The organism is Kineothrix sp. MB12-C1 (assembly GCF_030863805.1).
Lineage (GTDB): Bacteria > Bacillota > Clostridia > Lachnospirales > Lachnospiraceae > Kineothrix.
On record NZ_CP132957.1, the window covers coordinates 461371 to 519041 of the forward strand.

Annotated in this window: 47 protein-coding genes, 2 tRNA genes and 1 other annotated feature (1 of these 50 running past the window's edge); of the genes, 24 read left to right on the plus strand and 25 right to left on the minus strand. The window is 38.7% G+C overall.

Going from position 1 to position 57671, the window contains the following annotated elements:
* Positions 1-36 precede the first annotated feature (36 nt).
* From RBB56_RS02265 to RBB56_RS02295, 7 genes are all read right to left on the minus strand, one after another.
* A complete protein-coding gene (locus RBB56_RS02265) occupies positions 37-471 on the minus strand; it encodes a Mini-ribonuclease 3 (protein ID WP_306720789.1) in 435 nt (144 codons plus the stop codon).
* A complete protein-coding gene (gene cysS / locus RBB56_RS02270) occupies positions 456-1865 on the minus strand; it encodes a cysteine--tRNA ligase (protein WP_306720790.1) in 1410 nt (469 codons plus the stop codon). The genes RBB56_RS02265 and cysS overlap by 16 nt, the downstream gene beginning before the upstream one ends.
* 40 nt (positions 1866-1905) lie before the next feature.
* Positions 1906-2592: a serine O-acetyltransferase EpsC gene (epsC, locus tag RBB56_RS02275; RefSeq protein WP_306720791.1), complete on the minus strand. Its 687-nt coding sequence runs from the start codon at positions 2590-2592 to the stop codon at positions 1906-1908.
* Between the two features lie 40 nt (positions 2593-2632).
* Positions 2633-2861 (minus strand) — a binding site (T-box leader).
* Between the two features lie 55 nt (positions 2862-2916).
* On the minus strand, positions 2917-4215 hold the full coding sequence (hflX, locus tag RBB56_RS02280; protein WP_306720792.1) for a GTPase HflX: 1299 nt from the start codon (positions 4213-4215) through the stop codon (positions 2917-2919).
* 146 nt (positions 4216-4361) lie between these two features.
* Positions 4362-5567: a GNAT family N-acetyltransferase gene (locus tag RBB56_RS02285; protein ID WP_306720793.1), complete on the minus strand. Its 1206-nt coding sequence runs from the start codon at positions 5565-5567 to the stop codon at positions 4362-4364.
* Positions 5568-5606: 39 nt separating this feature from the next.
* Complete coding sequence (ispF, locus tag RBB56_RS02290) at positions 5607-6149, minus strand: 2-C-methyl-D-erythritol 2,4-cyclodiphosphate synthase (protein WP_306720794.1); 543 nt, start codon at positions 6147-6149, stop codon at positions 5607-5609.
* A 135-nt stretch (positions 6150-6284) separates the two neighbouring features.
* On the minus strand, positions 6285-6431 hold the full coding sequence (locus RBB56_RS02295) for a hypothetical protein (RefSeq protein ID WP_306720795.1): 147 nt from the start codon (positions 6429-6431) through the stop codon (positions 6285-6287).
* Positions 6432-6661: 230 nt separating this feature from the next.
* Here RBB56_RS02295 and RBB56_RS02300 point away from each other — a divergent pair, with 230 nt between their 5' ends.
* Positions 6662-7150: a hypothetical protein gene (locus tag RBB56_RS02300; protein ID WP_306720796.1), complete on the plus strand. Its 489-nt coding sequence runs from the start codon at positions 6662-6664 to the stop codon at positions 7148-7150.
* 207 nt (positions 7151-7357) lie between these two features.
* Here RBB56_RS02300 and RBB56_RS02305 read toward each other — a convergent pair whose 3' ends face one another.
* From RBB56_RS02305 to RBB56_RS02325, 5 genes are all read right to left on the minus strand, one after another.
* Positions 7358-8506 (minus strand): aldo/keto reductase, encoded by a 1149-nt coding sequence (locus RBB56_RS02305; protein WP_306720797.1) that lies wholly within the window; start codon positions 8504-8506, stop codon positions 7358-7360.
* A 39-nt stretch (positions 8507-8545) separates the two neighbouring features.
* Positions 8546-9223, minus strand: a complete 678-nt coding sequence (locus RBB56_RS02310) for a hypothetical protein (protein ID WP_306720798.1) — start codon at positions 9221-9223, stop codon at positions 8546-8548.
* Positions 9224-9277: 54 nt separating this feature from the next.
* A complete protein-coding gene (locus RBB56_RS02315) occupies positions 9278-9526 on the minus strand; it encodes a TIGR04076 family protein (RefSeq protein ID WP_306720799.1) in 249 nt (82 codons plus the stop codon).
* Positions 9527-9703: 177 nt separating this feature from the next.
* Positions 9704-9964, minus strand: coding sequence for a hypothetical protein (locus tag RBB56_RS02320; RefSeq protein WP_306720800.1), 261 nt, complete (start codon positions 9962-9964; stop codon positions 9704-9706).
* Between the two features lie 11 nt (positions 9965-9975).
* Entirely contained in the window at positions 9976-11838 is a 1863-nt protein-coding gene (locus RBB56_RS02325; protein ID WP_306720801.1) for a GmrSD restriction endonuclease domain-containing protein, read from the minus strand.
* Positions 11839-12102: 264 nt separating this feature from the next.
* On the opposite strand from RBB56_RS02325, the gene RBB56_RS02330 reads away from it, so the two are divergent.
* The 10 genes from RBB56_RS02330 (at position 12103) to RBB56_RS02375 (ending at position 22828) form a co-directional block, all read left to right on the plus strand.
* The gene (locus tag RBB56_RS02330; protein WP_306720802.1) at positions 12103-12327 is read left to right on the plus strand and encodes a hypothetical protein; all 225 of its coding nucleotides are present in this window, start codon (positions 12103-12105) and stop codon (positions 12325-12327) included.
* Between the two features lie 17 nt (positions 12328-12344).
* Entirely contained in the window at positions 12345-15185 is a 2841-nt protein-coding gene (locus RBB56_RS02335; RefSeq protein WP_306720803.1) for a hypothetical protein, read from the plus strand.
* A 536-nt stretch (positions 15186-15721) separates the two neighbouring features.
* Positions 15722-16471, plus strand: coding sequence for a hypothetical protein (locus RBB56_RS02340; RefSeq protein ID WP_306720804.1), 750 nt, complete (start codon positions 15722-15724; stop codon positions 16469-16471).
* A 41-nt stretch (positions 16472-16512) separates the two neighbouring features.
* Positions 16513-17307: a hypothetical protein gene (locus RBB56_RS02345; protein ID WP_306720805.1), complete on the plus strand. Its 795-nt coding sequence runs from the start codon at positions 16513-16515 to the stop codon at positions 17305-17307.
* A 223-nt stretch (positions 17308-17530) separates the two neighbouring features.
* Positions 17531-17842: a hypothetical protein gene (locus tag RBB56_RS02350; protein WP_306720806.1), complete on the plus strand. Its 312-nt coding sequence runs from the start codon at positions 17531-17533 to the stop codon at positions 17840-17842.
* 48 nt (positions 17843-17890) lie between these two features.
* Positions 17891-18250: a hypothetical protein gene (locus tag RBB56_RS02355; protein ID WP_306720807.1), complete on the plus strand. Its 360-nt coding sequence runs from the start codon at positions 17891-17893 to the stop codon at positions 18248-18250.
* A gap of 234 nt (positions 18251-18484) precedes the next feature.
* Positions 18485-18925: a hypothetical protein gene (locus tag RBB56_RS02360; RefSeq protein WP_306720808.1), complete on the plus strand. Its 441-nt coding sequence runs from the start codon at positions 18485-18487 to the stop codon at positions 18923-18925.
* Between the two features lie 7 nt (positions 18926-18932).
* Positions 18933-19175, plus strand: a complete 243-nt coding sequence (locus tag RBB56_RS02365) for a hypothetical protein (protein WP_306720809.1) — start codon at positions 18933-18935, stop codon at positions 19173-19175.
* 132 nt (positions 19176-19307) lie between these two features.
* The gene (locus RBB56_RS02370) at positions 19308-21848 is read left to right on the plus strand and encodes a hypothetical protein (protein WP_306720810.1); all 2541 of its coding nucleotides are present in this window, start codon (positions 19308-19310) and stop codon (positions 21846-21848) included.
* A gap of 275 nt (positions 21849-22123) precedes the next feature.
* Positions 22124-22828, plus strand: coding sequence for a hypothetical protein (locus RBB56_RS02375; RefSeq protein ID WP_306720811.1), 705 nt, complete (start codon positions 22124-22126; stop codon positions 22826-22828).
* 550 nt (positions 22829-23378) lie between these two features.
* Here RBB56_RS02375 and RBB56_RS02380 read toward each other — a convergent pair.
* On the minus strand, positions 23379-23819 hold the full coding sequence (locus tag RBB56_RS02380; RefSeq protein WP_306720812.1) for a hypothetical protein: 441 nt from the start codon (positions 23817-23819) through the stop codon (positions 23379-23381).
* 42 nt (positions 23820-23861) lie between these two features.
* On the opposite strand from RBB56_RS02380, the gene RBB56_RS02385 reads away from it, so the two are divergent.
* From RBB56_RS02385 to RBB56_RS02435, 11 genes are all read left to right on the plus strand, one after another.
* Positions 23862-29249, plus strand: coding sequence for a hypothetical protein (locus RBB56_RS02385; RefSeq protein WP_306720813.1), 5388 nt, complete (start codon positions 23862-23864; stop codon positions 29247-29249).
* Positions 29250-29309: 60 nt separating this feature from the next.
* The gene (locus RBB56_RS02390) at positions 29310-29597 is read left to right on the plus strand and encodes a hypothetical protein (protein ID WP_306720814.1); all 288 of its coding nucleotides are present in this window, start codon (positions 29310-29312) and stop codon (positions 29595-29597) included.
* A gap of 67 nt (positions 29598-29664) precedes the next feature.
* Positions 29665-30876, plus strand: a complete 1212-nt coding sequence (locus RBB56_RS02395) for a hypothetical protein (RefSeq protein WP_306720815.1) — start codon at positions 29665-29667, stop codon at positions 30874-30876.
* A 15-nt stretch (positions 30877-30891) separates the two neighbouring features.
* Positions 30892-31815: a hypothetical protein gene (locus RBB56_RS02400; RefSeq protein WP_306720816.1), complete on the plus strand. Its 924-nt coding sequence runs from the start codon at positions 30892-30894 to the stop codon at positions 31813-31815.
* Positions 31812-33566, plus strand: coding sequence for a DUF5048 domain-containing protein (locus RBB56_RS02405; protein ID WP_306720817.1), 1755 nt, complete (start codon positions 31812-31814; stop codon positions 33564-33566). The genes RBB56_RS02400 and RBB56_RS02405 overlap by 4 nt, the downstream gene beginning before the upstream one ends.
* On the plus strand, positions 33553-35256 hold the full coding sequence (locus RBB56_RS02410) for a hypothetical protein (RefSeq protein ID WP_306720818.1): 1704 nt from the start codon (positions 33553-33555) through the stop codon (positions 35254-35256). The genes RBB56_RS02405 and RBB56_RS02410 overlap by 14 nt, the downstream gene beginning before the upstream one ends.
* Before the next feature lie 796 nt (positions 35257-36052).
* Positions 36053-36289, plus strand: a complete 237-nt coding sequence (locus tag RBB56_RS02415) for a hypothetical protein (protein ID WP_306720819.1) — start codon at positions 36053-36055, stop codon at positions 36287-36289.
* 6 nt (positions 36290-36295) lie between these two features.
* On the plus strand, positions 36296-36610 hold the full coding sequence (locus tag RBB56_RS02420; RefSeq protein WP_306720820.1) for a hypothetical protein: 315 nt from the start codon (positions 36296-36298) through the stop codon (positions 36608-36610).
* 36 nt (positions 36611-36646) lie between these two features.
* Positions 36647-37378, plus strand: a complete 732-nt coding sequence (locus RBB56_RS02425; RefSeq protein WP_306720821.1) for a hypothetical protein — start codon at positions 36647-36649, stop codon at positions 37376-37378.
* Positions 37379-37399: 21 nt separating this feature from the next.
* A complete protein-coding gene (locus tag RBB56_RS02430) occupies positions 37400-38995 on the plus strand; it encodes a GH25 family lysozyme (protein ID WP_306720822.1) in 1596 nt (531 codons plus the stop codon).
* A 14-nt stretch (positions 38996-39009) separates the two neighbouring features.
* Positions 39010-39369: a hypothetical protein gene (locus RBB56_RS02435; RefSeq protein ID WP_306720823.1), complete on the plus strand. Its 360-nt coding sequence runs from the start codon at positions 39010-39012 to the stop codon at positions 39367-39369.
* A 69-nt stretch (positions 39370-39438) separates the two neighbouring features.
* Here the strand turns inward: RBB56_RS02435 and RBB56_RS02440 are convergent, their stop codons facing one another.
* The 12 genes from RBB56_RS02440 to RBB56_RS02495 all read right to left on the minus strand — a co-directional run bounded on the left by RBB56_RS02440 (position 39439) and on the right by RBB56_RS02495 (position 53887).
* A complete protein-coding gene (locus RBB56_RS02440; protein ID WP_306720824.1) occupies positions 39439-39681 on the minus strand; it encodes a hypothetical protein in 243 nt (80 codons plus the stop codon).
* 22 nt (positions 39682-39703) lie between these two features.
* On the minus strand, positions 39704-40819 hold the full coding sequence (locus RBB56_RS02445) for an acyltransferase family protein (protein ID WP_306720825.1): 1116 nt from the start codon (positions 40817-40819) through the stop codon (positions 39704-39706).
* Positions 40812-41015, minus strand: a complete 204-nt coding sequence (locus RBB56_RS02450) for an AbrB/MazE/SpoVT family DNA-binding domain-containing protein (RefSeq protein ID WP_306720826.1) — start codon at positions 41013-41015, stop codon at positions 40812-40814. The genes RBB56_RS02445 and RBB56_RS02450 overlap by 8 nt, the downstream gene beginning before the upstream one ends.
* Positions 41016-41193: 178 nt before the next feature.
* Positions 41194-41267, minus strand: a tRNA-Met gene (locus RBB56_RS02455).
* A 34-nt stretch (positions 41268-41301) separates the two neighbouring features.
* A tRNA-Val gene (locus tag RBB56_RS02460) sits at positions 41302-41374 on the minus strand.
* Positions 41375-41600: 226 nt separating this feature from the next.
* The gene (gene argS, locus RBB56_RS02465) at positions 41601-43367 is read right to left on the minus strand and encodes an arginine--tRNA ligase (protein WP_306720827.1); all 1767 of its coding nucleotides are present in this window, start codon (positions 43365-43367) and stop codon (positions 41601-41603) included.
* A 121-nt stretch (positions 43368-43488) separates the two neighbouring features.
* Positions 43489-44223: an epoxyqueuosine reductase QueH gene (locus RBB56_RS02470; protein WP_306722069.1), complete on the minus strand. Its 735-nt coding sequence runs from the start codon at positions 44221-44223 to the stop codon at positions 43489-43491.
* A 122-nt stretch (positions 44224-44345) separates the two neighbouring features.
* Complete coding sequence (carB, locus tag RBB56_RS02475; RefSeq protein WP_306720828.1) at positions 44346-47546, minus strand: carbamoyl-phosphate synthase large subunit; 3201 nt, start codon at positions 47544-47546, stop codon at positions 44346-44348.
* Positions 47539-48750 (minus strand): carbamoyl phosphate synthase small subunit, encoded by a 1212-nt coding sequence (locus tag RBB56_RS02480; RefSeq protein ID WP_306722070.1) that lies wholly within the window; start codon positions 48748-48750, stop codon positions 47539-47541. The genes carB and RBB56_RS02480 overlap by 8 nt, the downstream gene beginning before the upstream one ends.
* A 188-nt stretch (positions 48751-48938) precedes the next feature.
* The gene (locus RBB56_RS02485; RefSeq protein WP_306722071.1) at positions 48939-52739 is read right to left on the minus strand and encodes a phosphoribosylformylglycinamidine synthase; all 3801 of its coding nucleotides are present in this window, start codon (positions 52737-52739) and stop codon (positions 48939-48941) included.
* A 67-nt stretch (positions 52740-52806) separates the two neighbouring features.
* Entirely contained in the window at positions 52807-53331 is a 525-nt protein-coding gene (locus RBB56_RS02490; protein ID WP_306720829.1) for a TetR/AcrR family transcriptional regulator, read from the minus strand.
* Between the two features lie 94 nt (positions 53332-53425).
* Positions 53426-53887, minus strand: coding sequence for a hypothetical protein (locus RBB56_RS02495; RefSeq protein ID WP_306720830.1), 462 nt, complete (start codon positions 53885-53887; stop codon positions 53426-53428).
* 171 nt (positions 53888-54058) lie between these two features.
* On the opposite strand from RBB56_RS02495, the gene RBB56_RS02500 reads away from it, so the two are divergent.
* Positions 54059-56329 carry a Crp/Fnr family transcriptional regulator gene (locus RBB56_RS02500; RefSeq protein ID WP_306720831.1) on the plus strand — a complete coding sequence of 757 codons (2271 nt, stop codon included), beginning with the start codon at positions 54059-54061 and terminating at the stop codon, positions 56327-56329.
* Positions 56330-56467: 138 nt separating this feature from the next.
* A protein-coding gene (locus RBB56_RS02505; RefSeq protein WP_306720832.1) for an OFA family MFS transporter crosses the window boundary here: on the plus strand, positions 56468-57671 show its 5' portion. It continues 5 nt past the right edge of the window; only the first 1204 of its 1209 coding nucleotides appear in the window; the start codon lies at positions 56468-56470; its stop codon lies beyond the right edge, outside the window.

Consider the following 57671-nt stretch of genomic DNA (forward strand, 5'->3'; position numbering starts at 1 on the left):
ATTAAGCTTTTCTTAAATAAATATTCATAAACTTCCTTACAGTTCTACTCCGATCTTACGGAAACCTATCTGAACTAAGGCAATCAGCCTGTCCATCTCATCTTGAAGATAAAGATAACCTAATAACGCCTCTAATCCCGTTGCCTTCCTATAATCGCTGGCTGTCGCATTTTTCGCCTTCGTATAGGTCTTGGCATTCCTTCCCCGCTTATATACCGCCAGCTCTTCCGGTGTCAATTCCTCCAACAGCGCATCCCCCATCGCCGCCTGGGTGCCCGCATTCACATATTTAATTGCCATATTATGTAGATTATTGGCAGAACGATTCCCCCGTTCCACCACAACAGTTCTCACAATTACATCGTAAATACTATCTCCGATATAAGCAAGCGTAAGAGGCGAATATTCTTTAATATCCACCTCTTTGCAATGAAATTCTGTTTTCAGTTTCTTAATTAAGCTCTTTTCCATTTAACACCTTCACGGGTATCTTCCAGAATAATCCCCTTTTCCAATAACTCATTACGGATTTCATCCGCTCTCGCGAAGTCCTTTCCTTTTCTCGCCGCCTGCCTTGCCTCAATAAGGGCTTCGATATCAGCATCGAGAAGTTCTGCCTTCTTCTCCACGATTAGACCGCAAATATCCGCAAGCGTAACGATGATATCCTTTAATTCTCTGATGAACTCTGCACTCTTTGCTGCATCCGCATTGGTATTGGCGAACTTCACCAATTCAAAGATCGCGGAAATAGCATCTGCCGTATTGAAATCATCATCCATCGCTTCATCGAATTTTTCTAAAAAGAGGTTCGCTTCTTTAAGTAGAGCATTCTCCTTTTCACTTAACGATCCGGAAGATGCATTTTCTAACAAATAATTCAAATTGCTGACGCTCGTTACGATCCTCTCATATCCACTCTTTGCTGAATCCATCAAATCAGCGCTGAAATTAAGGGGGCTTCTATAATGTGCGGAAAGCATAAAGAAACGAAGTACCTGCAAGTCATATTTTTCAGCGATATCCCTTACTGTAAAGAAGTTTCCTGAGGATTTGGACATCTTTCTATTGTCGATATTTAAAAAGGCGTTGTGCATCCAATATTTAGCAAAAGACTTCCCATTTGCCGCCTCCGACTGTGCAATTTCATTTTCATGATGAGGGAATACCAAATCTTCTCCGCCCGCATGAATATCGATTTCATCGCCCAAATACTTCTTACTCATCACAGAACACTCTATGTGCCAGCCGGGGCGGCCGTTGCACCATGGAGATTCCCAGTAAGGCTCATCATTCTTTTTCGGCTTCCAGAGAACGAAATCCAGCGAATCTTCCTTTTGATTTTCCCCTGATACGAGAAGCGAACGATTCCCTCCTTGCAGATCATCCAGATTCTTGTGGGAGAGCTTCCCATACTCCTTGAACTTACGCGTTCTATAGTATACCGTTCCATCTTCCGCCTGATAGGCGAAGCCCTTGTCGATCAGATCCTTTATCATATCGAGCATACCGTCAATTTCATTGGTTGCAAGAGGATGGGTTGTGGCCGGTCTTACGTTCATCGCTTCCATATCCTTCTTACATTCCTCAATATAGCGTTCGGAAATAACGGCCGCATCCACGCCTTCTTCGATCGCTTTTTTAATAATCTTATCGTCTACATCTGTGAAGTTGGATACATAGTTCACTTCATATCCCTTATGTTCCATATAGCGTCTTACCGTATCGAATACAATCATCGGTCTCGCATTTCCGATGTGAATCAGGTTGTATACTGTCGGGCCGCAGACATACATCTTTACCTTTCCCGGTTCTAACGGTATGAATTCTTCCTTTTTCTTAGATAACGTATTATAAACTTTCATCTTTTTCAACCCTTTCCATTTTCTTTCGAAGCTTTTCTATCTACTGCTCTTCTGTCGTATGATTTCGGCGCGTCAGTTCTCTCATCTTCGCCTCTAAGTCCAAGATGCGGTTGGTAAGCTCGCTATTCGCATGCTGTAAATTGGCAATATCCTCTTTCACCGGATCCGGAAGGTTCACTTGATCCATTTCTTCCTGCGGAAAGACCTGATTATTCCGCTTTACCACACGACCCGGAACGCCTACTACCGTGGAATTGTCCGGAACCTCTTCCAAAACGACGCTTCCCGCACCTATCTTTGAATTATCTCCGATTTTAAAGGAGCCTAATACTTTTGCTCCGGCACTGATCATGACATTATTTCCTACCGTCGGATGCCGTTTCCCACATTCCTTACCGGTACCTCCCAAGGTAACCCCCTGATACAATGTCACATTATCTCCAATAATTGTTGTCTCACCGATAATCACACCGTGGCCATGATCGATAAAGAACCCTTCTCCGATCTGTGCTCCCGGATGTATTTCTATTCCCGTTTTTCTTACTCCTCTTTGAGATACCCATCTTGCAAGAAAATAGTGCTTCTTCAAGTACAACTTGTGAGCCAGTCTATAATGAAGCATTACTTTAAAACTGGGATAGAGAAAAACCTCCATCGCACTGTGAATGGCTGGGTCGCGCTGTTTGATTATGGCAATCTCTTCCCTCACTCTTCTTAGAAATCCCATACTATTCCTCCATATAAAAAAACTCCGTCCTCCTAAAATAATAAGAGACGAAGTTATCCGCGGTTCCACTCTAATTAAAGACGATTTCAAATCATCTTTCCCTTGTGTAGCGTAACGTGCTTTCCCGTACCCGGATACTCAATCTTCTATTTCTCCGGATCAGCTCACAAATGCACTTGGGTTATCCTCGTATCGGGACTGCTTTCAGCCGGTGACCTTCCCTCTCTGGCATCGTCAGATAACTTACTCTTTTTGTTCGTAGCCTTTATCCTATTTAGACGAAGCTTACTTCTTAGCTTAGCATATGCAATAACCCCTTGTTTGTCAATACATTTTTGCATATTGTGCATATTTTTGCGCATCTGCCGCATGACAATCTACGGTTAACCGAACACCATCCTCTAAGTATTCCTGTTCCTTTACTTGCGCCTTCTCCATAAGATAAGATACTATCTGTCCTTTATCATAAGGAATTAAAAACTGAGCCGATACATAATCGTCATATACCGCCTTTACGATCATATCTGTTAATTCTGTAAGTCCCTGACCGCCTTTCGCAGACATATAAATCTTATCCTCTCCTACTATTTTAGGCAGGTTCTCCATCTCACATAGATCCGCCTTATTATAAACATAAATGACTGGAATATTGGCAGCACCGATTTCCTGTAAAGTCCCCTGAGTCACTTCAATCTGCTTCTTATAATCTTCATCCGAATAATCGATAATATATAAGAGCAAATCCGCATTTTTCACTTCTTCCAGCGTGGATCGGAACGCCTTAACAAGCCCATGAGGCAACTTATGAATAAATCCTACCGTATCCGCAAGAAGAAATTCTTTATTATTTCCTACCTCTATATTCCTAACGGTGGTATCCAGAGTGGCAAAAAGCATATCTTTTTCAAATACCTTCTTCTCTTCATCTTGTAAATATCGTTCCACCATCGCATTCATTAACGTAGACTTCCCTGCATTGGTATATCCAACCAAAGATACCTTGGGAATTCTCGATGACATACGCCGTTTGCTCTGAGTTTCCCGCTCCTTCGATACTTCCTCAAGTTCTCTGCGAAGTTCCACCAGACGTTTCTCAATCTTACGCCTATCCAGTTCCAGCTTCTTCTCTCCGGAACCTTTACTACTCATACTTCCGCTGGCACCACCCTGCCTGGTCAGCGCTTCATGCATCCCAACTAAACGGGATAGCAGATATTGTAACCGTGCTGTCTCCACCTGCAGCTTGGCCTCTCTTGTTTTCGCCCTTCGGGAGAAAATATCCAAAATCAGAGTCGTTCGATCAAGTACCGGCATCTCCAGATCCCTCTGAAGATTACGCAATTGGGAGGGTGTCAGGGAATTATCGAAGATAACGATATCCACATTTAAAGCTTTGGCATACTCTTTTACCTCTTGTACTTTTCCCGTACCTATATAATGCGCTTTATTTACTGATTCCATCTTCTGAGTCACGACTCCAGCCACCGACATATAACATGCTTCGGCAAGTTCTCCTAACTCCTTCATGGAACGTTCGAAGTTATCATCTTCCCCTGTATCAAGCCCTACAAGTAATGCTTTCTCCAGCTCCTGTTCCATAACCTCTTTTCTTTCTTCCGTCATCAGGTTCTTCCTTTCTTACAACTATCCGTTTCACAATTATCTACCACCGAATAAATGGTGTATTTACTCTATACCTTAGCCGCAAGCGGCCAGGTATGTTTCATGCACACTCGCTTTGCTCGGCGCAGTATAATATTGTTAAAATATTATACAATCTCATTAATAAAAATATGGGAAAACACTTTTATCCGCTCTATTTCTGTAAGCACTTTCTCTTTTTCCTTCTCTTCGGAAAAGGAAAAACATTCTTCCGCCTCCCGATAACCAAATACCCAAGAAGTCAGAGCATCGATTCCCACAATGCACATCACTTTCTTATCATCATCCTCACACTTTTGTATAGAGGCTTCTTCCTCGCTTATCCGATATTCCCACAGACCGTTATTTCCCATAATTATAGGGTCTTCTATCTGAATTGTCAGCACCACTTCCTCAGCCTGTCCCTCAGCCTTTGCCTTAGGTTCTTTCAGCCTAAGTAAGGATAGCATGGCTGCTGCGTCCACAATTCGTGCCATAATAATTGGCTGGTCATTTTTCTCCTGTAGGATACCAGCTTTCCCGATAAGAGAAGCATTCTCAAAAATAGCTTCCTGAATATCCTCTTTTTCCTCTTCTTTTGTATGAAGAAAATATCCCTCTATCTTCCGGGGACCTTCCCCGTCTTTTTCCTTTCGTACCAGAAAGATTCCACCCTGCTGTACTTTCAGCTCTTTTATGAAAGTTTCATAATAAGATTCATCCCTATTCATAAAAACATCGTAGTGTTCTTCTAAGTAGCGGTTCACATAGAGAAGTAACTCCGAAAGTTCCTCCTCCTTAAGCAGTGCAACTTCCCATCGCCCGGAGGACAGCTCGAATATCTCCCCGGCTGCTTTCACATTCTGCATCGGAATATTCGTTTCGTACTTCTTCTTGTCGTAGATATATACAAATTGATAAGGTTCATAAATCTTCGGGCTTGCAGGCATTAGAAAGGTAAAGGGCTGTCCTTGTCCATACATGCGGCTTAAGGAAGCCTCTAACAGCATCCTCATATATCCTCTGCGCCGATACTGTTCCTGCGTTGCTACACCTACGATGTAATTAGCCTCCTGGCAGATAAATCTGCCACCTATCCGCAGCCTCATATTATAAGGAGATAGGTGAAGCATGGCTGCTGCATCCTCATAAGGTATGCTTGCAGCCATCATTTCTCCTATCTTTTCCTTATCTTTTTCTATTACGAACGCATGATTGCGCTTCACTTTTTCTTCGAAATAATAGTCTGTAAATTCTTGGGAATCCTCAGAAAATACCTTCTCCCATAAAGACTTAAGGCTAAGGCATTCTTCTCCTCTTATTTCTTTTACCATATATGTCCGACTCCTTTGTACTACTTAAAAAACGCTCTTCTATCGATGGGAACAGCCGCTGCATCCATCACATTTGTTGGGAGCTGTCATATCCTCCATGTAATAATTCATAGGGCTCGTAAGCATACAGATCGCTTGTGAGGAAATACCTTCTCCTGTTCCTGTGAATCCCAGGCCCTCTTCTGTTGTTGCCTTTACATTTACCTGTGCAATATCAATACCAAGCGCCTGCGCAATATTTTCCCGCATCTTATCGATATGGGGGCGCATCTTAGGAGCCTGTGCAATAATCGTCGCATCGATATTTTCTATTAAAAAGCAGCTCTCCTCCAACTGTCTTCCCACTTCTTTAAGCAGTTCCATGGAGGAAGCACCTTTATAGGCTTCATCCGTATCCGGGAAAAGCTTTCCAATATCGCCAAGTGCCGCTGCCCCCAGTAATGCATCCATAACTGCATGCAGAAGAACATCTGCATCCGAATGACCGAGCAATCCTTTCTCGTAGGGAATCGTAACTCCCCCGACAATCAAATCTCTATCTTCTACTAATCTATGAACATCATATCCCATTCCGATTCTCATATGATAATTATCCTCTTTCTTCTCCTGTAATCAAGTTTATGTTACTATTCACGGCTTCGCCATGAACAGCAACAAGTTTATTTTAATCTTATTGATTATAGCATTATTTCCCCCAAATAGAAATGCCTTTCTTTCCTATCTTTTCTGATTAATCGGCCCTATCCCTTCTTTCCTTATATTATGCTCTTGATTTTGATTCTCCGGTTTCGCACTCTGCGTCACAGTATTGAACTTCTCTTCCGTTTTCTTCCTCTGTTCTTGCATTTCCTCTTTCTTATTCATTCTAATTGAACCTCCTTCTCTTATTTATGCTGTGCTACTCCAAACATCTGCAAATTTCTATAATATTATCTACACTTTCTCTTTCCTTCATCCAAGAAACCCTCGATTTTCACTTTACATCAATACCTTGTTCAGATTTTTAGCCAATAGTTTGAAAAGGCTTTATACGCTCACACTATTTCTCCACTCACGGCATACTCTAAAGTAAACTTATATCATAAGGAAATTCCATGGACTTTACATCTCCTTCTACTTACTATACCGGCATCACAGGTATTATCGAACGCATTACTCCTATGAATTCACAATGCTGTAATCAGATTATTAGCCTCCGTTCCCAAAACGGAACGGTTAATTTCGTTCTTTCTCCGGGAACCTATGTTACGGACAACACGTTGCTTCGCACAAGAATGCGCATCACTGCTTTCTATGATGCTAACCTCCCGGTTCCTCTCATTTATCCCCCACAATATCAGGCCGCATTCATTGGACGTACGGAGCCGGGCGAGAACATTATGATCGATTATTTTGATACAAATCTGGTTTCTGCAAATAATTCCCTGAGACTTGCCGTAGACCCCTCCACCAGAGTGAGTACTGCCAATGGTCAGCAATTCACATGCGACTTGGGTAATCACCTTTTAATGGTCTACTATAGCTTTATTACAAGGAGTGCCCCATCTCAGACAACTCCTGAAAGAATTATCGTTTTCTGTTAAGATTTTATATCATAAAAAATTAATACTCTCACGTATTATCATCCCAGGGATTTTCTATGATATAAACAAAACCGGGCGGATGAAATCGCCGTCATCTGACGACTCATCTGCCCGGTATTCTTTTTACTATCATAACGTAACTGTTCGGCACCCGTTACTCCATAACCTCTTTTTAGCCTAGTTGAAATAAATATTTTCCTTTAATATCTATACTCCGAAAACCGCTGCCGCTCTTCCCATATTCTCTATGACAGGAACAGAAAACGGACACTTGCTCTCACAGCTTCCGCACTGAATACAATCCGAGCCGTATGCTGCCAGTTCTCTGTAATGCTGACCAACACCTTTATTCACCGCACTCGCATCCATCGTAGCGATATCCAGGTATTTAGTCACCGCCGCTATGTCAATCCCTACAGGGCAGGGCTGACAATGATTACAGTAAACACAGCTTCCTTTAAAATCGCTATTCATACCACGAATTGCCTCGGTATAATCCAAGTCATCGGAAGTTGCCGATAAATAAGTCACTGCCCCTTCTATCTGCTTTCTGCTCTGGCACCCCACCATAACACTGGCTACTGACGGCCTTGTGAGCGCATAATGGATACATTGATGCACCGTGAGCGGCTCCGCAAAAGGCGTATGCTCCTTAGAAAGCAGTTTTCCCCCACCCAAGGTCTTCATAACGGTAATCGGAATATCCAGTTTATCACATGTACGATACAACTCCAGACGCTTCGCATCGATTTCCAGCATCATGCTTTTATCGAACGCATTGCTTAAGTAATTCAGCGCATCCACCTCAGCCGGAATCATATCAAAAGCAGGATTGACGCTGAACATCAGCAAATCGACCACTCCCGTCTCCACCACCTTCTTGGCAATTACCGGATTATGCGAACTGGCACCAATTCCTCGAATCACGCCCGCCCTCTTCAATTCTTCCGCATATCGTACGATATCGGAGTGAAAAACTTCATCAAAATGCTGTTCGCTATCGATAAAAAATAACATACCAAAGTCTATGTAATCCGTTCCTAAATCCGTCAGAAGATTTTCAAAATATTTCTTGCATGTGGGCAGATCTCTTGAAATATCATATTGGTGATTGATATCGGTAGAACCGATATGCCCCTGAATCAAGAATTTTTCACGATTTCCTTCGATAGCGCGTCCAATCTTCCGCCTAATATCGCTGCCCGGCATAAACACATCCATCATATTGACGCCATATTCCATCGCAGCATCGATGGTTTCCTTCACCACCTCGTAATCCTTCCCGTCCAGATGTTCCGTTCCAAGCCCAATAATTCCGGCTTCCATCCCGGTCTTTCCCAGCTTCCTATACTTCATATCCCTTGCCTCCTTTTATATAGTTGCTATTTTTCCTTTTTATTTATCAGGTTCCAATACAACGAATGCACCTCCGAGCCCCGGAGCCGCAAGCCATTGTCCCAGATCTATCATTTTCTTACATCCCTGATCATAGATCATAGCCTGCATATCTTCCCTTATCGATACCAAAGTTACCCAATGCCAACTATCCAAGTTCCGTACACCGCCATTAGAAAGATTCAGAAAAGCAATGGGTAAGTTATCAGTAAACGCCGATCTTAAAAAATCTAAAGCTTCTTTCTTCCCAGGGCGCCGTCTTACTAATAACGGAACTTTCAGAAGTCTTGCCTTAAGCGATATATCCTTCTTAGCTGCATAGGAAAGTACTCCCTTAATAAAAGAAGAAGCCCTGCTCATACCGAATATCCCCGGCGTCACATCGTGCCAAACTTCCTCCATAAAACGAAGCATTCCCGATTGGTCGGTCCCGTCCCCATCATAGAAACCGGAACAAAGCTCAGGCCTTGTCGCTTTCAAATACCAAAGCAAATTGGAGGCAGCCGTTGGCCCACATCCCGATAGTCTCTTACGCTTATCGGTGTACCATAGTTGCTGTGCCCCGTAGGAAACCGTTCTTCCGTCATGAATGTGTAACCATTCCGGCGAAAGAACCTCCTTTTGCTGCAAAACTTGGTTCGTTACATTCATCGTACAATCACCTTCTCTATATTTCATCCAATTCTATCTGAATAATTACCATTAATCGACAAGATCTATGTTACTGTGTAATCATTTAAGAATTTCCCCATGAATGCAAACTCTGCCTTCATCCGGACACCTCGCATCAAATTGCTTTGAACGTATATTCCCATAATCCAATTCCGCACCATTTTGTATTGCATATACAAGAGGATATATCGTGTGCCACAATTCATGGCAAAGCGGCGGACATAAATCATCAATAATAAATTCATCGCCTTTCTTGCAATAGCCGCCCCTGCATCTACTATCCGTGATGGTTAATTTTACTTTCTCCATTTCTTCTATCCTCTAAAATCATTTTTATTATGAGAAACAAATCCAAAATAATACAATAAGTTCCAATCACAGAACAAGCATAGCACAAACTCAACTTGCTTACTACAAGAAAATCCCTATAGGAAACAGGCAGCTACATGAAAGCATAGGCGTCTTACTATTGAATGATCAGATTTTTTATATCAAGCTTTTTATCGTCAATAAACTTTCAAATAACGTTACCAAACGGTAATCTTCACTTATTACCTCTTTTTTCACATCCGGGATTCCATATCGTGATATTTCTATATATTTATACAAGGTTCCGTTCTCTATACCATAATCTCTTAAGTTATCATCTATTAGCATTTGTAATCCGAGTTCTTCACACAAAGCTTGAAAAGCATCGTACTTATCTATACTTCCCTCTATTGTCGTTCTTATCTTTACCTTTGCCATAATATCACCGCTTATTTACTTTCTTGTTTGATTTTCTGTGAATCAACGGTCATGTTATAATTTTTGTTATATTTATCTAAATAACTTTTTACATATGTATTGCTTTTCCTGGAAATATAAGCCTCTTCTTTTTTAATATCCTGCCTTTTCTTTTTCTTGACAAAATCCTCTCCCACTTCTTCTTTGTTTGAAATATCAGAATCTTCCATATAGAAATATTCCTTCATAAGTTTCTCCAAATGATTGATTTTATTAATAACTACATTTTTATCCTTAGTTGATTTCCCATTTAAATCATCGAAGGAAATATCACCGATCCTTTTATTATGTAATGATCTGGCAAATTCAGTCATAAATTCGATGAATTTTATATCTTCTAGCCCTATCTTAGCAAATCTTGCAAATAATCCAAACCAAATAAAGGAATCCTTAGAATCGAACATATTAAATATCTCTTCTGTTCCTATTCGGGTAAGCCTTTCAATGACATCCTCGAATTCATCGAAGTTTTCCGTCGTTGCATTTTCTTTTATATATTCGCACATATCCTCCTGTTTCTTCTTCCAATCATGAAGAAAGTTAGAAGCCATTACACTTTCTACAACAACGCGGTTTATCGTTCCGTTGTTCCCCTCCGACACTTTATATCCGCCCAGATCCTTGAAAAATGGCATACCGGAAATGCTTTTCACCATGGAAGCGAACTCCTCCCCTAATCTGGTCATACCTTTTTGAGATACGGTCATTGGCTTCCCTTCGTTATATCTTGCGATATGATAAGCAATATCATCGCCGGAACAATTTAAATATTGAACAATTTCAAAGTTATACTCATTGAATTTATCTTGTAATTCTTCCGGCAAGTCCGAAAACTTCTTTCCCCTAATGTCGCATTCCCTTTTTTCGCTTTGAGGAAATCCTTTTTCATCTAAAATAGGAATTCCTTTTTCATTTTTAAGCTGTGCCTGATATACGATATTCCATCTTCTAATATTCTTAGATATTTTATAGCTTCCCTTAACGAATGAATGGGCATTGGTGCAACGCTGTTTGCCATCCAAATCCCAAATAATAGCAAGTCCGTTTACAATTTGTTCTGCAAGTACAATCGCCGGAATTGGATTGCCCTGTAAAATATCCGAAATGAGATTCCCTTTCATCGCGGGACTCCATTGTTCCGACTCCCTTTGAAGAGGATGATCGAATCGGAGTGTATAATTGTCAATCTTCTTAATAATAGATGATATGCTCAGCCTATCTGCCTTACTTTTCTCCAAAGTTTGTGTTAAAATCTCTTGCATTTTTTTATTCCCCCTATAGTTTGAATCGCTTGTTATATCGTTACCTCTAAATAAAACTTGTGTATTACGGAATGATTTCATCTGACTGCAATGGCCTTCATATTGCTTATCCGATAGCTTTAGCCTTTCTTTTATAGTTTTGACAGGTATTTCATCCATTTTCATTTCCACAATTTTTCTTTGTACCTTTGATAAATTACTAAGATACGCTTCTATCTTCTCATCACATGGAATTTCAGCCTTTTCCAATACCTCTTTTTCAACATTGATATCGGAGGCCAACGTATCACTAATTGTCACATTTTCCTCTTCTCCGATGGGAGTATCCATAGATAAAGAAAGCCTGTCCGCCTTACGCTTTTCTCTATTAAGACCTGTCATTATTGTGTCGAACTTGTTATTGAGACAAAACTTAAGATAACTTTCAAATGGAACACCTTTGGACTCATCAAACTCCTCCGTTGCTTTCCATAATTCTTCGTTAGCCTTGCTATAAAAATCATCATAATCCTTTTGAAATATTCCCCCGAATTTAATAAATAACGAATACGAAACTTTTCTAAGCTTTGCCATATCATTCGAACAATACTCTTCTAACACTTGTCGCCTTTGCAACGAATTCACTTTTGCCACCTCCATTTGAAATATACCAATACCATTTGAGGTAAGGGTTTATGCTTCCACTGTTTACAATTATAATTCGAACATTAGTTCCTGTCAATGTAATTTTCGAACGAATGTTCTTAATTTTGGTGTTATAGAAAATCAAAAGGAGAATTACCTATTGCAACCATCCACTGGAATTTGAAATTGGCCTCGCCGAAAGGAGCAAAAATAATGACTACTCATCTAACATCGAACAATTATTTTTACAATAAGTTACATACTCACCCGATTAAAACGCGTGACGAGCTTCATAAGACCTATAGTGGCAGAATCTATACGAATGATTTTAGTGCTGATTACAGAGGTAAGGATGAACGCAAAGGCTCCCCCATCGCTTCTCGCATTGCATCTGATTTTCGATGGGAAGAAAGCTTACGCAATAATTATGAAATCTAAACTAGGAGGGCTGACACTTGAATCATACTGGAATCTATATACCATCGATCGATGCTAAGGATATTTATTTATCTTCCCACTTTCTCGAGAATAACCCGGATGGATATAATTTGAAACTTAAAGACGGGCAATATAACTTACGGAAATTTACGAATACTTTTGATGACAGCCTGGACTTAATCGAGCTGTTACATATCTACTATAAGAGATATAGACGGAATGACTTTTCCTTCAAAGTAAAAAAACATTTATATTCTGTCAGCGTAATTAATCTTACTTTCAAGTATTCCATTAAGGAATGGAATCAGATGACTAGAAATACCTATGTGAAATTTGGTTATGATTATAGGAATCTGGTGTTCACCGATTGTATTGCACAAAATAAAGAAGGAGAAATCGTTGGAATTCAGATTGGTGAAAAGGTAGAAACTCCGATAGACAAACAAAGAATACCTCCCTACTTCTCTTCCATCACTGTTGAAATCCGTGATAAGAAGGACACGGAAAGAATTATAAATGTACAGACCCAATATCAAAAGGAAAAAGAACCTAAAGTGCTAAAAACAAATGCACAATTGAGGAAAGAACTATACAAGGATGGCTTTGTCTGTAATGGGGTTAAATATTGCCGTCTAAAGAGATCTTCCGGATCGGCCCGTGTCGGTAAATGTCTGTTCATCAACGAACCATTATTCGAACCGATGTTAAGATTCAGTTCCGGTTCCATCTCATTAAAGGAAGGAGAAGAAATCGATCTTGCCGCTTATGAATCTTATATATCCCTTCCTTCCAGTAGCATTATCGGCACACTTCCTATATCACCTGAAAATATTCTTCTAATCGACGATTATGAAAGCATATTTCGAGAAGACGTCATCGCCACTCATGACGAGGACGGATGGCTGACAACGACGGAAAGAAATTGTGAGATCTCTAATAATATATGGGACGGACAATCTCTTCTGGATATTTCACTCTTTGGACATTATAAAGAATATGGAATGGTTTTACTAAGAAACCTTATGTTCAAATCTTGTTGCTTCAATTGTAATATCCAACAATGGTTTAAAGATAATCATATTACTGATATTTCACAATTAAACGGGAAAACAAGGGCCAAACGAATCGAAGATGTGAAATTAATTACTACCCCAAGCAGCATTAAATATTTGAAATTCGATACATTGGATAACTGGCTGGATCATCTCTATCCTAATTTCGGCGTTGTTAAGCACGATAAGAAAACTCACTTTTTCGGCGGCCGGCTAGTACAGACCCATTACCAGCTTATTAATACTCTGCAAATGACAAAAGATGAGGTAAGAGAGTTTCTGCAAGATTCCCTGGAATTTGCCCAAATTCTTAAAAGCAACCCGGAAGTTGTAAGGTATTTTATTAAGTATCCTGATATTGATACGATGACTCCTTTATCACATCCGATGACAAATAAAAATGCCGTCATATATAACTTGATGTGTATCAATGATGATTTCACCCACACGAAATATTATCAGGAGTTCCTAATCGACCTATTAAAAGCATTCTATAAAAATTTAAAGAATGGTCACGTATATGTAAACGGCAACTACTCCACTCTTCTGGGCAATCCTATGGAAATGCTGCAACAGACTATCGGAAGGTTCCATGGAGAAAGTCAGATTGGTAAAGGAAATATACATAGCAAAAGGTTTCACTATAATAAAACACTAATCGCCTCCCGTTCCCCACACGTAACCATCGGAAATATATGGCTTCCATATAATACGGAAAACAAATTGATCGATCGCTATTTTAATCTTACAAACGAAATTATAGCAATCAATTCCATCGGTGAGAATGTATTACAGCGATTATCAGGTGCTGACTTCGATAGTGACAGCGTGATGCTAAGCGATAATGAGATACTTATCCGAGCTGCCAAGAGAAATTATGATACTTTTAAAATACCGACCTCTTTTGTCTCTGCCAAAAAGGTCAAGAGATATTACACGCCGGAAGAACAGGCTGACCTGGATATTAAAACATCCGTAAATAAAATTGGAGAAATTATCAATTTATCTCAAGAACTCAATTCTTTATTGTGGGATAAAATGTACCATGGCTCTGTTTATGAAGATATCAGGGAATTGTACTATGATATCTGCCAATTAGATGTTATGTCAGGACTTGAAATCGATAAAGCAAAAAAGGAATTCGACATCGATAACTCCAAAGAACTGGATAAGATTCGTGCAAAATACAAGGATATCCTTACCGATGAAGATGACAGAAAGAGGATGCCTCACTTTTTCTCCCATATAGCGAGGCAGAAGGGATATTACAACCCCGATAAAAAAAACTACTGTAAATATGATACTTCCATGGATTATTTGCAGACAATCATCAATGGATTCCGAATTAAAAATCCTTATAAAAAGGATTGGCTGCCATTTGTATCTATTTTGAATCATCGCTTATTCAGGACTTCCGGCGTAAATCAGAAACAAATTGACAAGCTTTATACCCAGCTAAGGAAATATATAAGTGAGAAAAAGAATATCTATGCCTCTGATTCTGACAATGATGAAAAACGTGAGAAATCACAACTTCTATATACAAACCTGGTATCCGAGATAGAAAGTGAAATAATTGGTTTCTCTACCTTATATAAGCTGTTGAGTTCCTTGGAGGATAAAGAGAATTCCCAAGTAAAGAATACACTCTTACAGATATTGTATCTATGCGGCAACGAAAGTTTCAAAAAAGCGATTCTACAGTCAACATCCGAAATCAAACAACTGGAGGAGGACGGAAATGATATAAAGTTATATGGAATCGGATATCGAATTACAAAAAAGAAGGTCAATTCGGAAATTTAACTATGATTAGCCCTTGGGCTTCGTAACCAAATTAAAGTTACTTAGGAGAGGAAGGAGCGATTACAATATTGGAATCAAAAAAATGTTACAATCAAAAATATTATACTCAAAAATATGTTATAGAGGAAATTCACAAAAAAACAGGTTACTCCATACGTGAAATCACTATTATCTTAAATTCCCTGCGCAACGTGGTAAAAGATAAATTCAGCGACCGGGACAATCATGTGGAGATAAAAATTTTTCCCGGGCTAAAAGTGACTTCCAAACATGTTCCTTGTGAGCAATCAAATCTAAATCTATGTACATCCGGAGCGATTACCTCCGAATATCTACTATATTTAAACGGTGAATTCAGCGGCCGGTTCAAAAATGAAATAAGAAACCATCATACCTACATGATATCTTAGGGCCCTAAGTTTATATAAATGTGTTTACCTTTCTCCAATCTAATGGCGGTGCTGTCACTTCGACAGTATCGCCATTAGCATCTCAAAATACACAATGCGCTTAATCGGTAAGGAGGGATCGTTCCATTGGAAAGCTTAATTAATAATGAACTTCAAATATATAGAGGAAAAGATTTCATCATTAAAGAAGGGATTATTATCTCCCAGCCTACATTAGATGAAATCTGTAACTACGGGGAAAGAGAATATTTCCAGCTCATACATACTTTCACTTCCACTCCGGCAGATTTAAAGTGGCAATTGGACGAATCCGGAATCGATTATACCCAAATAAGTGATTTTGAATTATTTTACCATATGACATATCGAATGTTCACGAAGGAAATGACATCGATTATATTCGGAGATTTAGATTGGTCGAAGTTTCAGCGTTATAGCCAAGCGCAAGATGACAGTGAGAAGTTAATTCTATATCATCCCGATGACAATATCGTAGTGGATGAATTCACATATCTTCTTATTACTGAAGTCCTACGGAAAATACACGGACTGAAACGCAACAATCAGTTGCCGGGAAATGAAACGACGAAACGCATCCTAATTGAAGATGCAAAAGAAGAATATCTTGCTAATAAAAATAGAGAATATCGCTCTCAATTAAAAAATTTAATCTCTGCTATGATAAATAGTGAAGGGTTTAAATATAACCACTCTGAGGTTTGGAACATGAAAATCAATGCTTTTATGGATTCTGTCCAACGAATCAGCAAGATTCAAAATGCGAACCTATTGCTACAGAGTGGATATTCAGGCTATGGAATCAGCCTGAAAGATGTAGACAAACAACAATTAAACTGGCTGGGAGATCTTGAATAAAGTTCTCTCTTATTGCCGACAAAACGAAAGGAGATTAACTTATGTTTAATCCTAATGAAGTAATTCTTGAAAAAATCAGAGCGGTTGAGGAGTATGACCCGGAAACAAATGAGATTACCGGCAGATACACTCAGATTGAAAGTCCAGCCTTACAGACAACAGCCAACGGCGTTACTGTAACAGATTCAATGGGTGCAGAAATCGCAACCTTCTACAATGCTCAGACAGGTACTTTTAGCTTTACGAATAGCGTACATTCCCTCGACCTTATGGCAAGCCAGTTCGGTTCAGAGAAAGAAATCGCAGAAGATGATAAGAAGCTTATTATGCCTGTATCCGAAATGATTACCATCGGCTCCGACCACACTGCAGTCTTGAAATATGTACCTGTGGGTACAGAAGGCGCAGAAGTAAAATATGTAAAACTGATTAACGAAAACAATGAATTCGGTAAGACATACGAAGTATCCGCTACAGCCGGCGAAGGAAAGTTCACAATCGATGCAGCTACAAGAACTATTACAATGCCTGATGACGTAACAGGAAAGATTTTCGTAAGATACGAAAAAGAAACATCTACTGCTGTAAAGGTCAGCAAGAGAACCGATAGCGTGCCTAAGGTAAAATCTCTATTGATCCACGCTATTTTCCATAACAAATGTAATGTGAACACGGTATATTCCGGCGTTATCTCCGTATCCAGAGCACAGATTGACCCTACTACTGTGGATGTCAATCTCACACCGGACGGAAAGCATTCCGCATCTTATAAGTTGCAGAAAAACTACTGCGATGAGGATGGTAAGCTGTTCGACATCATCATTAGCGAAGACTAAGCTACTGTTCACACCCATGGTGCTCACAGCAACAATATCACACAAATTGCAGGAAGAAAATGCAATTTGGCGTCCGAAGTACTCGCAAAATCGCATAAAAATGCCAAGATAAAGCTTTGGCATCGCGATTATGACTTCGCGGAATAGTGGCCGTGAATAGTAACAAGACTAATACTAATATCCGGGGCGGCATTCATGCTGCCCCAAGTTCAAAGGAGATCTTATGGGCGAAAAATATAATGCGCACTGCTCTATTTGCGGAAAACCTTACAAAATCTGTAAATCCTGTTCCAATGTGAAATCATTCATTCCATGGCGAACAGTTGCCGATACGATCGAACACTATATGATCTACATGGCGATTCACGGTTATACTCTCTCAAAAGATAAAATAAAAGCGAAACAAGAATTAAACAAATGTGATTTATCCGGACTGAAAAACTTCAATCCCGAAATTCAGAAAATTATCGATGAGATTATGTCTTCTGATAATAAAGATATCGAAAAAACAAATGATTTAGTAACTATTCAGTAGGTCCGCACATTTACTGCGCTGACCGTAAGAATATGTGGGAAAGATATTATGTCAAAACAGAGAACTCACGCTAATACTATGCGTGAATTGGAAAGAAAGAAACAAATTGCAGAGATGAAATGTGAAGAGAGAAAACTAAAAGTAGAGATTTTCAGATTATCTATTCCATTTCGTTTATGCATTAAATTTAATAAGCTAATTGTGCTCCTTTGCGTAGCAGCCATTGTTTCCTATACTATCGCTGCTATTTTATTGCAAAAATATATTGGCATCGAGATAAGCCCTACTTTAACAACATGTGTATTTACATTTTTCGGAACCGAACTTCTCGGCCTTGCTGGAATAAAAATGGTAGATACCAAATTCAATTCGGAACAGAATCCCTTGGATTCCGATGCCGTTGGATAGGATAAAATCTCACATCTCGAAAGAATCATACCTTGACCGCAAGCGGCCACGGTATATTTTTGCACACTCGCTTTGCTCGGCGCAGTATAATATTGCTAAAATATTATAGCATAAAGACACATTTCAACGTAACTGTTCAGTACCCTCACTTATCTTTTCACGTATCCTTACGGTCCGCGCAGTAAATGCGCAGACCTACTGAATAGTTACATTTCAACGCACTATGGGAAAGGTATGGTTATTACTATAAATATGGAATTCAATGAAATGATCAACAATGTATTATATACGATTCTAACTGCGATTCTGCCGGTGGCAGCCTATTATATCGTAAGCCTGACGAAAGCTAAAATCAACGAGAGTACCATTATAGAAGAATCGGTAAAAAATGAGATTATAAGTAATATGATTAAAGATGCCCTATCGGATGTGACGGACGCCGTCCTTCATGTAAATCAAACTTATGTCGATTCGCTGAAAGCTTCCGGCAAATTCGATAATGCTGCTCAGAATGAAGCATTCCTCAAAGCATATACAGAGGCCATCATGCTAATCTCAGCCGGAACGCAAGAAATAATTGAAAAAGTATACGGTTCCTTCGACGAATGGCTCAAATCGAAAATCGAAACTTCCGTGAAGAAAGCGAAAACAATGTCAGAAAAGCAAAGCATGTAAGAAAGGTATGGTGATTAAAATGATTAAATACTTTAAAATGAAACTTTTTATGATGCAACTTAAATTGGCACTTTATGATGCTTTAGCTCACAGCGAAGATTACATAACAATGCTCACAAAACTAGCTGTTGCTTCTAAAGATATGGAACCCGATGAAGTCAAAAAAGAATTCTTGAAAGAATTCATCGGTATTGTGCATGATTATGTCCATAAAACTGATGAAAAAAGTGAAAATAAAGAAAATGGGTAAATCAATAAAAATACCTTAACATATCATTGAGTCCATCATAAACTTATCCGTGAATTAAATAGACTTATCATTGCCGTATATTGGAATTTATGATATATTTACTTGGAAAATAATATTAATTAGGAGAAAAGAATGAAATTTAATTCTAAGGGAAAGTTTTTTATAATTTGTTGTATTTCAGTTATATTTATAAGCATATTCACATTATGTTATTATCTCTTTCCATATCAAGGGTTACGATATGATAGTGAGGTTTTTTACCCAGTTGTAAGTGAACATTCTTTAATTGAATTGAATGATAATACCATTGTTTCACAAAGTTTCAATTCTGAAAATATCCATTTAAAAGGATTAAAATATTATTTAATCAAATCGGAATCAGAAATTACTGGTTCTTTACATATATCAATAATGGATGATGACAATAATTTAATATTAGACAGAAGCATTTCCCTCTCAGATATAGGGAATGCAGAATGGTATTCCGATTATTTTTCACTTACCCTGAAAAAAAATCATATTTATCAAATAAACATTTCTGCTAAAGAGTGCACAAATAATAATTTTCCTTATTTAATACTGATGACAAATTATGAACAAAATTCACCCAATTTAGAGACATATCAAAATGGTGAACTTCTTAATGGCAATGTTTTAATTAGCTACGAATTTGCAAAGCTAAATAGCACCTACATAAATGTTATTGTTTTATTTCTATTTATCCTCTCACTTATTACTATTTTATATACCATTAGTGCTGCAAGTAATAAAAAGTGGATTTCTATGTTAAATAGTTTGAAATTTTATAAATCTATTCCTATCAAAAAAATAGCTGTGATAGTTTTATTTGTTATCCAGTTTTTACTAATAATACCTAACATTGTTTACAAGGTTGGAGGATTTAATTTAGATCCATCATGGCGTTATTTTTTAAATATAGCTAATTCTTTAAATTTAAAATATGGCACTGATATCTACTTCACATATGGACCGTTAGGTTACATATGCTATCTTATGAATTTGGACAATTCATTAACCTACTGGATTGGTATCGGCATCTGGGGCATTATTTTTGCAATCCATATTCTATTATTATATTGGATATACAGATTATACATAGAAAATAAGGTATCATTCACTGCCATATTTTTATCAGTGTTAGTCTATATATCTGCAATGTTTGAATCTGAACGAGATAATTATCAATTATATTTATTATTATTATCAGTTGTAATCTATTTCTTAGGTAATAGTAAGAGTATTATAATAACGAATTTGTTATTGAGTTTAATGTTTTTTTGTAAATTTTCAACCTTTACTAGCGGCGTAGCATTCATAACTATCTTCATTATTCTGCGCTTTTTCTTTGATAAGGACAAAAAAAGTATTTTATTAATGCTCCCCTCCTTAATAATCGCACCTGTTTCATATTTAATTTATAATCCATCTTTAAAAGGATTATATGAATATGTTACCGGAATATTGAGAATATCCAGCGGATGGATGAAAACACAGCAATGGGATGATGCCATAACAAACCAAGAATATCGATATTTACTAATTATTGTTTTAATATACATTATGCTTATAGTCATTTCACTTTTAGTCAACTACCGCAAGTCAGCTATTTTAATTTCTTGCTGCGCTTCGCTATTTTTTGCATATAAATATTCTGTTACTGCACACGGAATTGCTATGGGGATTTGGCTGGTTTCTATGCTCTTTTCTGTTGTAGTTTTATCCATTGACTTTAGTACAATGCATTTACAAATCAGGACAAAGAAAAAATATGCCTTTTATTATGCTGCTTCAATAGTTGGATGCCTATTGATTGCTTCATTATTGAGTATAAATCTTCATAACAATTTTGGGCAAATTAAGGAAAGTCTTAAAAATAAATTTATTACCTATGCGACTTTAACAGACAGCTCCTTACTCCCTGAGCTATATGACAATACCTATATCCCATCGAATATTCTCGAAACAATAGGAAATGATACTGTTACTACATATCCATGGGAAATTGGATATAAGGCCGTCTATACCGATTTAAATATGGTTTACAGCCCTTCTATTCAAAATTGTAACGAATTCATTCCATGGCTCGACCAAAAGGTTGCAGATTATTTCTACTCAGAACAGGCTCCCAAATACATTATATTGGAAGATGAAACTATTTACTTTCACATAAAATATCTAGATAATCCTTTGACATGGGAAGCAATCAAGGATAGATATAATGCAGTTATTACACAAGAAGGTTTTTGCTTATTAGAAAGACAAGATAATATTTCTAAAAGAGAAATAGAGCTAATCCATTCTGAGCTTTACTCTACAAAAGACATTATATATTGTCCGGAAAATGCAGATTATGTGAAGATCAAATTAAAATATTCATTCTATGGAGAAATTAAGGACTTTTTCTGGAGAACAGGAATGACATACATGACAATTAACTATAAAGACGGTTCAAATTGTTCGGGTGTAATCATTGTTCCTAATATGCCTTCCGGCTTTTCTTTAGATTATGTTCCTCAGAACATTGATGACGTATCGCTCGTATTGAATACAGAAGATTTTACTAAGATGTCATCCATTCAATTTAGCGGAATTGGACTTGATGCTTTAGAAGATAATGTAGAAATTGAATGGTATCAATATATTGAAAAATAAGATTTATCTAAACTAATACTTTATGATACTCACTGAGTATTTCAAGAGTCTACTCCTTTACACAAAGTAAAGAGGGTAGGCTTCTTTATTGCATATTTATTCCTATTTTGTTTTTATGTTGTATGTTAGAATATGCGGCAAATTCTATATAGAGCATTTTTTAATCATTCCCAAATAACTTGTATAGCATATGAAGGCTTACAAAGTACAATATGCCGTAAAATTAGCAAGCATATAAACTTATATTTATTTAAAATGAAAGGAGGATTCACGAAATGAATTCAAACCAGATTACGGCAATTATACAAGAAATATTAGAGAAATCCGGTGGTAAAGGCGTTCAGACGAAAGGCTTGATGGCAGTCGTCGGAAGCTTCAAAGACGCTGTTTCCGAATTAAAAAAGATAGATACTCTAGTTACTGAAATCAGCAAAGCTAACCGTTCATTATCTAAGTCAGATCTGGCAAAAATCGCCGATACATCCTATGATGCTGCAAGTAAATATGGTAAGTTGGCCGCTGATTATCTCGCTGATGTACAGGCGATGGAAAAGGCGGGATATAAATCCGCACAAAGTATGACTAAACTTACAAAAGAAATGGCTACCGTAAGTTCACAGGCAGCCTCTTCAAAAATGGATATCGATGAATTTACATCTTCTTTAACTGACATGATTGCTGCTACACAAAAAAGCGGAACTGAAATGGCTCGTGTATTTAAGGATATCCTAACAAACATTCAACAAGTAACAATTGCCATCAATTCTTCTGCACCTCTAAAAAGTCCCATACAATTTCCTTCCAATTTATCGATGGGAAATACAAAAAAGGATAACAATATAGAAACCATCGGTAAAGATTTATTAGATTCAATAGGTAAAAATATAATTGAAAATTTATCGTCAAATCATCTGGATTATCGCAAACATGATACAGCGCAAATCTTGCAAGGTTCAGATAAACCCTACTGCTATGGTTAAAAGCTATAGATAAAACAGGAATGAGTTTATATTTTATAAACAAAAGGGTTTTGGCAAAACGCTTTATATAACCATGTGTGGCTACATGGTTTACAGATTTAGAAATAACTGTACAAGGACTGGAATGGCTCGTGTGACTCGTAATGTAGCACGATATCCGAATCAGCAGACAGGCGTACTTCTTCCATATCTAAAAGAAAGTGCCGGTCCCAGAGACTACCAGAGCGGGTGGATACTTATAATATTCATCAAGGTATAGTCCGCAACCTATCATTGAGTGTGATAGAGAAAAAGCCAACCGTAACTATACGGTGCGTATAAATAGTGAGTAATTATGCTCCTCTTTTTACGACTTCCAAAAACGAAAAAGAGAAAATAAAAGATAATTGTCCAGTTCTCTCACAGTTACAAAAGCGAAGATTGCTTTGTGAAAATCCATTAGAACGATCTTCAGTGATGGGACTTTCATTTGCTTTTCCACGTATTCTTACGGTCAGCACAGTAAATACGCAGACTTACTGAATAGTTACAATAAAGTTATATCTTACAGTTAAAAGTCACTATGACAATTATTACAATGCCACTGTCTATTCCTTTCTACTATGGCATACACCCCCAGCATTGCTACAGAAGCCGCTTTGGATATTCCACTTATTCTACTTGTATTATCGGAACTGCAAAATGGACAAATAACCTGATTGGTTCTCTTCTCTTCCTTTGTCTTTGTTTGCTGTGACAAGCTTGCTTTAAATTGACTCATTTTCAATTGAAACTCTATCGGGTCTTTTTCTTTGAGTGCTATCATAGCTTCAAGAAAGGAGATATCCACTGATGTAAATATAATTATTCTACATTCTTCATCCGTCAAACCTGTATCTTGCATTATTAAATTATGTTCTTCGCACATTCTAGTATTATCCTTAATAAATGGAAAATATCCGTATAATGGCGGTTTGTGTTCTTCTTTACACTTCGGACAATATTTAAGCATAATCAACACCCCCTATATTTTTTAGTATATCATATTTAATTATTGGAAGCAATTAAATGGATTTATCTCAATGTGCTCGCAAGCTACGAGAAAAAAAATGGATTGAGTGGGGCATCAACTCCTATTAAAAATTTACACGAGATACACCCTTTAACGGATGACATCAAAGGCTCTTTAAGTAAAATTTTTGGTAATGATAAATTCAACCTTGATGATTATATTGATAATTTTGATTTTTTAGCAAAAATCGTTGGCCAAACAGACACGGCATTTATTAGTTTTCTTGAAACAACCCAAAAATCAGGTACGCTCTATAAAACATCAGGAGAAGCAATTGCTGGCTTTCAAGCATACCTTAAATCAACATCAAATGCACTCTCACATACAAGCCTGAAAACCAAGGCGCTTTCAGCTTCTATGCAACTCCTCTCTTCTATTGGCATGACGGCTCTCATCACTGGAATTACATGGGCTTTCGGTGAAGGTATCAAGGCAATAAGTAATTACATCCACCGGGTCGAACTGGCACAACAAGTAATGAAAGAACTAAACAGTGAGTTCAATGAAACTCAACAACGTATAAGCTCACATAAGCAACTGGTTAATGAAGTAGCTAAATCCTTTGATGAGTTGTCAAAAGGTGTAGACACTGCTACTAATAAGAATATAGATTTATCAACAGAGGAATATGAAAAGTTTCTTACTATAAGTAATAGACTTGCCGATGCTTTTCCCGAATTAAAAACAGGCTTGGATGAAAACGGTAACTCTATTTTAAACATTGGAAGAAATGGTAAAATAGCAAGTGAAGAATTAGAGAATTTACTTGCGCGAGAAGAAGATTTGGCGAACTTTAAGGCATCTGAAAGTATTGATGAATTATTCGATGCCGCTAAAACTCAGATTGTTGATGCGAATACAAAATTAGAACAATATAATCAAACGTTGAAAGATAATGAAGCTTCCCTGCAAATGCTAAAGAATCTTGCAAATGATGGCATAAAAATAGATGAGAATGCCACTGGTCCTATATTCTCCGGCAAAAATAGCGAAGCAGATATTGCATACCTAAATGCATTAACTCTAGGAGCACAAAACTTCTATAAAGAGCTTAACGGTGATAGACGCACTGAACTATATTCCTTAGGTTTTGACGCTTCAAGTTTATTCAGAGCAGAATATGATTTAGATGGAAATTTTGAGATATATCAAGACTTATTTCAACTATCTCCAGGTGAAATAAAATCACTGCAGGAGCAGATCGATACTCAGATACAGGCAATTTACGGACCCGTTGATGATTCTATAGATGCACAATCTCAAAAGGCCAATGAAATGTCTAACCGAATAAACGGTATATGGTCTGATTTTCTTCCAAGTTTAGTTTCTGCAATGAAGTCAAAGCAGACTTTCAAAAATCTAGATGAAAATACAAAAAACATTGCCCTTAGGATAGTTGAAGGATTAGACTCTAGCTATATGGAATCTATGAATGCTTATGATCCTAACGACCCTTACGCATACATCAGAGATAAATTTATATTGCCAATGGGAGAACTTGACGACGCCGATAAAGGCAAATTAGTTCAAGCATTTGAAAAGATATTTACCTTAGATTATAATGATATTTCGCAATCTAACCAAGATGAAATTACCAGATTAATTGATATTATAGCAGAAATGCTGAATAAATCACCGTTAGAACTTCGCGTGGCTTTAGGCTATGATACAGATATCACACAAGTTCAGGAAAACTATAAAAAATCTTTGGATGAGGCGAAAAAAGATTTTAGTGGTTATGACATAAAATATAATGGTTCCCAGAAGGAATCCAGAAATAATGAACTTGGGAACCAGATAGACAGCTTTTACGGGAAAAATATCAAAACCCAAGATGATTTAGATTTATGGGAAGAGTTAAAAGAACAAATAAAGGATGCCGAGAAATTGATGGTGGCATTCACTGAAGCTAAGAAAAAAGCTAATGAAGAATCCAATGAAAATCAAATATTATCCATCTCCAATACAATAGATTTACTTAATACTCAACTCAAACCTACCTTTGATTCATTGAAATCTGCATACAACACTATTTTCACAGAAGATGGCTTTACACTAGAGAAGGTAGACCTATCGATGCTCGATTCAATAAAAGCTTCCATAGGAGAATTAGACAAAATCGAGGGAATAGATATTGATCCCTCCTCGTTTGAACACTTGGCTAAAGTTCTTTCAGATTCCTCTTCCACCCCAGAAGAAGTTAAGCAAGCATTCAATGAATTAGCAACTACCGTAACAAATTCATTAAATCCTAGTTTATCACAAGCAAGTGGAGAACAGTATCTACTTATTCAGTCTATGCTTGAGTCTCTTGGTATCGTGAATAGCGAAGAAGTCATGATAGAAAAGCTTGGTTATTCTTATGAAGAATATATTGCTGCAAAAAAAGAAGCTGCTCAAGCAGGATTTGACTTGGCGAATTCTACCGAAGAAGATATTTCACAATTTGTAATGGAACAGATTGAAGCGGGAAACTGTGGAGAAGCATTGGCTGTTCTTCAGCTAAAGAAGTTGCTTGTAAATTCTACACAAATTAATGCGACTTCTGATATTCAACAAATCCTTCTTTTGGCAAAAGCAGCAAATATCTCTTCATCATCTCTTGTTTCTCTTTCTAATGCAAAAAACCAATTTGATTTAGCCGCCTCCATTGGTGATAAGCAAGGTATGTCTCTTGCTGCAAGGGGTATTAAAGAAGCAGGTGAAAAGTTTAAAGAGGAAGTATTAAATCTTGGGGAACTAGACGTTAACTTTAATGGTAGTGGTGGCTCTGCTGGCAAGGCAGGGAAAGAAGCCGCCGATGCCTATCTCGAAGCTTTTGAAAAAGAGCTTTCTGAACTCGACTCCCTAAAAGATCGGGGTAAAATCACAGAGAAGCAATATCTTGACGCCCTCAGACATTTATATGTGAAATATTTCAACCAGAAGAAGAAATATTTAGATCAGTATGAGAAATACGAAGACCAATATCTGAGTGGAATGAAATCACTCTATGAGTCCGCTTTCAGCTACATCACAAAGCAAATTGATAAACGAATCGATGCCATCCAAAAAGAACGCGATGCACAAGTCGAAAGTCTGGAAGCACAAAAGAAGGCCGCTGAAGAATTCTATCAGAATCAAATCGATGCCATTGAAGATGAGATAAAAGGCGTAGATAAAGAGATTGAGGCCAAGCAGGCACTTATCGAGGCGATCAATGATGCTGCCGATGCCCGCCAGAGAGAAATAGACCTTCAAAAAGCGCAATATGATTTGGAACGTATGCAGAACCAGAAAACCATAAGCGTATATAAAGATGGTCAAATGGTTCACGAAGCGAATACATCCGGCATACGAGAAGCTCGCGAGGAAGTCGAAGATAAAAAGCGGGATATCGAAATCGCTACTATCCAGGAAGTTATCGATGGACTAGAAAAACAGAAGAATATTCTTGAAGAACGTAGGGAAACACTCGAAGAAGCATTAGAAGCTTCAAATAAATATTGGGATGTACAGATAGAACAAACCGAAAAGCACTTCGATAACCTGATAAAAGGTATGGAGGAGTATAAATCTCGTTGGGAAGAACTTTCCGAAATCGCCGAGGAAGCCAAAATGAAGGTTCTCCTTGAAGAACTCGGTATTTCTGAATCTGATATTCTTAACATGAGTGAAGAAGCTTTCCAGAATGTTAAAGCATCCTATTTAGGTATCCTTACCGATATGTATCACGGCAACGAACAGATGATGGGGCAACTATCCTTGTTTGCAGGAATGAACACAGAAACTCTAGGTTACCTGGATTCTACCAAGGACGCATTTGGAGAACTTGCAGACACACCTTTAGACCCTCTTTCTTCTAATATAAATGATATTGTTTCTTCTGTATCTTCGCTTTCTGACTCTACCTCTAATATCGGAACAGATGTGTCTGAAGGCCTCTCTCCTTTAAATGATACTTTAGCAACGTTAAAGGATTTATTGGATGAACTAACAGAACTCTTTAACGATTTTACATTTCCCACTCCCGAAGAAGAAGATTATGCCGAGAAACTAGTTGCTATCAGCGAGGGGTTCGGAAAGATAGCAGAAAAATGTAAAGAATTTGAATCCATTGACTTCTCTTCTATTATCGGCTCTAGCAACGAAGATTCACAAGATACCGTCGATGAAGGAGCTCTCACTGCCGATTCCGGATTTATCGGTTTAGCTTCTGCTATATCAACCGCCGTTGCAGCAATTGATGGTCAGATGAGTGCATTAGCTACTGCACTCCAAACTGGCAATACTGCTTTCTCCAATCAAGTGGATTATATAAACGATACCTACATTCCTGCATGGGAAAATTTGCAAACCAGACTCGGTGAAATTATTGGAGTAAGTGGTAAAAGCAGAAAACATGGCAGTGGAGGACGTTCAAGAGGCGGCGACGATAATGCTGCAACTTCTTCCGATAATAAGGATAAAGCTACTGCTGGCGAAGGAAGTATCATCGATATTATACAGACCGGCGGAGAAGAGGTATACGAGAAACTACAAGACCCTTGGTTGACTTCTTTTAATGATTTTGCTACCGGTGAAAATTCCATTCAGAGTATCGCTGAACTTATTCAAGAAATTGTAACTAAAATGGCGGATTCTATACAGAAGAGATGTGAAGAGGCCGCAAGTGCAATTGATAATTTGACGCAAAAGGCCCTGGATGCTTCAAGTAAATTTGGAATAAACTTTGACGCATCTATTTCTATTGATAAAGATGGATTTCACGGTTCTCTTCGCATTGGAGAACACGGTACAGTAGGCAGTGCCTTCTCTAATGGTACTACAGGTTCCAATAATATTAAACATCTCCCAATAACCGGGTACAAAGGACTCTCCCACAACACAAAGAATGCTCTGCGTTCCGAATATGGACAACCGGAGTTAACTGTTTACCCTGATGGAACTGCCGAGATAACCACCGAACCTGTTATGAGCGATCTGCCGAAAGGTACTGTTATATTTAACGAAGAACAGACCGAGCAAATCATGAATAATAAGGGCACTCTCCTTGGCAACATTCATGATAACGATACTGGTTATCCATCTCACCTGACTCCTATCGATTTATCGGATGACAGATTTTCCATGTTTCAGGGACTCCGGAAATATATGGATGGCAGCACTAACTCTCTTGCTCTTGTAAACGCTGGTATAAATCCGTTTACAGGAATTGCAGATTCTATCACCGATGTAGACCGAATAATAAATAGTAATAAGAATGACAGAGCTATCGCAATTAATATAGGAGATATTCAATTGCAGGGAGTTCAGGATGTGAATGGATTATCCGATGCGATTATTACCCGACTTCCGAATATGCTTGTGCAAGAACTCCATAGGCTATAGACCAGAACCACGCTCTGAAATACGGGCGTGGTTCTATACGTCTTGTGAAAGGAAACAGAAATGAGCGATATTTTAAACAAAGATATAGAAGCTGTAAAACTGTTAGTATCCCAGTTTATGTCTATCTTGAAAAACCATGAGCACAGCTACGATATAACCTTTTTATCCGTTGTTAAATCAATTACTACAAAGGGAGGCTTCACATATTATACCATTCAGGATGAATCGGGTGCTGAGCGGAAAGTAAAGTGCGCAATCCCAAGCGCTCAAATCAAAACAGGGCAAAGTGTATGGGTGAAAGTTCCCTGTGGAAATTTAAATAAAATGCATATCTGCGGAATTAATTAAAGAAATAAAAGTAACTACTGAACAGTTAATTAAAAACTAATCTATTAAGGTGGTGAGACTAAACTAAATGGCAAAAACAATACTAAATCGTATCGCTCCTTTCGATGCGAAAAAAGAAAAGATTATCAGTTTTTCATGGGCCGGAAATCAAGCATATGCGAATCGCTTAATTATATATGACGCTAATTCACTGGCAGTTGTCTACGATAAGAAAATAGATGCTATGACATATACTCATACTCTTCCATCCAATACCTTAACCAATGGAAAAAAGTATATTGCACAATGTCAGGTATTCGATGTGGAAGACATCCCCAGTGATTTATCCGATAAATTATTTTTTGCTACCTATGAGGCCCCGGAATTCAACTTTTACAATATAGAAAACGAACAGACTATAAAGTCTGCATCCTATGAAGCCATTATCTATTACTTCCAGAAAGAATACGAAGAAATTCAATCCTATCGGTTTTATTTATATGATGGTACTAAGACATTGCTCTCCGAAAGCAATACTCTCTATGACGGTAATAGCATCAAATATACTTATAAAGCCCTGGATAATCATACAAAATATTACGTACGCTGCCAGGGCACAACTGTAAATGGCATGGAAATCGATACCGGATATATCCAAATATATACTGACTACAAAGCGCCCTCCTCTTATGGCCTGCTCTATGCCGAAAACGATGCTGTACATGGATACATAAAGCTTCATACCAATGTAACCGTCATTGAATGCAGCGACAACAAAACCTTTAAATTCGAAGATGGAATGATCGATCTGAGAAATAACTCCATTCACTATGAAGAAGGCTTCGTAATCCCGGATGATTTTACACTACTGCTTCGCGGCATGTCTCTGAATCAGACTGCAACCATCCTCGAGTTAAGTAATACACAATACTCTCTCATCCTTAGCTCATATCTTTATGATGATGGAAGGACTCGATTTAAACTTACAGTACCCAATCCTTTGGGCAACTATATTTTATACTCGAAGCCTGAGTCTTTTGATGCGAATGCGATGGTTGGAATCTGGATTCGAAGAGTAAAAGATATCTACCAATTGGAAATTTTCGTCGAGGAAAATCCTCTGTTTGAGAATGATATATGGTATGGAAGACAGATGCCCAATAATCCCGAATTATATGATAAATGGATCGATACCGATGATTTATTTACTTATGTCGTAGATAAAGACATTATGAAAACTTACACTTCCGATGAAGAACCCGACGATAAAAACTTAGAAATAGATGATCTATGGATGTAAAGGAGGTGATATTCTATGTTTTTTCTAGGAAATAATATTCTGGGCGCGGACTGTCATACGATTCCTCTTACACCCACATCGGTCAAAAACATGACTTATATCGTATTGAAAAATGGCTTATTTGATTGTCTATATATTACGAAAGAAACAGAATCCGATCCTACGATGGACTGTCCGAAAGAATGGAATTTCGATACAATTTTTCATGCCGATTTCAACAATACTACTTCCGGCGGTAACGTGGATTGGAATCTTAAAACGGTATCCCATGTTTTAATAAAGCGTAGGGATAGTGAGCATAATTGGATGACAATTGCCGTCAAGAAAATAAACAGCCTGGAAGATTTCAGAACCGGCATTATAGCAAACGACTATTTTAATGCAAGCAATACACAGTATGAATATGCCTTGCTTTCCACACTATACGGTACAGAGAGCGAATATTATACTGCTTTTGCCGATTCAAAGTTCGATTCTATCTTCTTCGCTGAGAAAAATAATATTATCGGCTCTCCTGCCGGCGATGGCTTCTGTGATACCGCAAGAGTCTTCCCTTCTTCATCCAACGTAACGATTTTAAATAAATATCCCACATATATCCGCAACACAAAGGCGAATTACGATAAGGGCACCTTCCGGGGAAAATTCATGTCTCTCGACGAGGAAACATGTACCTTCGAAATGGAAAACGGGGAACGCATCCGATTCCAGAGAAAGGTTACAGACTTTCTTTCCGATGGAATGCCCAAGCTTCTAAAACATTTCGACGGAAGAATATGGCTCATTCAAATTACAGGCGATATTTCGGATACAGCGGATTCTATCTATAATAATAGAGATATTTCCTTTGAATGGGTGGAAATTGGCAACTGCTTCTCCGAAGAACATTTATATAAAGCGAATCTATCCGATGTCGCTGAAGAATGGTGGAATTTATGATAACTAAATATGACTTAGATTTAATGACTCAGCTTTCCATTCATTATAATATTAAAATAGAAATATTAAAAGAAAACGGAACTATTTTGGATGTCCTGCAAGGTACTATTGTGGGCGGTTCTGCTTCCATTGACAGCACCTCTTCCGTTCGAAGGACTTTCTCTGTTACATTGATTCCCACATTATTTGACCGTAACGATACTAAGATATCGGAAGAAGGCGTAGTCTGGATCAATAAAGAACTACGCCTGTATCTTGGCGTACTAGACTTAAGAAAACAAGAATATATCTATTATTCTATGGGACATTATGTCTATACCAATACATCCGGTAATTACGATGCCACTACGAATCAGCTCGTTATCAATTGCAATGACTATATTTCCAAATTGGATGGAACCAAAAACGGACAATTGGGAGCTCTTACTACTCGCATACCAGCCTATGAAGAGAATCCAAACACAGGAGCCGTTATAAAATATAACGTAATTCGTGAAGCGATGGTCACTGTTTTAACGCAACTCGGCTATATTAGGAATTATGTGGTAGACGATATCGGTGAATATAAGGCCATGCCGCAAAATAATGACAAATGGCAGGACTATAGAAAAGAAAATACTCTATGGAATGCTATTCCATACGATTTAGAGTTTTCATCCGGAATCTCTGTTCTTACCATTTTGGAAAAGCTTCGTGACCTATATCCCAATTATGAAATGTTTTTCGATACACAAAACACCTTTATCTGTCAAATGATTCCAAGTTGCTATAGAGACAATATAGTGTTTTCAAATGAATTCCTCAAATCTATTTATGTTTCTGAAAATACAAGCACAGAATTAAATAAAGTAAGAAATATCTGCGAAGTATGGGGAAAAGTGATTGATGCCGATTTCTACACAGAAAATTGTACATACGCTAACAACCTCTACACATGTACGATAAACGGCTATGATGAAAAATACTATAATGGTGATATTGTGGCAATTAAGATTCCATCCGCCAATAGTGCAGATGCTAAAATAAATATTAACGGATTGGGAGCCATCAGCATCATGGACGAAAACACAGATACTGCCATTAAGAGCAACGCCTTGGAAAAGGGCGTTGTTTTCGTCTTCAAAATAAAATCCAAGAGGATAAATAATACAACTGTATTTTATGCGTATTTACTCGGTCATTGGCAGGCCCACGGCTTAAACGTTCTCACCGACGGAACAATCGGTGACAATTATAAATTCTCTGATGGAACTACTTTGAAAAAGTATTCCAAGGAATATTTCCAGAAAAAATATAATTGCGAAAGTATAGAGTTTCAGACAATACAGAACTCTCCTTTCACTGTACAAAAAATCGGTGAAATATTAGACGTAAAAACCGGCGGTGAATACGAAAATATCACCTCCGACTCTCTCGCCCTCTCCCGTGCCGAATGGGAAAATTGGAAAAATGCAAGATTAACTGACAGCATCACCTTAACAACAAATCTCGTTCCCTTTTATGATGTCAATATAAAGGTGTCCTATCAAACATCTGATTCTGACAGAGCAGAACAATATATTATCAAATCGGTCAGCCATGATTTCTCTTCCTGGACATCAACGATTACCATGTATAAATTCTATCCTTTATATGATGATATTGTAAAAGAAATGGGAACACACAAGGCATTATCCGAATATAAACACGGGGTGTTAAGTAAATATACCCACAAAGAATTAGAACAATTAATTGGAGGTGAAAACTATTAATCTAACAACGAACTTAAAACTACAAAAGCCAACAAGTGATGAAAAATATAATGTTCAGACGCAAAACACCAACATGGATATATTAGATTCGTCCATTAAATCTTTACAAGATAAAGATGCTACTCTAACGAAACAAACAGATTTTACATTACACACAAGCAGCAAAAACAATCCTCATAACGTTACAAAAGAGCAATTGGGACTTAGTAATCTCATTAACCAAAGGCAGATACCTGCTATCCAGTCTACCGTGACAGATGGCGGCATTCCCATTTTCGATAGCAATGGATATACACTGAAAGACAGCGGATATACAATTGGGAAATCCGTACCAGAAGATGCTGAGTTTACTGATACACTCTATGTTCATCCCGAAAGTGGTGTAGATATAGGCGAATATACCAGGGTATCCGTGGACTCAAACGGACATGTGACTTATGGTAGCAATCCCACAACTTTAGAAGAATATGGAATCACTGATGCCGCTCCTATCGATCACTCTCATACTGCTGAGGAAATTGGTGCAGATGTTGCAGGCAGCGCCGATAACGCACTGAATCAGGCAAAAGAATATACTGATTTAAAGGTAGCAGGACAGCATGGGGAAAATGCATTTAAAAAACAGATTGTGGAATCACTTCCTATTGAAGATATTGATACAAATACCATTTATCTTGTATTAAAGCCGGATGCGATTGGGAATGACAATTACAATGAATATATTAATCTCGATGGAACTGCCGATGGATATGAATGGATTGGGAATACATTTGTTGATTTAACGGATTATTATAATAAGATAGAAAGTAACAATCTATTCTTATTAAAAGCAAATGTTACAAATAATCTTAACACCACGGTACCGGGAATGGCCCTTGATGCAACACAGGGTATGATATTAGCCGACATGATTACCGAAAGTGATACTAGAAATACCATTCACCGGATTCCTGTATCAGCTGGAAAATCTGTAAAGCTTGTGGAATTTATGTTAAGTGAAAGTGAGAGGCAATCTGTGACAATAAGCGTGCGTGGAATGCATTCTCCGGGAACTGCAACAGTTTGGATGGATTTTGGATATGGGTATGTTTTAGGATCCTCTGTAGAAGTATCTGACCAATATTACATTCCTAGATTGCAAATTAGAAAAAATTACATAACAAACAATTTTGAATTATGGATTGTAAATCACATAGACGCCGCTGTATTGAATGATATTATTATTATTGATAACATTTCTATGGGAGAGTATTCTGGAATATTAACAGCAACAGTTTCAGATGGTTCTGAAACTGATACAACAATTTCAGGGACTACTCGGATATTTATTGCCTCTGCATATATTCCTCAACTTCAGAGCTACGAACATAAATCAGTTCCGAAAGTTATTGATGGAAACATTACTATTCCTAATGAATGGTCTTCTAAATACGGACATTTGGTTATTGCCGTATTTTATTCTTATTCAAGCACAAGCTATATCGCAACATATATAATAGGATTTTCTCAATTTAGTCCATATACTGTTTCAAAAGCCCCAATACTCCTTAATGCCGATGGAATTGTACTTAGTACTGTTGTTGTAAACCTGATGATGGAAAATCATACTTCGGAAATATCTTTGGCATATTCCCATTATCCTACAACTGCTGGGCTAACCATATCTGATGTTACGGCACACCCTATGTAATTAATAGAATATTATTATAGCTACCACGGAATTTTTAGGAATCCTACACCTGAGAATAGGCTTATAACAACTAAAATATTATACCAGAGACATAAAGAAATTAGCGAAAAGATTATTGGGCTAAAGAATAAGGTAAATGAAATAATATAAATAAAAATTTAAAACACGTTGATCGATAAACGGTTTAAATAATATAAATATTCAAATAAATATATCTTTAATTTCTGCAAATCCAGACACAGAACCCAAAACAACAATCAACCCTGACACAAGAGAAATAAGCATACCAAAAGAATTATATAATTTGCCGTTGTTGCCGATGATAATGCTGAAACATTTAAAACAAGAATCCCTCATTTCTTTGATGATAACAATCTAACTAACCGTTATTGCACTAGCACTGTCTCATTTAATAACGCTACTAATAAAAGATGTGTATATATTGTTAGAAACATTACCATTAAGGAATACTCGTTAATTTTAAATTGTAATATATCCAAGTCTGTGACCGAAAATCAGGTGAAATTCAATTTATAGTTGAATTTAAAAAGAAAGTAAATGAACATGTAATATTTAAAATTAGATATCATAAATCAAAGAATTATAGAATGATATGATAAGGTAATTGAAATTTAGGTAAATTACATATACGTAAAAAAATAATAAAAGGAAGGTGATTACTATCGATGATTTTATAATTCAAAACTCTTCTTCATACACCCACGAATACAGTAACTTTCCATATAAACTAATAAAACAACATTATTTCAAGGATGCGGACGATTCAGTTGCATCCTTGATTAATGAAATAAATGGATATAAAGAACGTGGGCTGTTTGAATTAGCAGCGAAAAAAATAACAGAATATGAGGACATATTAACACACTATTCTCTCGGTGGTGCAGAAACAATTAATACCATCGAGGAAGAGATAAGAAACGGGCAGATAATGACGATACAAAAATCCCAATGTGTCTTTTTCGATAATGAACCAGAAATCTGCTCCGTTAATGATGTTTGGATTGGAGCGTGATAACAAATGCAATATCCATATACTTCTATATTCCCTGATGGAATTGATGAACGAACATTTTTCCATGATGTTAATCTAGGGAACCTTTCTATCACGGAAGCGTATAATAATTTGATTTCAAATAATAAATATACAGATGCAAATATATTATTAAATCAGCAAAATGGTCTTCATAACTATTCTGCTGATTTATTTAATTTCATAGAAGCCAAAATTAATACTTGGCAAAAGGCTATATCAGAAAAAGAGAAATATAATCCCTTCCACCATTCTGCTTCTGAACCAGATATTCTGGTCGGCGAAATATGGATAGATGAATAATCAATAAAAATAGCAAAAATACAAGGAGGACAATAAATGGCTATTCAAGAAACAATTAAGACCGGTCGGAAATACAGAAAATGTATTGATAATACTTCCACCAACAAAAAGTGGGAAAGATATTCATTTTGGAGTAAGGCAAGTGATGTAGAATTTAACGATGGAACTACTGCTGAGAACAAATTAGGTGGATTCAAAGGTGTAACTACTAATGAAAATCAGTCTGCCGGATATGCTGCCGATGTTACTTTACTTAAATCAATTAAGACAGCATTAAATAATTCCATTACAAGTGTTAGTACTTCTGTTAACACCTCTGTTGCCAATTTAAATAACTTAATTACCTCTGTCAGTAACAGATTAGGTGGGATGCGATTTTATGAGGATTCTAGCGGAAAGTATGTAGTAGGTGCTGATTCAGTACCAAAAAAATTGGGTAACCCCTTTGAGGTTAGAAAGATTATGATCACTGATGACGGGGCTGGATGGTGGAACGGGGATACAACTGGATATGAGGTGATAGCAAAGCCTGGTTCTACGACAAACAATCACAATATTTATATTGGCATCTACAGTGAGGTTTATGTCCAAGTAAATGGCGCATCTAAAAATATTTACATTGGTGCGGGAGAGAACGGAATGTGGCGTGATGATTTAGCGAGTGCTTATTATGATAAATCTGATGGGCATATTAAGGTAAGATATGGAGCTAAATTATATGCAGGTGGCGGAAATATGTGTAAAATGACAATTCTATATCGCCTATAAACTCACTTAATGGAGATAAAAATGTCTACTAAAGTCAACAATATAATACAACACTTTGAAAATTTATATAAAAATAAAGCCATCTACCTATGGGGTGCAAACGCTGAAATCATCACTCCCGCTCTCTGCGATAAGCTTCACAAAACCTACGGTAATTCTACATACAATAAAACCTATTACGAAAACAAATTAAAGGAAGGTCTCGGGAGAATCGGTGCTGATTGTTCCGGGGCCTTATTCCCGGTAAGCGGCTTTGATACAACGGCACAAAATTATTACAGCAAATGTTATGAAAAAGGGGTTATCTCATCTTTACCGCGCAATAAAGCATGTCTAGTATTCAAAGGCTCTTCGGCTTCTGCAATTAATCATGTGGGATTTTATTGCGGAAATGGACATGTCATAGAAATGAAATCCAGTAAAGACAATTGTGTGAAGGCTACATTGGATGGAAACGGCTGGAAATGGTACGGTATTCCCACATGGATTGACTACTCTTCTACCGGTACTTCTAATACTTCTTCCTCTTTAACTGCTCCTACCTCCAAATGTATCGATGTCAGCTCATACCAGGGAAATGTCGATTGGAAAAAAGTCAAATCAGCAGGCATGAACAAGGCTATCTTAAAAATTATTCGCAAAGACTTAACTCCTGATAAAAAATTCGAAGAATATTATCTGGGCTGTAAAGAAACTAATATTGACGTTATTGGTGTTTACAATTATAGTTATGCCACTACTGCCGCTAAAGCAAAAATAGATGCTCAGAAAGTCCTCTCCGTATTAAACGGCAGAAGATTAAAAATATGGTTAGATGTAGAGGATAAGTGTCAACAAGGGCTTGGCGCTACCTTAAAAGACATCATCAACGCTTATCAGGAGGTAATTGAGTCTGCCGGATACGATTTCGGAGTATATACGGGAATGAGTTTTTACACTTCATATATTAAGCCATATATAAGTCAAATTAAATGTAATGATTGGTGGATTGCCAGGTATTACAACAGCTATAATAAAATGGATCTGTCGATTAATCCCAATGAGCAGTATAATCCCAAAAATACTATTGCAAGAGAAATCTATGCCTGGCAATATACTTCTAGCGGACAGGTTCCCGGAATCATTGGAAATGTAGATATCAATATACTCTACAACGTCCCAAGCTCTAATACAAACAATAATACACCAAATACAAACACTGATTCTTCCACATCTAATTCTTTTACAGAAACCTCTATCACTTTTCTCGGTAAAATCACCACCGCTTCAACCAATCTCACTATCCGTTCCCAACCAAATACTGGAGCTGCAAGACTTGGCCATTATGCAAAAGATTCTGTCGTACAACTACTTGCCAAGACTTCAAACGGTTGGTATCGTACCGATAAAGGCTATATCTCCGGAGATTATGTAAGCACCGTTATGGGACAGGTTTATAACTGCGGAGGACTTAATTTCAGAACCACCTATAGCTCCGATACTTCCGCTAATATTATTAAGGCTTTGAAATCGGGAGAAGAAATGACACTTTTGAGAGAAGAAAATGGATGGTACCAATCAAAACTAAACGATGGCACCGTAGGCTGGGTTTCGAAAAAATATATAAGAATGATATGAGATTGGAGGTTTTAATGACGGACGATGAAAAAGTAAAATTAGCCGAGCTAGATGCTCGCTGTAAATCAAATACACACCAAATCGATGAGCTTAAAAGTGATATTTCAGATATTCGGTCGGAGCAAAAGGCGATCTACGATATCAATACGAATATACAGCTTATGACTCAGACCATGGGGATTATGAGAATTGATATTACTGATGTGAAGGAAGATATTGGCGGAGTGAAGGAAAAAGTTAATATTCTTGAAAATAAGCCTGCCTATGATACCTATAAAAAGTTCGATATCATAAAAGATAAAATATCATGGATACTTATCGGAGGAGTTACTGCATATTTATTAAATCAGATACTTCCGTCCATGAATTGGTAATTAGTAATAAAAATGACCTCCCAATAAATGATAGCCAGATCGGAATTTATATTCCTTTCTGGCTATTTTTTACGATACTCTTTGTTCTTTTAGTTTTACGTAAGATTCCAACGCTTCTGTGATTTCGTCTGCACTTAATCCAGACGTGGTAATGTATTCATTGATACTTTCCAAGTCTTTTATTTTCTTCTTGTTATACAGGGCTTCCAATTCATTTTGCTCCGATTTGATTCTAGTCTGTAGATTGGATATTAGTTCTTCTTTCTCAACAATTCTTTCTTCAATAGATTTTTTCGGTTTTCTTCCTGCCATATTTTACCTCCAAAGATATATATTAGTAAAGTATATGGACAAGGCATAGAAAATATGCAAAATTTTTCTTAATTCCTAAAACCATATATCTAACAAATGGTATTCTCTTTACTATTTCGACCAACAGAGGCAATATAATAATTACTCCAAGCAATATTAAAATATAATTGATCATAAACGGTAAATCCAAATAAGTAACAATTAAATAACCCAGAACCAATTCAACTACATAATGTAAAATATAAAAACTAAAATTATTTCCGGTCATATATTGGGTAAACTTATTTTTAAAGTTCAAAAACCTATTTCCAATACCTAAAATCGATAATATACAAATCCATAAATAAATATTGCTGAACAGATCATTCAACACATTATTATCCGCGAAATTTTGACCATAATATGTTACTACATATACAATCCCAGTTACTATTGATGCTATCGTGAGGGGGAGCGATACTTTTTCCAATTTTATAATTAGTTCCTGATTGGAAAAAACATAATATCCGAGCAACATCATAAACAAATATATGCCAAATCTATATACCGTTATTAAAGGGGTGTTCAATATAAATGAGCTTCCCCATACTAAAAAAACCATTGCGAATAATACCGGTAAATTTATTTTTCTGCAAATTTCAGTTAACTTATCTTTCTTATCTATTTTCTTTATCAATACAATCAGTAAAGATCCTATAAATAAAACATGGCAAAACCATAATGGTCCTATCCCCGCCAAACAATAAATGAGATATTTTATGACCCCGGGTATCGCATCCCCTTTTCCTACAAACATATCTGTGTATTGATTCGTGATTACAGATGAAACCCAGCCATAAATAAATATACCGAGCAAAGACGGTACCAATATCCTTTGGGCTCTGTCTTTTATAAATTCCTTATCGACCCTTTTCTCCAAAGAATATCTACTCGAAATACCCGCTATTACAAACAATAAACACATAAACCAGGGATACACAAATATTAGGAATGTATCCATAACAGGTATTCCTTTTACATTAATATTCGAGATAACTCCGCTATTATTAAATAAATATATAATATGATAAATAATTACTAAAAGAACTGTAATCCATCTAATATTATCTAAATAATCCAACCTTCTGCCATCATCCATTATCGCCACCTAGAATTTCATCGCTCATGTTTTCAATTACATCTGATTTTACAAGTGCTATTCCTTTTTGTTTATCGCATAATACAATAATTGAATCTCCCGGCTTTATATTGAACATATCTCTTGCCTCTTTTGGAATGACTATTTGTCCTTTTTCTCCAACTTTGCAAATTCCTACATATTTATCTTTTTTCATGGTTTCCCCTTCGAGTTTTATAAGTTATACTTTTCATACTTATCATACTCTATGTGTATTACTAAGTCAATAACTATCCGTAGGAAAATCAAAAGCATGCTCCGAGGAGCGCTTTTATTCTATAGAATAAAAAAATGATGGAAATGCTGATATCAACATTTCCATCATTTATGGCTAATAGCGAGAGGGGGATTCGAACCCTCGACACTACGGGTATGAACCGTATGCTCTAGCCAACTGAGCTATCTCGCCATATGAATCCTCACCGGATGTTATCCGATGAGGATGGGACCTATAGGGCTCGAACCTATGACCCTCTGCTTGTAAGGCAGATGCTCTCCCAGCTGAGCTAAGATCCCGTTTGTGGGTCGCTATCTGCAACCCGCTTTGCTAGTATACAATTATTAACACCTTTTTGTCAAGCTGTTTTTTCAAATTTTTTATCAAATTTTATCACTTTCGAAAACATATAATATTTTAACAATATTATACTGCGCCGAGCAAAGCGAGTGTACAAAAAATATACCATGGCCGCTTGCGGCCAAGGTATTTCCTTTTATATCGAATAGGCTGAGTTTTTCAATCCTACATTCTCTCCGGTGCCTGGAATCCGAGCACTTCAATACAGGTTTCCAGAATATCTCTTGTAAGAACAAGAAGCGCGATAAAGCCTTCTTTTCTTACAGGATCTTCTTCTGTCAAAATCTTTGTTTCATGATAGAAATGGTTGAAAGCATTCGCTAAATCATAAATATAGGAACATACTTTATGAGGAGCAATCTCTTCATTCGCGCTCTCCATCATGGCATTGAAGCTTACCAACTGAAGCATCAGACCCTTTTCGGATTCACTTGCCGGCTCCTGGAGCATCACTTCCACTAAAGAGCCGCCCATATCCTTGTATTTGCTTAAAATCGATTTAATACGAACAATCGTATAGAGAATATATGGGCCCGTATCCCCTTCAAAGGAAGTGAACCTATCGATATCAAAGATATAATCTTTGGAAGCCTGATTGGATAAATCACCGTATTTTACTGCTGAAAGTGCTACAATACGTGCGATATCTCTCGCCTCATCTTCATCGACTGTCCGGTTATCCGTTATTTTCTTATACATTTCTTCATTGATTTCCGTCAACAAAGACTCTAGGCGCATAACTCCGCCTTCCCTTGTCTTAAAGGGCTTTCCATCCTTGCCATTCATCGTACCGAATCCGAGAAACTTCAACTCTGTCTCAGGTTCCACAAGTTTCGTCTTTCTCGCACAACGAAATACTTGTTCGAAGTACAGATCCTGACGCTTGTCCACCACATAGATAAGTTCATCCGGATGTATCTGGTCCATACGCTCCCTGATGGTCGCAAGATCTGTCGTATTATATAAGGCTGCGCCGTCGGATTTTAAAATCATACAGGGAGGAATTTCTTTCGTATCCGTCTCCTCCTTCACATCCACAACAAGGGCTCCTTCACTAATATAGGCATAGCCCCCTGCCTTCATATCTTCTACCATATGAGGAATGAGATCATGAACATCCGATTCCCCTTTCCATAGGTCGAACTCTACATTCAAATTACGATAATTCTTCTTCAGGTCAGCCACCGAAACATCGAGAATATGCTGCCAAAGAGCGCGATAACCTCTCTCTCCATTTTGGAGCTTAAAGGTGGCATTCATAGCCTTTGTTCTATACTCGGCATCTTCCTTGGACTTGCCGCTTGCCAGAGGATATATCTCTTCCAGTTCTGAAATCGTAAAAGGAGCTTCTTTAGGATATTCTCCCTGAAAACTTTCATCGAAATATGGAAGTTCAGGGAAACGCTCTTCCAATTCCGTAACAATCAATCCCATCTGCAAGCCCCAATCCCCCAGATGAATATCTCCAATCACTTCGTGACCCGCATATCTTGCAATACGTTTAATACTTTCACCGATAATTGCTGAACGAAGATGACCTACATGCAATGGCTTTGCCACATTCGGACCGCCGTAGTCGATCACAATCTTCTTCGGCTTTACAGGCATGTCCAGACCGAACTTCGGTTCATGTGACATCTGTAGCAAATAATCTCTTAAAAATTTAGGCTTTAACTTCAGATTCAAAAATCCGGGAGCCACTGCGCTCACTTCTTCAAATATTTCACTCGCCGTAAGCTCTCCTGCTACCTCCTGCGCTATCATAATCGGCGCCTTTTTATATTGCTTCGCACCTGCCATAGCTCCGTTGCACTGATACTCACACAGGTCGGGACGATTCGATAACGTAACCTTTCCCAACTCCTTCGAATATCCTGCTGCCACAAAGGCACGTTTCATCTCATCTGATATAACATCAAGAATCTTATTCATTATTTTTTCCTTCCTTACCGAGCTTCTTACTTTATATATACTATCATTTCACATCTATTTTATCAATGATGGAAAACAACATTTTAACAATTGTTACTGTTCACGTTCCAGTAACTAATAATTATCTTCCCTCGACTACTTGTGCTGCTGCCTGTCTTGCTCTCTTCTCACTCTCCACTCTCGAGTAGACGCATCCGCAATAATTTTGCCGGTACAGATCGAACTGCCCGGAAAGCTCGACGGATCTTTTATAACCATTTTTCTTCTTAAAGTCGGAAGGGAGGAAAGACGAACCATATTTTACAGCCATTTCCTGCCCGATTTCATTCAACTTTCCCGCATTTTTCATGGGGCTTATCGTAAGCGTTGTCGTAAAATAATCGAAGCCCTTTTCCGTAGCTAACTGAGCTGTTCTCAGAAGACGCAACTCATAACAGCGGAAACATCTTTCTCCGCCTTCCGGACATTGCTCCAATCCTTTTGACAATTCAAAGAAAAGGCCCGGCTCGTAGTCACCTTCTATCACTTCGATTTTACGAGCATTTACAGTAGAATTCATCGAATCGAAGGTTCCGCTTTCCACTTGCTCATTATATGCTTCAATTAAACGTTTCTGCTCTTCCACCCGTCTGCGATATTCCTTATCTTCAGTAATATTAGGATTATAAAAAAATACAGTCAGATCGAAATATTCACGCAAATATTCCATCACATAACTACTGCATGGCGCACAGCAGCTATGAAGAAGAAGAGACCTTCTCTCTCCTCCTTTTTCACTTTTCTGCTGCTCTATTATCTTGTCTAATTCCTTCGCATAATTGATCACTTTCGTGATACCTTCCTTTCCGACTCCCATATCCTTTGCAGGATTTCCTGCATACTCTGTAATATCATAACCGAATCCTGTATAGCCGAAAAAAGACTGCTGCAAAAAGAATGGATAGCTATCTCTTTTTACAACAGCCTTTTATCAGTCAATTATAAGGATGCAATATCCACTAACGTTAATTTTTCTTCTTCTCCTACATGCTCAAGGCTCGTTACAAGAGCTTTTGCCGTATCCAGTGATGTCAGACAATTCACGCCGGTCTCGATAGCGGTTCTTCTTATAAGGAAGCCATCCCTCGATTTATCTCTTCCCTGTGTAGGGGTATCGATGACAAGGTCGATCTTATGCCCTAAGATAAGGTCCATTACCGTCGGGGATTCCTGTTGGATCTTATTTACCTTCCGGGCATTCACTCCTGCATCCTTCAGCGCATTGGCTGTGCTTCGCGTCGCATAGATGGTATAACCGAGTTTTTCGAAGCGTTTTCCTATTTCGATCGCCTCTCCCTTATCCGCATCTTTTACCGTAATGATGATCTGCTTATACTTCGGCAGATTTACGCCGGCTCCAAGGAATGCCTTATAAAGTGCCTCATTAAATGTCTTGGAAATACCGAGACATTCTCCCGTGGATTTCATCTCCGGTCCTAAGCTGATTTCAGCACCGCGTATTTTCTCGAAAGAGAATACCGGCATCTTAATCGCGATATAATCCGATTCCTTCTGCAATCCCGGCTCATAACCGAGTTCGCGAATGGTCTTTCCGATAATGACCTCTGTGGCTAAGTCTACGATAGGTATACCTGTAACTTTGCTAATATAAGGTACCGTTCTGGAAGAACGGGGATTCACCTCGATAACATAGACTTCTTCACCTACTACGATAAACTGAATATTAATGAGTCCGATGACATGCAGTGCCTTCGCCAGCCTTCTTGTATATTCTGCTATCGTTTCTTTCACCTTATCGCTAATACTCTGTGCCGGATATACGGAAATACTGTCTCCTGAATGCACACCTGCTCTTTCGATATGCTCCATAATACCGGGAATCAGAATATCGGTTCCATCGCATACGGCGTCCACTTCGATCTCTTTACCCTGTAAATACTTATCTACCAAAATCGGATGTTCCTGGGCAATGCGGTTAATGATTTCCATGAATTCTTCCACTTCTTCATCGGAAATAGCAATCTGCATTCCCTGTCCGCCGAGTACATAGGACGGGCGCACCAAAACAGGGTATCCGAGCTTATTGGCTACCTTCTTAGCTTCTTCCGCTGTGTATACCGTTCCGCCGGAGGGTCTTGGGATTTCACATTGTTCCAAAATCGCATCGAATAGCTCTCTATCCTCTGCCGCATCTACATTCTCCGCACTCGTTCCCAGTATCGGAACTCCCATCTTCATCAAGCTTTCAGTCAGCTTAATTGCTGTCTGTCCGCCGAACTGAACGACTGCTCCGTCAGGCTTTTCTATATTAACGATATTTTCTACGTCTTCCGGTGTCAAAGGTTCAAAATAGAGCTTGTCCGCGATATCGAAATCGGTACTTACAGTCTCAGGATTGTTATTGATAATAATCGTTTCATATCCCGCCCTGGCGAAAGCCCATGTTGCATGCACCGAACAGTAGTCGAACTCAATACCTTGACCGATACGAATAGGACCGGAACCGAGCACAAGTACTTTCTTGAGAGGATTCGTCTGAACTGCTTCATTTTCACTTCCAAAACAGGAATAGTAGTAAGGTGTGCTCGCTGCAAATTCTGCGGCACAGGTGTCTACCATCTTAAAAGCAGCGGTAATTCCGTTGTCATAACGCATCTTCTTAATATCCTCTTCCGGAATACCTGTCAGTCTGCTAATTACATTATCCGGGAATTCAATGCGTTTCGCTTCTTTTAACAACTCTAAGGTAAGAGGACCTTTTTCCAGCGCATCCTCCATCTCAACTAAAATGGCGATCTTATCGATAAACCACCTATCTACCATAGTAATCTCATGGATGGTATCGTAATCGATTCCCTTTCTCAAGCTTTCTGCAATCACATAGATTCTCTGATCATCTACGATTTTCAGCCTATCCAAAAGTTCTTCTTTTGAAAGGTCTGTAAAGTCATAACTTCTTAAGCAGTCTACGTGCTGCTCCAGGGAACGAATGGCTTTCATCATCGCACCCTCGAAGTTCGTACAAATACTCATAACCTCGCCAGTTGCCTTCATCTGGGTCGTCAATGTTCTTTTCGCCGTAATGAATTTATCGAAGGGAAGACGTGGAATCTTAACGACACAATAGTCTAATGTGGGTTCGAAACTGGCATAGGTCTTGCCGGTAATTGCATTCTTTATTTCATCCAATGTATAACCGAGCGCAATCTTCGCCGCTACCTTCGCAATCGGATAACCGGTCGCTTTAGAGGCAAGCGCAGAGGAACGGCTTACACGGGGATTAACTTCAATTACACAATACTCAAAACTGGTAGGATGAAGGGCGAACTGTACGTTACAGCCTCCCGTAATCTCCAGCTCGTTAATAATGTTGAGGGAGGAGCTGCGAAGCATCTGGTATTCTTTATCTGTCAAAGTCTGAGACGGAGCTACTACGATGCTATCCCCGGTATGTACACCTACCGGATCAATATTCTCCATATTACACACGGTAATGCAGTTACCTGCACTATCCCGGATTACCTCATATTCAATTTCTTTCCAACCGGAGATACAACGTTCTACAAGCACCTGCCCTACGCGGGAAAGGCGAAGTCCGTTTTCCAGAATTTCTTCCAATTGCATCTGATTATCCGCGATACCGCCGCCGGAACCTCCTAAGGTATAGGCCGGACGAAGAACGACGGGATAACCGATTTTCTTTGCGAATTCAACACCATCTTTTACATTCTCCACCACGAGGGAAGCGGCACAAGGTTCACCGATCTTTTCCATGGTCTCTTTGAATTCCAGACGATCTTCTGCCTTCTTTATCGTCTTTGCGGTGGTTCCCAGAAGCCTTACATTATTCTTTTCCAAGAAGCCCGATTCATCCAGCTCCATACCCAGGTTCAGACCAGCCTGTCCGCCGAGTGTGGGTAATACGCTATCCGGCTTTTCCTTTTCGATAATCTGCTGTAACACTTTAACCGTTAATGGTTCAATATATATTTTGTCCGCAATATCTCTATCCGTCATAATGGTTGCCGGATTGGAATTGACAAGCACTACCTCAATCCCCTCTTCCTTCAAAGAGCGGCAGGCCTGTGTGCCCGCATAGTCGAATTCTGCAGCCTGCCCGATTACAATGGGGCCGGAACCAATTACCAGAACTTTTTTTACATTAGGATTCTTAGGCATCTTTTTTCCTCTCTTTCATCATGTCGATAAATCTGTCAAATAAATCTCTGGAATCCTCAGGTCCTGAACATGCCTCCGGATGAAACTGCACGGTAAAAATATTCTTGCCTGTATAGGAAAGTCCTTCATTTGTTCCATCATTTACATTGATAAACGCAGGCGTCGCTACTTTCTCGTCCAGCTTATCCATGTCAACTACATATCCATGATTCTGAGAAGATATATATACTTTACCGGTCTGTAAATCCTTCACCGGATGGTTGCCGCCCCTATGTCCATATTTCATTCGGAAAGTATCCGCGCCTGTGGCAAGAGCCATCAACTGATGTCCGAGACAAATTGCGAATATCGGAATATCTGTGTGATATAAGGTTTTCAGTTCTTCTATTATGGAGGTACATTCCTTCGGGTCGCCGGGTCCATTGCTTAGCATAATACCATCGGGTGCTGCTGCAATAATTTCCTCCGCTGTTGTAAGAGCCGGATATACCGTAACATCACAACCCCTTTTTACGAGAGAGTCTATAATGTTTTCTTTTGCTCCGAAGTCGAGCAATGCCACCTTTTTACCAAGACCATTTATCTTTTTAACGATACTTGGCTTTCTTTCATGGATTCCTTTATCATAGGCCTCCTTATCGAATTTGGCACTGCCGGAAATCGCTCCGTTCTCCTCAAGAGATCTGGAGCCTTTTATTTCATATTTTTGTTCACAGGTTACTTTTTCTACCACTTTGCCCGTGGCATAGCTTTTTAATTTGAGAATCACTTCCTCTAAATCATAATCATTTCTTGTTGTAATCATTCCGTTCATCGTGCCCTTTTCCCGAAGAATCTTTGTTAGAGCTCTCGTATCGATTCCTGCAATTCCCGGCACCCCATATTCCTCAAGGAATTCCTGGATTGTCATATCCGAACGGAAGTTGCTGGGAATCCTGGATAATTCCCGTACAATAAGTCCATCGATCCATGGTCTTGCCGATTCCATATCGTCTTTACATATCCCATAATTGCCGATTAACGGATAGGTCATACATACCGCTTGCCCTGCATAGGAAGGGTCTGTCAATACTTCCAGATAACCTGCCATGGACGTGTTGAAAACAATTTCACTGATGACTTCTTTTTGGGCTCCGATGTGGGTTCCTTCAAACACCGTGCCATCCTCCAAAATTAGAAATGATTTCGTTGGAAATTCGCTCATTTTTTTCACCCGTTGTCCTCCTCAAATTTTTATCCAAATTATCTTATTTTAGCACAGCATATTTCATGTTTCAACTATAAATTTTGCAAATTCCCCCCAAACCTTTATTATTATTTCTATAATAGTTACCGATATTTTTCAATAGAACCATGGGAAATACGCATAACGCATTCCCATGGTTCTAATAATTACTCTGTAAAATAATGAACGCCTGACTCGAATATCTTCATATCCTGTTCACCATAAATATTAATAGCAACGGATCTGTCGCGGCGTTCCGCGTGAGCCATCTTGCCAAAACATCTTCCATCGGGCGAGGTAATACCTTCGATTGCAGCATAGGAGCCATTCACATTCCATTCTTCATCCATAGAAACATTACCGGTAATATCCGCATATTGAGTAGCTACCTGCCCATTCGCGAATAACTTATCAATCCATTCCTTCGGTGCAACGAAACGGCCTTCTCCATGAGAAGCAGGATTCGCATATACCTTGCCTGTCTCCGCCTCTTGCAGCCACGGCGACTTATTGGACACTACCTTTATATATACCATCTTAGAAATATGACGGTTGATAGTGTTGAACGTAAGCGTCGGAGAATCCTCTTTCTGTCCTGTAATTTCCCCAAACGGCACAAGTCCCAGTTTAATTAAAGCCTGGAATCCATTACAGATACCGAGGGCAAGACCATCCCTTTCGTTCAACAGCTTCATTACCGCTTCCTTAATCTTCTCATTCTGGAAAGCAGTAGCAAAGAACTTCGCACTTCCATCCGGTTCATCACCTGCTGAGAATCCGCCCGGGAACATGATAATCTGCGCATCTCCAATGGCTTTTTCAAAGACATCGACCGAATCCTTAATATCTTCTGCCGTCAGGTTTCTAAATACCTTCGTCACCACTTTAGCACCTGCCTGTTCGAAGGCTTTCGCACTGTCATATTCACAGTTCGTACCCGGAAATACCGGAATAAATACCGTAGGTCTTGCAATCTTATTCTTGCTTACATAGATTTTATTCGATGTATAAATAGGCGATTCCACCTTCGTCATCTCTTTTGATGCTTTAGTAGGGAATACCTTCTCCAGCTTAGAAGTCCACGCATGTAGCGCTTCCTCCATAGTAATGGTTACATCTTTATAAACAAATTCTGCTTCCTGCGTCACTTCGCCGATAATGCGACAGTTAGGAATCTCAAGTAACGCATCCAGCTTATCCGCTGCGACTTCTGCCACAATATCACCGAGACCGTTTTCAAAGAGTTCTCTCGGTGCGAGTTCCTCAGAAATCTTTACACCCAGTCCATTTCCAAATGCCATCTTACTGATTGATACTGCAAGTCCTCTCGCATCCTGCGCATAAGCGGATAAAATAGCTCCTTCTTCAATAAGTTCTGCGATTCGATGGTATAAACTCATTACTTCTTCATAAACGGGAATATCATACTCGTCCTTAGGAATCCAGAACTGTACCATACGGCTTCCTGCTTTCTTAAGTTCCGGTGTTATGATATCCTTTTCCTTTGCCACATCTACAGCAAAAGATACTAATGTAGGAGGAACATCGATATCCTGGAAGGTACCGGACATACTATCCTTACCGCCAATCGATGGAAGTCCGTATCCGATTTGTGCATCATATGCACCTAGAAGCGCCGCAAACGGCTGACTCCAACGGCTTGGATCATTGCTCATACGCTTGAAATATTCCTGGAAAGTAAATCGGATATTTCTAAAATTGCCGCCTGTCGCTACTATTTTCGCTATGGATTCCGTTACTGCATAAATAGCTCCATGATACGGGCTCCATGAGGAAAGGTAAGGATCGAAACCGTAACTCATCAACGTTACTGTATCTGTTTTGCCTTTCAGCACCGGAAGCTTCGCTGCCATAACTTGAGTTTCCGTCAATTGATATTTACCGCCATAAGGCATCAATACAGAAGCCGCTCCTATGGAGGAATCGAACATCTCCACAAGCCCTTTCTGTGAACATACATTCAAATCGTTCAGACTTATAACCCACGCTGCCTTCACATCGTTCTTTTCCAACTGCTCCTTTACGGAAGGAACAGCAATATAATCGAAATAATTATCTTCTTTTACAGGGATATCTACCTTTACATTTGTTTCTTGATGAGCGCCGTTCGTATCGAGGAAAGCTCTGCTAATATTAACGATTTCCTTACCGCGCCATTTTAACACAAGTCTCGGATTCTTCGTAACGACAGCTACCGGTACTGCCTCTAAGTTTTCCTCTGCCGAAAAGCTGAGGAACTTCTCCACATTTTCAGGGCTTACTACTACAGCCATTCTTTCCTGTGACTCAGAAATGGCAAGCTCTGTACCGTCCAATCCTGCGTATTTTTTCGGAACTTTATCCAAATCTATAACTAAACCATCTGCAAGCTCTCCGATCGCTACGGATACACCTCCTGCACCGAAATCATTGCACTTTTTAATCAGTCTGCTCACTTCTTCTCTTCTGAAAAGCCTCTGAATCTTACGTTCTGTCGGTGCATTACCCTTTTGTACTTCCGCTCCGCACGTCTCGATGGAGTTTTCCGTATGCACCTTAGAAGAACCGGTAGCACCGCCGCAGCCGTCTCTTCCCGTTCTTCCACCCAGCAAGATAATAACATCATCCGGGTCTGAATTCTCACGAATCACGTTGCTTCTTGGCGCTGCTCCCATTACCGCGCCGATCTCCATACGCTTTGCCACATAGTCGGGATGATAGATTTCCTTTACATAGCCGGTGGCTAAGCCTATTTGATTTCCATAAGAAGAATAACCGCTGGCCGCGCCGCGTACCAACTTCTTCTGGGATAACTTTCCTTTTAACGTCTCAGCGACCGGTACCGTAGGATCTGCCGCACCGGTTACACGCATTGCCTGGTAAACATAACCTCGTCCGGAAAGAGGATCACGAATAGCTCCGCCAAGACAAGTTGCTGCCCCGCCGAAAGGTTCAATTTCCGTCGGATGGTTGTGAGTTTCATTTTTGAAAAATACGAGCCACTCTTCTTCCACCGGACCATCGCCATAGTCCATCTCTACCGGTACAATAACGGAACATGCGTTGATTTCATCGGATACTTCCATGTCCTCAAGCTTACCGTCTTTTCTCAGTTTACGCATAGCCATAAGAGCAAGATCCATAAGACAGATGAACTTATCTTCTCTGCCCGCAAAAATCTCCTCTCTCGTATCCAAATAACTCTGATAAGTGGTTTCAATTGGATTCTTATAGAATCCTTCTCCGAATTCTACTTGCTTAAGCTCTGTGGAAAATGTGGTATGGCGGCAATGATCCGACCAATAGGTATCAAGAACTCTGATTTCCGTCATGGTAGGATCTCTGTGTTCCTCTTCCTTATAATAGTTCTGAATATGCTTAAAGTCTTTAAAGGTCATAGCAAGACCGAGAGATTCATATAATTCTCTCAAATCGTTCTCTGCCATATCATAAAAGCCAGTTAAAACAGCCACATCTTCCGGCTCCTCAAAATTAGTAATGAGGGTCTCCGGCTTTACCATATCGGTCTCCCTTGAATCCACCGGATTAATACAATATGCTTTTATTCGGTCAAATTCATCCTCGGAAATATCACCTGTCACCAAATAGGTGACCGCTGTCTTAATAATAGGCTGCTCTTCCTTACGTAGAAATTTCACACACTGAACAGCAGAATCCGCACGTTGGTCGAACTGTCCGGGAAGATATTCCACACTGAATACCTTTCCATCTGCAGGTATATCGAAGCTTTCTCTATAGAGAATATCTACCGGCGGCTCTGAAAAAACAATTCTACAGGCTGCTTCAAAAGTATCCTCCGACAGATTCTCCACATCATAGCGAATAAACATTCTCACGTCCTTCACACCCGCTATGTTCAGATAGCCCCCTAGTTCCTCCTTCAGCTCTTTTGCCTTTACCGCAAAGGGTTCCTTCTTTTCCACATAAATGCGTTTCACATTTCCCATGATGAATTCACTTTCCTCCATTTTTTAATGACTATTCGTAACCTATTCAGTACCTTCACAGTTACGGCTATTCTTCTATTACAAGGCCCTGCATAATATACAGAATCTCCCTGTCCACAATTTCCTCTGTAATTCCCCTGGTTAAGGAAACTACCTTGAGCCCTTCCAGCACATACATAATATTTCTCGCTGCACCTAAGGGGTCCTCGCTGTAGAATTCTCCGGCTTCCACTCCGGCTTCAATTAGCTTTTCCATAATTTTCACTGCTGTATCGAACTGCTGCTTTAACAAATGATCTTTTTTAGGAAATTTATTTGCAAAAAAGAACTCGTATACCGCCATCGTTAAATTGTTCTTCCGGCGAAGAAGTTCTTTCTTCTGTTCTTTCAAAAATAGCGCCAAAATATCGGAGGGCACAGCATCTTCCCCGATGCTTCCGGAAAAAACATCATCTGCTTCCTCCGTCTCCATCTTGAGCACCTCCATAAAAATCTCTTCCGTACCGGAAAAATATAAATACAATCCTCCACGGCTTATCTCACAGGCTTCCACAATATCCTTCATCGTCACATTTTTAAAGCCTTTTTCCATAAAAACTTTTCTTGCGGTTTTCAAAATGTATAATTTTTTCTGTGCCGACTTTTCACTCATCCGTACAAACCCCTCAATTTCCCCCTGGTACCAATCAGCCTACAGGCCGATTCCAATATTCAAGAATTTCCTTCATCTTAAGCAATACCTTCAAAATAGAGCCGTTATATACTCCCTCCGTCCAAAGTCTTCCTTTGGTCATACCGCCTAATATATATTTGGACAATATTCCTTTCAGCATATCCATCTCCCGTATGGTTGCCTTAGCTATCAGCCGCTGCTCTTCAGCAGCATTTCTGATATGATTTCTGGAATAAATATATGCATAATTGCGATCCAATAGATTTGTTCTTCTCACATCCTGTACAAGGCTCATCAGCGTGCTGTCATATACAGGAAAAGCCATAGAATGCTCGGCAATTCCTTCTCCTTTATACATATTAGACACATTGGTCCCCAATTTAGACTCGAGCCACGGGATGTATTTCACCAACCGTTCCACGTCCGGCCGATATCCCTCCACAACTTCTTGTATATAAAGTGTATCCTTATCCACTCCGCGTTACCCCCTCAGTTCATCTTAAATTCATTTAAGTATAACATAAAATGAATAAAAGTACAGTAACACTTTGTCAAAAAAGGGAATCTTCTGTTGTATTTCATAGGTAAAGTTAGTATAATAATATACAATTAATATAAGGAAATATTTGTCAGCAGGAGGGGCATCATGGCAAAGGAATTTAAAAGGGGCGACATAATTTGCGAAAGCGGTCAGCCTTTCAACTCGTTACATATGATTTTAAAAGGAACAGTTCGCGCCGTATATTCAGACGGCGAATTTTTTCTTGATAAGGGTGACTTTATAGGTCTTTGTGAGCTATACTACGATACTTATATTTTTACCTACATCGCATCGGATGATGTGAGTATCGCACCTATCCCCTATAAGATAGGGGGACTCATCACTCTTTTTGGCAGACAGCCGGACTTCGCACCACTTATTACTTCTTCTTGTTACAAGCAGATGAAAAATGTACTTGAAATCTATGAGTTCTCTAAATACGATTGCACTAACCTATACCATTATTTAACGGATAGTTATAATGAGTACGTAAAACTTAGCGAACGTCACTTGATATCTCCCAGATCGCTCCCTGATTTGGAGACGATAGAACCCTTATCCCTGGAAGAAGATATCCCGCAGTGGCTTACTGACTATTATGAAAATATGACTTCTGTAATACCCCAGATGCTTTCATCACTTAAGGTTCCATATTTCGATTATTTAAATGGCCTTCTTATGAAGACAAGCCAGGATATCGCAGAAATTCTATCTGTATGCCGCATGATGTATGACTACAGAGCGGATATCGCCGGACTTCTTATGAATAAGAATCGTCTGGATCTTTTCGATTTATACACGACCCTCTTCTTCCGTATCGGACATAATGAAGAGGATTCCACCGCTATCAGCGCTGCTGTCGGCCGCATGATGATTAATTTGGAAGGTTTTGGTTCCATCCGAAGGGATCTCTATGAAGACCGCGTACGCGAATACAAAGAAACTTTGCTTTTTATGGAAGAACATGGATCTGAAACTCCTTTGGAGAATCCCGAAGTAGCTAAAAATGCTGCTGCAGTAGCTAATTCCCTGAATATCATCCTTGAATATGCGGGCTGTGATGCTCAAGTCACTACCGATTTTAGAAAATATATTGCAGAATACAAAAAGCAAATTGATAAAAATGCGGCGGACGATGATAGTCGAAGACTTCGTCTGAATATCACCAAGTTATACTATACAATATATACCGCAGCATTTCAGGCAAGCTTGCACGACCATTCGATACCGACCATTTTAAAAATGTTCTTCTTATTCGGTTATGTAGATGAAGAATTGGCCGGTGAGGAGAACGCTTCTTATTTATATTCTATCGCAGAAAGCTTCACATCCTCTCCCGAGAACCATGTATACACTGCTTACGACTGGTTGAAAGCAATTTATCGCGGAGAAAAGGAGCCGAGCCGCAACGAATTCGATATGGATTACACGGCTTTTGTTCATGAAAAAAAGGTAACAGGTAAAATTACTGCCGCACAAGAAGCACAACTCGTTAAAGATAAAGACAAAAGAGTGTTATTTGAGTTGGAAAACATGTTCCCGCTCGTTAATAAGATTACCTTCGGGCGCATCACCACCTTCTGCCCTGTTTTCTCCGATCACAACGTATTAAAGGATCTTTCCAAGTCCCTTGTGACTCCGGATCAAATTGTGGATGCTATAAACAAGATTCGTTCCATCGATTTTGGAGCATACGGACGTGAAACGATATATTCCAATCCTGAAGGCGGCGTTGCCAAGGAATTTGTCAATGTAGAAGTGCTGCCGGATGTTGTTTTATTCCCCAACGTAGGAATCCGCGGTGTTATGTGGCAGGAAATCGAAGGAAAACGCCGCACCACTCCTGCCCGCTTTATGTCTTCTATTTTCCAGATGGAAGATCTTCTTACTACCCTGACAAGATTAACCGGCGAATTCCGCTGGGAAATGTGCAAACGTATTCAGGGCGCAAGATGGAACGATCTTAGCGAGCGTTCTCTTACTAGTGATTATTTCGATTATATACAATTTTATAAGAAAAATATCGATCTTACCTCCGAAGCAAAGGATAAAATCAAGTCCGCCATGCAGAAGGCGAAGAACAGCTATAAGGAAATGTTCGTGCGTGATTATGTTATCTGGGTTACCTTCGAGGCAGACGGAGTTCCCCGCTTGAATAAGGTGGCCAGAAACGTTCTGTTCACTTACTGCCCGTTTACAAAGGACATACGGGAGCGGTTAAGAACCAATCCATTATACAAAGATATTTTAGACCGTTATACCATACGTACTTCACAAAAGCTGCATCATATGGACAATTTATATCAAAAGCTACAAAAAAGCAGGTTAGAAGTACCTGAACCAATAGCCGAACAACGTAAATTTCTTGAAAGTTAATGACGATTATTAAAACTGCTTAGTGATAAGCAGTTTTTGTCTATTATTTCACAAACTTTTGCTTGAAATACTAAATTTATGATGTATAATATTATTTATGGGTTTTTATAAAAATACATGAGAAAGTGAGAAATATTCATGAAAGCTTTACCAAACAACAAATGGGTCAGGGCCGCAATTCCGGCACTTTTACTGCACTGCAGTATCGGTACGGTGTATTGTTGGTCATTATTAAAAGGTGACATTGCTGAATATATCGGCCATTCCAAAAGCGAAGTGGAATGGGCCTTCAGTATCGCCATCTTCGTCCTTGGTATGTCTGCCGCTTTTGCGGGACATATTGTGGAAAAAGATATCCACAAGTCTTCTTTAATCTCTACAATTTGCTTTGCTGCCGGCTTCGCAGGTACAGGGCTTTTTATTCACTTAAAGTCTTTAATCGGTATATACATATGCTATGGTCTGATTATGGGCATTGGACTTGGACTTGGCTACTTGTCTCCCGTTAAGACTTTGATGCTTTGGTTCAGCAAGCAAAAAGGACTTGCTACCGGACTTGCTGTTGCCGGTTTCGGCCTCGCGAAAGTAATTGCCAGCCCGATTATGACAGCTTTAATGGAATCAGTAGGTATTGTAAACTTATTCTATATACTCGCTGTCGTATATTTCATTATGATGTTTACCGGTCATCTCTTGCTCAAGAAACCGGACGGCTGGGTGGAAGAACATGATTCCGATACTTCCAAAACTGCAGTTAATATGATTAAAAACCCTACATTTATCGGAATATGGCTTATGTTCTATATTAATATTACCTGCGGACTCGCTCTTATTTCCCAGGAAAAAGACATTTTAAATGCTATGGGTGTTCCTCTCGCCGTTATCAGCGTTGTTTCCTCTCTTACCGCTATATTCAACGCCGGCGGAAGACTCGGTTTCTCCGCTGCTGCCGATAAGCTAAAGGACAGAAACAGCATCTATAAAGTAATCTTCATTTTATGTATTTCATTTTCTGTTATTACCATACTTACGAACGGTATTAACAATAAGCTTGTTTTCCTTGCTATTATTCTTCTATGCATTGTCAATGCAGGATATGGCGGCGGATTCAGCAATCTGCCTACACTTTTATCGGATCGCTTCGGTATGAAGACTATCAGTCAGGTACATGGAATCGCACTTTCCGCATGGGCGCTGGCAGGGCTTACAGGCAATCAGTTAAGCTCTTTGATCGTTGCCAAGACAGGCTCCTTTACGAGTGTATTATATGTAACTGTTGTTCTTTATACGGTAGCACTATTAATATCTATTTTCCTCGTAAAGCCGACGAAAGAACATGTGG

Excerpts from the sequence above, each read along its gene's own strand:
- RBB56_RS02400 (WP_306720816.1), top strand. The coding sequence starts at position 30,892 with ATGTTTTTTCTAGGAAATAATATTCTGGGCGCGGACTGTCATACGATT.
- RBB56_RS02285 (WP_306720793.1), bottom strand. The coding sequence starts at position 5,567 with ATGGTAAAAGAAATAAGAGGAGAAGAATGCCTTAGCCTTAAGTCTTTA.
- RBB56_RS02430 (WP_306720822.1), top strand. The coding sequence starts at position 37,400 with ATGTCTACTAAAGTCAACAATATAATACAACACTTTGAAAATTTATAT.
- RBB56_RS02390 (WP_306720814.1), top strand. The coding sequence starts at position 29,310 with ATGAGCGATATTTTAAACAAAGATATAGAAGCTGTAAAACTGTTAGTA.
- RBB56_RS02500 (WP_306720831.1), top strand. The coding sequence starts at position 54,059 with ATGGCAAAGGAATTTAAAAGGGGCGACATAATTTGCGAAAGCGGTCAG.
- RBB56_RS02310 (WP_306720798.1), bottom strand. The coding sequence starts at position 9,223 with ATGAAATATAGAGAAGGTGATTGTACGATGAATGTAACGAACCAAGTT.
- RBB56_RS02435 (WP_306720823.1), top strand. The coding sequence starts at position 39,010 with ATGACGGACGATGAAAAAGTAAAATTAGCCGAGCTAGATGCTCGCTGT.
- RBB56_RS02355 (WP_306720807.1), top strand. The coding sequence starts at position 17,891 with ATGTCAAAACAGAGAACTCACGCTAATACTATGCGTGAATTGGAAAGA.
- RBB56_RS02375 (WP_306720811.1), top strand. The coding sequence starts at position 22,124 with ATGAATTCAAACCAGATTACGGCAATTATACAAGAAATATTAGAGAAA.
- RBB56_RS02365 (WP_306720809.1), top strand. The coding sequence starts at position 18,933 with ATGGTGATTAAAATGATTAAATACTTTAAAATGAAACTTTTTATGATG.
- RBB56_RS02470 (WP_306722069.1), bottom strand. The coding sequence starts at position 44,223 with ATGGGAGTCGGAAAGGAAGGTATCACGAAAGTGATCAATTATGCGAAG.
- RBB56_RS02350 (WP_306720806.1), top strand. The coding sequence starts at position 17,531 with ATGGGCGAAAAATATAATGCGCACTGCTCTATTTGCGGAAAACCTTAC.
- RBB56_RS02360 (WP_306720808.1), top strand. The coding sequence starts at position 18,485 with ATGGTTATTACTATAAATATGGAATTCAATGAAATGATCAACAATGTA.
- RBB56_RS02330 (WP_306720802.1), top strand. The coding sequence starts at position 12,103 with ATGACTACTCATCTAACATCGAACAATTATTTTTACAATAAGTTACAT.
- RBB56_RS02440 (WP_306720824.1), bottom strand. The coding sequence starts at position 39,681 with ATGGCAGGAAGAAAACCGAAAAAATCTATTGAAGAAAGAATTGTTGAG.
- RBB56_RS02395 (WP_306720815.1), top strand. The coding sequence starts at position 29,665 with ATGGCAAAAACAATACTAAATCGTATCGCTCCTTTCGATGCGAAAAAA.
- RBB56_RS02490 (WP_306720829.1), bottom strand. The coding sequence starts at position 53,331 with ATGGAAAAAGGCTTTAAAAATGTGACGATGAAGGATATTGTGGAAGCC.
- RBB56_RS02485 (WP_306722071.1), bottom strand. The coding sequence starts at position 52,739 with ATGGGAAATGTGAAACGCATTTATGTGGAAAAGAAGGAACCCTTTGCG.
- RBB56_RS02325 (WP_306720801.1), bottom strand. The coding sequence starts at position 11,838 with ATGGCAAAGCTTAGAAAAGTTTCGTATTCGTTATTTATTAAATTCGGG.
- RBB56_RS02480 (WP_306722070.1), bottom strand. The coding sequence starts at position 48,750 with ATGAGCGAATTTCCAACGAAATCATTTCTAATTTTGGAGGATGGCACG.
- argS (WP_306720827.1), bottom strand. The coding sequence starts at position 43,367 with ATGAATAAGATTCTTGATGTTATATCAGATGAGATGAAACGTGCCTTT.
- RBB56_RS02380 (WP_306720812.1), bottom strand. The coding sequence starts at position 23,819 with ATGCTTAAATATTGTCCGAAGTGTAAAGAAGAACACAAACCGCCATTA.
- RBB56_RS02295 (WP_306720795.1), bottom strand. The coding sequence starts at position 6,431 with ATGAATAAGAAAGAGGAAATGCAAGAACAGAGGAAGAAAACGGAAGAG.
- RBB56_RS02370 (WP_306720810.1), top strand. The coding sequence starts at position 19,308 with ATGAAATTTAATTCTAAGGGAAAGTTTTTTATAATTTGTTGTATTTCA.
- RBB56_RS02300 (WP_306720796.1), top strand. The coding sequence starts at position 6,662 with ATGGACTTTACATCTCCTTCTACTTACTATACCGGCATCACAGGTATT.
- RBB56_RS02420 (WP_306720820.1), top strand. The coding sequence starts at position 36,296 with ATGCAATATCCATATACTTCTATATTCCCTGATGGAATTGATGAACGA.
- RBB56_RS02315 (WP_306720799.1), bottom strand. The coding sequence starts at position 9,526 with ATGGAGAAAGTAAAATTAACCATCACGGATAGTAGATGCAGGGGCGGC.
- epsC (WP_306720791.1), bottom strand. The coding sequence starts at position 2,592 with ATGGGATTTCTAAGAAGAGTGAGGGAAGAGATTGCCATAATCAAACAG.
- RBB56_RS02305 (WP_306720797.1), bottom strand. The coding sequence starts at position 8,506 with ATGAAGTATAGGAAGCTGGGAAAGACCGGGATGGAAGCCGGAATTATT.
- RBB56_RS02445 (WP_306720825.1), bottom strand. The coding sequence starts at position 40,819 with ATGGATGATGGCAGAAGGTTGGATTATTTAGATAATATTAGATGGATT.
- RBB56_RS02320 (WP_306720800.1), bottom strand. The coding sequence starts at position 9,964 with ATGGCAAAGGTAAAGATAAGAACGACAATAGAGGGAAGTATAGATAAG.
- cysS (WP_306720790.1), bottom strand. The coding sequence starts at position 1,865 with ATGAAAGTTTATAATACGTTATCTAAGAAAAAGGAAGAATTCATACCG.
- carB (WP_306720828.1), bottom strand. The coding sequence starts at position 47,546 with ATGCCTAAGAATCCTAATGTAAAAAAAGTTCTGGTAATTGGTTCCGGC.
- hflX (WP_306720792.1), bottom strand. The coding sequence starts at position 4,215 with ATGACGGAAGAAAGAAAAGAGGTTATGGAACAGGAGCTGGAGAAAGCA.
- RBB56_RS02265 (WP_306720789.1), bottom strand. The coding sequence starts at position 471 with ATGGAAAAGAGCTTAATTAAGAAACTGAAAACAGAATTTCATTGCAAA.
- RBB56_RS02345 (WP_306720805.1), top strand. The coding sequence starts at position 16,513 with ATGTTTAATCCTAATGAAGTAATTCTTGAAAAAATCAGAGCGGTTGAG.
- RBB56_RS02405 (WP_306720817.1), top strand. The coding sequence starts at position 31,812 with ATGATAACTAAATATGACTTAGATTTAATGACTCAGCTTTCCATTCAT.
- RBB56_RS02450 (WP_306720826.1), bottom strand. The coding sequence starts at position 41,015 with ATGAAAAAAGATAAATATGTAGGAATTTGCAAAGTTGGAGAAAAAGGA.
- RBB56_RS02425 (WP_306720821.1), top strand. The coding sequence starts at position 36,647 with ATGGCTATTCAAGAAACAATTAAGACCGGTCGGAAATACAGAAAATGT.
- ispF (WP_306720794.1), bottom strand. The coding sequence starts at position 6,149 with ATGAGAATCGGAATGGGATATGATGTTCATAGATTAGTAGAAGATAGA.